We start from the raw sequence: 57,671 nt of genomic DNA on the forward strand, positions 1-57,671 counted from the left end.
CTCGGCTACGGCGATCCGGTCCTGCGCGGGCACTCCTTCGAGTTCCGTATCAACGGCGAGGACCCGGGCCGGGGCTTCCTGCCCGCTCCCGGCACGGTCACCACGTTCGCGGCGCCGTCCGGTCCGGGTGTGCGTCTGGACGCCGGGGTGGAGTCCGGCAGCGTGATCGGCCCGGCGTGGGACTCCCTGCTGGCGAAGCTGATCGTGACCGGTGCCAGCCGTGAGCAGGCCCTGCAGCGGGCCGCGCGTGCTCTGGAGGAGTTCACGGTCGAGGGGATGGCCACGGCCATCCCGTTCCACCGGGCCGTGGTCAAGGACCCCGCGTTCGCTCCCGAGCTGACCGGGTCGGGCGAGCCGTTCACGGTCCACACCCGGTGGATCGAGACCGAGTTCGTCAACGACATCAAGCCCTTCACCTCCCCCACCGACACCGACACCGACGAGGCGGGACGCGACACCGTGGTGGTCGAGGTCGGGGGACGGCGCCTGGAGGTGTCGCTGCCCGCGTCCCTCGGGATGGCCCTCGCCCGCACCGGCCTCGCCGCCGGGGCCCGGCCGAAGCGCCGCGCGGCGCGGACCTCGGGCCCCGCCGTCTCCGGCGACACCCTGGCGTCCCCGATGCAGGGCACCGTCGTCAAGGTCGCGGTCGAGGAGGGCCAGGAGGTCGAGGAGGGCGACCTGATCGTCGTCCTGGAGGCCATGAAGATGGAGCAGCCCCTCACCGCGCACCGGTCCGGCACCGTCAAGGACCTGACCGCCCAGGTGGGCGCCTCCCTCACCTCCGGCGCGCCGATCTGCGAGATCAAGGACTGAGGACGTCCGAGGAGGTGCGAACCGTGACACACGACGACGGGCGCGAGCCGCCCGCCCCCCAGCCGCCCGCGTGGCTCCTGGCCGGCGAGGACGACGAGAACGACAGCGAACAGCCGCACATCTGCCGGGGCATCGACTGACGAAAGCGTGCTCCGTCCTTTCCCGGACGCGGGGCGATGTCGCCCGCCCGCACGCCTCCTTATCCCACGCACCCTTTTCCAAGGAGAGAACTCATGCACAGCACTTTGATCGTGGCCCGGATGGAACCGGGCTCCGCGGTCGATGTCGCCAAGCTGTTCGGCGCGTTCGACGAGACCGAGATGCCGCATCTGATGGGCACCCGGCGCCGTCAGCTCTTCCAGTACCGGGGGCTGTATTTCCACCTCCAGGACTTCGACGCCGACAACGGCGGCGAGCTGATCGAGAAGGCCAAGTCCGACGAGCGTTTCGTGCGGATCAGCGAGGACCTGAAGCCCTTCATCGAGGCGTACGACCCGGCCACCTGGCGGTCGCCGGCCGACGCCATGGCCCAGCGCTTCTACTCCTGGGAGGCGTCCCGATGAGCGGTCGTCGTGTCGTCATCACCGGGATCGAGGTGCTCGCTCCCGGCGGCGTCGGCAAGGACGGCTTCTGGGGGATGCTGAGCGAGGGCCGGACCGCCACCCGCGGGATCACCTTCTTCGACCCGAGCCCCTTCCGGTCCCAGGTCGCGGCGGAGATGGACTTCGACCCGGAGCGGCACGGACTCACCCCGCAGGAGGTCCGCCGGATGGACCGGGCCGCCCAGTTCGCGGTGGTCGCGGCCCGCGGCGCGGTCGCGGACAGCGGCATCGACCTCGCGGCCCACGAGCCGCACCGGGTGGGCGTCACCATCGGCAGCGCGGTCGGCGCCACGACCGGCCTCGACGAGGAGTACCGGATCGTCAGCGACGGCGGCCGGCTGCACCTGGTGGACCACGCCTACGCCGTACCGCACCTGTACAACTACCTCGTCCCGAGCTCCTTCTCGGCCGAGGTCGCCTGGACGGTCGGGGCGGAGGGCCCCAACACCGTGGTGTCGACGGGCTGCACCTCCGGCATCGACTCCGTCGGCTACGCGGTCGAGCTGATCCGGGAGGGTTCGGCGGACGTGATGATCGCCGGCTCGTCGGACGCGCCGATCTCCCCGATCACCATGGCCTGCTTCGACGCCATCAAGGCGACGACCCCGCGCAAGGAGGACCCCGAGCAGGCGTCCCGGCCGTTCGACGGCACCCGCAACGGGTTCGTGCTCGGCGAGGGCTGCGCCGTCTTCGTACTGGAGGAGCTGGACAGCGCCCGGCGCCGCGGGGCCCACGTCTACGCCGAGATCGCGGGCTACGCCACCCGCAGCAACGCGTACCACATGACCGGTCTGCGGCCGGACGGCGCCGAGATGGCGGAGGCCATCACGGTGGCGCTCGACGAGGCCCGGATGAACGTGGACCAGATCGACTACATCAACGCGCACGGCTCCGGCACCAAGCAGAACGACCGGCACGAGACGGCCGCGTTCAAGAAGAGCCTCGGCGAGCACGCCTACCGGACCCCGGTCAGCTCCATCAAGTCGATGGTGGGCCACTCGCTCGGCGCGATCGGCTCCATCGAGATCGCCGCGTCGGCGCTGGCCATGGAGCACCACGTGGTCCCGCCGACCGCGAACCTGCACACCCCGGACCCCGAGTGCGACCTCGACTACGTGCCGGTCACCGCCCGCGAGCAGCTGACCGACGCGGTGCTGACGGTCGGCAGCGGGTTCGGCGGCTTCCAGAGCGCGATGGTGCTCGCCCGTCCCGAGAGGAGCATGGCATGAGCGCGGTGGTGGTGACGGGTCTCGGCGTCACGGCACCCAACGGCCTGGGTGTCCAGGACTACTGGGCGGCGACCCTCGCCGGGAAGAGCGGCATCGGGCGGATCACCCGCTTCGACCCCTCCCAGTACCCGGCCCGCCTGGCCGGGGAGATACCCGGCTTCGCGGCCGAGGAGCATCTGCCGAGCCGGCTGCTGCCGCAGACCGACCGGATGACCCGGCTGGCGCTGGTCGCCGCCGACTGGGCGCTGGAGGACGCCGGGATACGGCCGCAGGACCTGCCCGACTCCAGCATGGGCGTGGTCACCGCCAGCTCATCGGGTGGCTTCGAGTTCGGCCAGGGCGAGCTCCAGGCACTGTGGAGCCGGGGCAGCCAGTACGTCAGCGCGTACCAGTCGTTCGCCTGGTTCTACGCCGTCAACAGCGGCCAGATCTCCATCCGGCACGGCATGAAGGGCCCCAGCAGCGTGGTCGTCAGCGACCAGGCCGGCGGTCTGGACGCGGTCGCGCAGGCCCGCCGGCAGATCCGCAAGGGCACGGCCGTCGTCGTCTCCGGGGCCGTGGACGCCTCCATCTGCCCGTGGGGCTGGGTCGCCCAGCTCGCCGCGCAGCGGCTGACCACCCGGGACGAGCCGGCCCAGGCGTACCTGCCCTTCGACGCGGCCGCCGACGGCTACGTCCCCGGCGAGGGCGGCGCGCTGCTCGTCATGGAGTCCGAGGAGTCGGCGCGCTCCCGCGACGCGCGGATCTACGGCGAGGTCGCCGGGTACGCCGCCACCTTCGACCCGGCGCCGGGCAGCGGGCGCCCGCCGGGGCTGCGCCGGGCGATCGAACTCGCCCTGGCCGACGCCCGGACATCCGCCGGCGACATCGACGTCGTGTTCTGCGACGCCGCCGCCGACCCCGAGCTGGACCGGGCCGAGTCGGAGGCCATCACGGCCGTGTTCGGCCCGCACGGCGTCCCGGTCACCGCGCCGAAGACGATGACCGGCCGCCTGTACTCGGGCGCGGCCCCCCTGGACCTGGCCACCGCGCTGCTGTCCCTGCGCGACGGGGTGATCCCGCCGACGGTGCACGTCACGCCGTCGCCCGAGCACACCCTCGACCTGGTGGTCGACCGCCCGCGCGAGGCCGGACTGCGCTCGGCGCTGGTCCTGGCCCGCGGCCACGGCGGCTTCAACTCGGCGGCGATCGTCCGGGCGTCCGCCTGACCGACCCGCCACGACCCACGCGAACGAACGAGAGGAACCCCACGTGTCCACACAGCAGTTCACCCTCGACGACCTCAAGCGCATCCTCATCGAGGGCGCCGGCGCCGAGGAGACCGTCGACCTCGACGGCGACATCCTCGACGCGGACTTCGAGCACCTCGGCTACGAGTCGCTGGCCCTGCTCGAGACCGGCGGCCGGATCGAGCGCGAGTACGGCATCACCCTCGACGACGACGTCCTGTCCGAAGCCAACACGCCGCGCGCCCTGATCGACGCGGTCAACGGGCAGCTGGACGGCGGGTCGCAGGCCGCCGCCTGACCCTCCGCGACACCCGGCACTCCCTGACCCGCCGCCGTCGGCGCCCCCTGCGGCCGACGGCGGCGCACCCCTCGTAGCCATGACCGCAAAGGAGTTGGAAGAGACATGCCGCAGCAGCAGACGCAGCGGGTCGCACTGATCACCGGGGCCACCAGTGGCATCGGACTGGCGGCCGCCCGGCAGCTGGGCTCCGCCGGACACCGGGTGTTCATCGGGGCCCGCAACGCCGACAACGTGGCCGCGACGGTCAAGCAGCTCCAGGAGGAGGGCATCGAGGCCGACGGCGCCGCGGTGGACGTCCGCTCGCGGGACGCGGTCCGCGCCTTCGTGCAGGCCGCCGTCGACCGCTTCGGCGGCGTCGACGTCCTCGTCAACAACGCGGGCCGCAGCGGCGGCGGTGTCACCGCCGACCTCGCGGACGAGCTGTGGGACGACGTCATCGACACCAACCTCAACAGCGTCTTCCGGATGACTCGCGAGGTCCTCACCACCGGCGGCATGCGCGACCGCGGCTGGGGCCGGATCATCAACATCGCCTCCACCGCCGGCAAGCAGGGCGTCGTCCTCGGCGCCCCCTACTCCGCCTCCAAGCACGGCGTCGTCGGCTTCACGAAGGCCCTCGGCAACGAGCTCGCGCCCACCGGGGTCACCGTCAACGCCGTCTGCCCCGGCTACGTCGAGACCCCCATGGCCCAGCGGGTCCGCCAGGGCTACGCCGACGCCTACGGCACCAGCGAGGACGCCATCCTCGAGAAGTTCCAGGCGAAGATCCCGCTCGGCCGCTACTCCACCCCGCAGGAGGTCGCCGGGATGGTCGGCTACCTCGCCTCCGACACCGCCGCCTCCGTCACCTCCCAGGCGATCAACGTCTGCGGTGGCCTGGGCAACTTCTGACCCCCGACCACCGAGAAGAAGAGGACGAGGACGTGACCACGACGGACGCAACGACCCGCGAGGTGGCGCACGAGATCACCGTCTCGGCCCCCGCCGACGCCGTCTACCGGCTGATCGCGGAGGTGGAGAACTGGCCGCGGATCTTCCCGCCCACCATCCACGTGGACCATCTGGAGAAGGGCGAGCGCGAGGAGCGCATCCGCATCTGGGCCACCGCCAACGGCGCCCCCAAGAGCTGGACCTCGCGCCGCACACTCGACCCGGAGAACCGCCGGATCACCTTCCGACAGGAGGTCTCCGCGCCCCCCGTCGCCGCGATGGGCGGCGCCTGGGTCATCGAGGAACGCCCCGGCGGCGAGTCGCTGGTGAGGTTGCTGCACGACTACCGGGCCGTCGACGACGACCCCGAGGGCCTGGCCTGGATCGACGAGGCCGTCGACCGCAACTCCCGCTCCGAGCTCGCCGCCCTGAAGGAGAACGTCGAACGGGCCCACGCCACCCGCGAGCTGACGTTCTCCTTCGAGGACACCGTGCTCATCGAGGGCGCCGCCAAGGACGTCTACGACTTCATCGACCAGGCCGACCGCTGGGTCGACCGGCTGCCGCACGTGGCCCGCGTCCGCTTCGAGGAGCCCGCGCCCGGCCTGCAGGTGCTGGAGATGGACACCCGGGCCAAGGACGGCTCGACGCACACCACCAAGTCGTACCGGGTGACGTTCCCGCACCGCGCGATCGCCTACAAGCAGGTGACGCTGCCGGCGCTGATGACCCTGCACACCGGCCTGTGGACGTTCGAGGAGTACCCGCGCGGGGTCGCCGCGACCTCCCAGCACACGGTCGTGCTCAACCCCGACAACATCCGGCGGATCCTCGGCCCCGACGCGACCGTGGAGGACGCCCGCGAGTACGTCCAGGGTGCGCTCAGCACCAACAGCCGGGCCACGCTGGGCCACGCCCGGGACCACGCGGAGAAGAGCCGCTGACCATGGCCACCGACACCTCCGGAGCCGGCCGGGTCGTCGTGGTGGGGGCGGGCCCCGTCGGCCTGTTCCTCGCCGGGGAGCTGCGCCTGGGCGGCGCCGACGTCGTCGTCCTCGAACGGCTGCGCACCCCCACCACGGAGTCCCGCGCCTCCACGCTGCACGCCCGCACGGTCGAGCTGTTCGACTGCCGGGGCCTGCTGGAGGCGCTCGGCGACCCGCCCAGGGAGCCGCGCGGCCACTTCGGCGGCGTCCCCATGGACCTGACCGTGCCCGGGCCGTACTCGGGCCAGTGGAAGGTGCCGCAGACCCGGACCGAGGAACTGCTCCAGGACCGGGCCCGCGCCCTCGGCGCCGACGTCCGGCGCGGCTGGGAGGTCCGCGGACTCGTCCAGAGCGGCACACACGTGGAGCTGGCGGTGGCGGCCCCGGACGGCGAGCGGCGGCTGCGGGCGGCCTACGTCGTCGCCTGCGACGGCGAGGACAGCACCGTTCGCGCCCTGACCGGAGCGGCCTTCCCGGGCTCCCCGGCGGCCCGCGAACTGCTGCGGGCCGACATCGCCGGGATCGACATCCCGAACCGGCGGTTCGAACGCCGGGAGCACGGCCTGGCCATCGCCGCCAGGATGCCCGGCGGCACCACCCGCGTGATGGTGCACGCCTTCGGCCGGCCCGCCCGGCCGCGCACCGGACCGCCCGCGTTCGCCGAGGTCGTCGACGTGTGGCGGCGTGTGACCGGGGAGGACCTGAGCGGCGGGCACCCGGTGTGGCTCAACGCGTTCGGGGACGCCAACCAGCAGCTGGAGCGCTACCGGCACGGCCGGGTGCTGTTCGCCGGGGACGCCGCCCACCGGCAGATGCCCAGCGGCGGCCAGGCGCTCAACCTCGGTCTGCAGGACGCGGCCAACCTGGGCTGGAAGCTCGCCGCGGTGGCCCGCGGCCGGGCCTTCGACGGGCTGCTCGACACCTACCACGACGAGCGGCACGCCGTCGGGCGCCGGGTGCTCGCCAACATCCGCGCCCAGGCGCAGTTGCTGCTGGGCGGGCCCGAGGTGGAGCCGGCGCGCGCCCTGCTCGGCGAACTCATCGCCGCGGGCCCCACCCGGGACCACCTCGCGGCCATGATCACCGGGCTCGACATCCGCTACCCGGTGGGCGACGGCACCCACCCCCTGCTCGGCGCCCGGCTGCCGCTCGGCACGCTGCCCACGCCGGACGGCCCGGTCGGCGTCGCCGGGGCGCTGCGGGACGGGCGCGGGCTGCTGCTGGTCGCCGACACGGCCCGGGCGGAGCTGCGCTGGCTCGGCAAGATCTGGGCCGACCGCGTCACCCCGGTGGCGGTACGGGCCGGCGCCGGCGCGCCGCTGCATGGCGCCGAGGGGCTGCTGGTGCGCCCGGACGGCCATGTCGCCTGGGCGGGAGCGGACCCGTGGGCGGCCACGGCGGCGATCCGGCACTGGTTCGGACGGCCGGATCCCGGGCTGTGATCCCGCGCGAGGCCGAACACCGCAAGTCAGGGCAAGTCGTACATGTTCCTATCGATTCGGGCGACGTGCAGAGAGGGAAGCACTGTGGACACGGATGTGATCGTGGTCGGTGCGGGGCCGACCGGCCTCATGCTGGCCGGAGAACTGCGGCTGGGCGGAGCCCGGGTCGTGGTCGTGGAGAAGCTGGCCGAGCCGACCGGGCAGTCCCGCGGACTCGGCTTCACCGCCCGCGCCATGGAGGTGTTCGACCAGCGGGGCCTGCTGCCGCGCTTCGGGGCGCTGGAGAAGAGCCCGATGGGCCACTTCGGCGGCATCCAGTTCGACTACACGGTCCTGGAGGACGCCCACTTCGGCGCGCGGGGTGTCCCGCAGTCGCAGACCGAGGCCGTCCTGGAGGAGTGGGCCGGTGAGCTGGGCGCCGACATCCGCCGGGGCTGGGAGCTGACCAAGCTGTCCGAGGACGGCCACGGCGTCGAGATCGTCGCGGCGACCCCCGACGGTGAACAGCGGCTGCGCGGCGCCTACCTGGTCGGCTGCGACGGCGGCCAGAGCGTCGTGCGCCGGGCCGCCGGCTTCGACTTCCCCGGGCTGCCCGCCACCCGCCGGATGTACCTGGCGGACGTCACCGGCTGCGCCATCCGCCCCCGCTTCCTGGGCGAGCGGCTGGAGCACGGCATGGTGATGGCCGCTCCGCTCGCGCCCGGCGTCGACCGCATCATCGTCTGCGAGCACGGCACCCCCGCCGGGGACCGCCCGCAGAACGTCGAGTTCGAGGAGGTCGCCGCCGCCTGGGAACGCATCACCGGCGAGTCCCTGGCGGGCGGCGGCGCCGACTGGGTCAGCTCCTTCACGGACGCCACCCGGCAGGTCTCCGCCTACCGCAAGGGCCGCGTCCTGCTCGCCGGCGACGCCGCGCACGTCCACCTCCCCGCCGGCGGACAGGGGCTCAGCACGGGCGTGCAGGACGCCGTCAACCTGGGCTGGAAGCTGGCCGCGGTGGCCCGCGGCGCCCTGCCCGACACCCTGCTCGACACCTACCACGACGAACGGCACCCGGTCGGCGCACGCCTGCTGATGAACACCCGGGCCCAGGGCATGATCTTCCTCGGCGGCCCCGAGGCCGACCCCGTCCGCGCCGTGTTCGGGGAGCTGATGGAGCTGGAGGAGGTCCGCCGCCGGCTCGCCGGCATCGTCAGCCACCTCGACGTCGGCTACGACCTCGGCCCCGGCACCCACCCCCTGCTCGGCCGCCGCCTCCCCCCGCGCCCGCTGGAGCTGCCCGACGGCACCCGCACCGGCACGGCCGACCTGCTCCACCCGGCCCGCGGCGTCCTGCTCGACCTGGCCGGCGACCCCGCCCCGCGCGAGACGGCGGCCCGCTGGGCGGACACCGTCACCGTGGTCACCGCCCGCCCCGAGGACCCCGACGCCTTCGCCGGGGCCACCGCCCTCCTCGTCCGCCCCGACGGCCATGTGGCCTGGGCGGCCGGCGGCGGCACCGCGCAGGACGACGTGGCCGCCGGCATCGACCGCCTCGTGAGCGCCCTGCACCACTGGTTCGGCAGCCCGGAGGTGGCGTAGCACGATGACCACCGCGCCCCTGTCCGTCGGCCCCCGTGTACGGCGGATCACCCTGAACGCCGCCGGGCACACCCTGTCCGCCCTGCTGAGCGCGCCCCCGGACACGCCGCCGCGTGCCACCGTGGTCGCGCTGCACGGGGCCGGGATGAGCGCGGGGTACTTCGACGGCGGGGCCCAGCCCGACGCCTCCCTGTGCGCGCTGGGAGCGCATCTCGGCTTCCAGGTCCTCGCCGTCGACCGGCCCGGCTACGGCGACTCCGCCGCCGGGTTCCCCGAGGGCCTGGACCTCGCCGGGCAGGCCCGCGTCCTGGGGGCCGCGCTCGACGACTTCCGCGCCGGGTACGACACCGGCGTCGGAACGTTCCTGCTCGCGCACTCCTTCGGCGGCAAACTCGCCCTGACCCTGGCCGCCGAGGCCCCGCCGCCCGGACTGCTGGGCCTGGACATCTCCGGCTGCGGGCACCGCTACGCCCCCCGCTCCGAGGAACTGCTCACCGGCACCGACCGGGCCCGCTGGAAGCACAACTGGGGCCGGCTCGCCCTCTACCCGCCGGCCACCTTCCGCCGCAGCGCCGACTTCGTCCGGCCGGTGCCCGAGCGGGAACTGCGGGCCGCGTCCGTCTGGCCCGACGTCTTCGACGCCCTCGCCCCGCGCGTGCGCGTCCCCGTACGGCTGACGTTCGCCGAGCACGAACTGTGGTGGCGGCACGACGCCGACGCCCTCGACGACCTGCGCACACGGCTCAGCTCCGCCCCGCGCGTCGTCGTCGACCGGCAACCCGACGCCGGGCACAACATCAGCCTGGGCCGCACGGCCCGCGCCTACCACCTGCGCGCGCTCGCCTTCTTCGAGGAGTGCCTGCCCGAACGGGACGGTCCATGACCGGGTCCGCCACCGGGAAACGGGGACCCGGGCGGCTGCTGGCCACCGGGACGCGCTCGCTGGGCGTGCGCAACTTCCGGCTCTTCGCCGCCGGGCAGGTCGCCTCCGTGACCGGCACCTGGATGATGGTCGTCGCCCAGGACTGGCTCGTCCTCGACCTCACGGGCGACTCCGGCACCGCCCTCGCGACGGTCACCGCCCTCCAGTTCACCCCGATGCTGCTGCTCACCCTGTACGGCGGCCGCATCGCCGACCGGTACGACAAACGGGCGCTGCTGACCGGGGCCAACATCGCCTCCGGGCTGCTCGCGCTGCTGCTCGGCCTGCTCGTCACCGGCGGCGCCGCCCGGCTGTGGCACGTGTACGCCTTCGCCCTGGCCCTCGGCGTCGCCAACGCCGTCGAGGTGCCCACCCGGCTGTCCTTCATCGCCGAGCTCGTCGGACCGGAGCTGGTGCCGAACGCCTCCGCGCTCAGCGGCGCCTACTTCAACATCGCGCGCGTCATCGGCCCCTCGCTCGCCGGACTGCTGATCGAGGCGGCCGGCACCGGCACCGTGATGCTCCTCAACGCGGCCAGCTACGCGGCGACCGTCGCCGGGCTGCGCGCCATGCGGCCCGGCGAACTGCACCGGTCCGCGCGGCCCGCCGCCCGCGACGCCCGGGTCGTGGAGGGACTGGCCCATCTGCGGTCCCGGCCCGACCTGGTGGCGACGCTGTCCCTGCTCGCCGCCGTCTCCCTGTTCGGCCTCAACCTGCAACTGACCCTGCCGCTCATGGCCCGGACCGTCTTCCACACCGACGCCGCCGCGTTCGGCCTGCTCACCGCCGCGCTCGCCGCCGGCTCCCTGCTGGCCGCCTTCACCAGCACCCTGCGCCGGGGCCGCCCCCCGGCCCGGCTGGTCATCGCCTGGGCCTGCGCCTTCGGCGCGCTGGCCGCGGCCACCGGCTGGGCGCCGAACCTGACGGTGGCCCTGCTCCTGCTCGTCCCGACCGGCTTCGCGTCCCTGTACTTCGCGCAGGCCGCCAACCACCGCGTCCAGCTGGGCAGCGACCCCGCCTACCGGGGCCGTGTGATGGCCCTCTACACCCTGATCCTGCAAGGCACCGCCCCGCTCGGCGCCCTGTTCGTCGGCGCGGTCACCCAGTACCTGGGCACCCGCTCCGCGCTGTGGGCGGGGGGACTGATCTCCCTGGCGGCCGCGCTCGTGGCGGCGGCCGCCGACCGCGGCGGCGCGCGCGCCGGCACCGCCGGAACCGAGCCGGCGCCCCACCCCACCACCCGCACCGGGAGCCGCCCGTGAACCTCCCCCTCGGCCCGCACCCCGCCCGCGGCGCCCGGCAGCTCGGCCCGTCCGACCTGCACCTGTGGCTGCTGCCGGCGCCGGAACCATCGCGCGACGCGCCCGTCGGCGAACTCGACGAGGACGAGCGCCGGCGCGCCGCCGCCTACCGCCGGCACGCCGACCGGCAGATGTACGTCGCCGCCCATGTGGGCCTGCGCCGGGTGCTGTCCGTCTACACGGGCGTCGCGCCCCGGCGGCTGGTCATCGGCCGGGAGTGGTGCGAGGAGTGCGGGGAACGGCACGGCCGGCCCGTCCTGGTCGACCTGCCGGGCGCCCCCGAGTTCTCCCTCTCCCACAGCCACGGGCTCGCCCTGGTCGCCGTCGCCCGCACCCGGGTCGGCGTCGACGTGCAGGCGCTGCCGTCGCCCGCGACCGTCGACGCCTGCCTGCCCCTGCTGCACCCGGGCGAGCGCCAGGAGATCGCCCGCGTCCCGCCCGAGCGGCGGCCGACGGCCTTCGCCCGGCTGTGGTCCCGCAAGGAGGCGTACCTGAAGGGTCTCGGCACCGGGCTCGCCCGCGCCGCCGACCTCGACTACCTGGGCGAGGGCGCCGAGTCCTGGCGCCCGGCCGGCTGGACGGTGCGCAACATCCCGCTGTGCGAGGGCCACGTCGGCGCCGCCGCGCTGGCCGGCGCCGGCGACCGGCGGGCCGCCCTGCACCCGGTGCCCGCCGACTGGCTGCACGCCCGGGACGCCGTGGACCGCGTCCACGCCGTCGAACCGGGACTGCGCACGGTGCTGCGCGCCCACGACCCGTCGTCCGTCCGCCCGCACGACCTCATCGACACCAGGAACAGGAAGGAAAGGGCCCAGGCATCATGACCGTCGTCGATCCCGAGACGCTCCTGCCCGACACCGACGCCCCCGAGGCGGACCGGTTCTCCGAACTGGCGGCCATCAAGGAGCTCGCCCGCACCGGCCCCGACCCGAGGGCCACCGAACGCCAGCACGCCAAGGGCAAGCTGACCGCCCGCGAACGCATCGAACTGCTCCTGGACCCCGGCTCGTTCACCGAGGTGGAGACCCTGCGCCGGCACCGCGCGCAGGGCTTCGGACTCGAGGCCAAACGGCCGTACACCGACGGGGTGATCACCGGCTGGGGCACGGTCGAGGGCCGCACGGTCTTCGTGTACGCCCACGACTTCCGCATCTTCGGCGGCGCCCTCGGCGAGGCCCACGCGCAGAAGATCCACAAACTGATGGACCTGGCCATCGCGGCGGGCGCCCCGCTCGTGTCGCTCAACGACGGCGCGGGCGCCCGGATCCAGGAGGGCGTGTCGGCCCTCGCCGGCTACGGCGGCATCTTCCGGCGCAACACCAAGGCGTCCGGGGTGATCCCGCAGATCAGCGTGATGCTCGGCCCGTGCGCGGGCGGCGCCGCGTACAGCCCGGCGCTCACCGACTTCGTCTTCGCGGTCCGGGACATCTCCCAGATGTTCATCACGGGGCCGGACGTGGTGAAGGCGGTGACGGGGGAGGAGATCACCCAGAACGGCCTCGGCGGCGCCGACGTCCACGGCGGCACCTCCGGCGTCGCCCACTTCGTCTACGACGACGAGCGCACCTGCCTGGAGGAGGTCCGCTACCTGCTGACCCTGCTGCCCTCCAACAACCGCGAACTCCCGCCCGCCCACCCCACCGGCGACCCGGCGGACCGCCCCGGCGACGCCCTGCTCGACCTGGTCCCCGCCGACGGCAACCGCTCCTACGACATCCGCAAGGTCATCGAGGAGATCGTCGACGACGGCGACCACCTGGAGGTGCACGCCGCGTTCGCCACCAACCTCGTGTGCACGCTCGCCCGGATCGACGGGCACGTCGTCGGCGTCGTCGCCAACCAGCCCGCGTCCATGGCCGGCGTCCTCGACATCAAAGCCAGCGAGAAGGGCGCCCGGTTCGTACAGTTCTGCGACGCCTTCAACATCCCGCTGGTCACCCTGGTCGACGTGCCCGGCTTCCTGCCCGGCGTCGACCAGGAGCACGAGGGCATCATCCGGCGCGGCGCGAAACTGCTGTACGCGTACTGCAACGCCACCGTGCCCCGCGTCTCCGTCGTCCTGCGCAAGGCGTACGGCGGCGCCTACATCGTCATGGACTCCCGGTCCATCGGCGCGGACATCGCCCTGGCCTGGCCCACCAACGAGATCGCCGTGATGGGCGCCGAGGGCGCCGCCAACGTCGTCTTCCGCCGCGAGATCGCCGCCGCCGACGACCCCGAGGCGATGCGCCGCCGCAAGATCGAGGAGTACCGCAGCGAACTCGTCCACCCCTACTACGCGGCCGAGCGCGGCCTCGTCGACGACGTGATCGACCCCCGCGAGACCCGACTCGCCCTCAGCCGCGCCCTGATGATGCTCGCGACCAAGTCCGAGTCCCTGCCCACCCGCAAGCACGGCAACCCGCCCCAGTGAGGAGCACCCCATGACGCCGACCCCGGCCGACCTGCTCGCCGCCACCTCGGTGCGCGTCCTGCGCGGCACCCCGAGCCCCGAGGAACTGGCCGCCTTCACCGCGGTCCTCACCCTCCGGCTCGCCCCGCCCCCCGACCCGGCCCCGCCCCGCCGGTCCACGGCCCCCTGGACCCGCCCCGACCGCACCCGCCCCTACACGAGCCCCCGAGCCTGGCACACCTGACCCCGACCGGCACCAGGCTGCTCCGGCCCCGCCCCCGGTCACACCGGCGCGCCCCCGGCTCCCTCGGGGCGCCCGGCACCCGGCCCGGGGCGCGACCGGGGGGCCGGGGCCGCCGTCGGCCCCCGGAGGCCGGCGCTCGCCCGTCGGAGCGGTCAGCCCTCCGGCTTCCAGAGCGCCCGGCCGTACCACCCGCCCCGGCGCCCGAGCCCCGCCGCGACCGGAGGGCGGGCCGGCCGGCACACGTGCCGGGCCGCGTCACGCACCCCGCCCGCGCCCCAGCACCCGTGCGCCCACCGACACGAGCAGGGCCGTCGCCGCCGCCACCACCGGGACCGCGTAGCCGGTGGACGGGGACGTGTGTTCCACCGTCCAGCCGCCGGCCGCGCTGCCGCAGGCGATGCCGCCGAGCAGGGCCGTCACCGCCAGGGTCATGCCCTCGTTGAGACGGCCCGGCGGGGTGCGCCGCTGCACCAGGGCCATGTTGGTGATCATCGTGGGGGCGGTGGCCATCCCGGCAGCCAGGAGGGCCCCGGCCAGTACCACGAGCGAGCCGGTGCCGGAGGCGGCCAGGGCCGGCAGGAGCAGCAGCGCGGTCATCGCCGCCACGCACCACGGGTAGCGGCGCTCGGGGGAGCCGGTCAGCCGCAGCCGGCCGTACACCAGGCCCGCGACGCAGGACCCGGCCGCCTGGAGCCCCAGCACCGCGCCCGCCGCGGCCCGGTGCCCCTGCTCGTCGGCGTACGCGAGCGTGACGACCTCCGTCGCTCCGAACACCGCGCCCAGGGCGAGGCAGACGGCCAGCAGCGCGGGCATGCCGGGCGCGCGCAGCGGCGCCGGGCCGGGCGCCGAGGCCGAACCGTGCGCCGGCGGCTCGGTCGACCGCTGGGCCGCGAAGGCCAGCACCCCGGTCACGAGCAGCGTCACCGCGACGAGCGTGCCCGCCTGGGGGAAGAACGTCCCGCACAGGAAGGCCGCGAGCACCGGGCCCAGCATGAAGCACAGTTCGTCGACGGCCTGTTCGAGGGAGTTCGCGGTGTGCAGGGCCCCCGCGTCGTCCTTCAGCAGGTGGGCCCACCGGGCGCGGGACATGCCGCCGGTGTTGGGCGTGCTCGCGGTGGCGGCGTACGCGGCGAACAGCGTCCAGGAGGGGGCGCCGTACCGCACGCACAGCACCAGGGCGAGGCTGCCCAGCGCCGCGAGCAGCGTGGCCGGTACGGCGACCCGGGCCTGCCCGTACCGGTCGACGAGGCGCGCGATCCCGGGGGCGACCACGGCGGTCGCCGCGAGCCCGGTCGCGGTGACGGCCCCGGCGAGGGCGTACGACCCGCGCGTGCCCGCGATCATCACGACCGCGCTCACGCTGAACATGCCCATGGGCAGACGGGCCGCCAGATTGGCGGCGGTGAACGCGAGCGCGCCCGGCCGGGCGAAGAGCCGCCGGTAGGGCCCCGGCGGGCGGGTCCGCCCACGGGGGCGGAGGCCGACGGCGGCGAGCGCGTCGGCGGTGACGGTGGACAACGGGATGTCCCGGACTTTCCCGGCGTCAGGGGTACTTGGGGAGGTCGGTCGCGGCATGGGCCCAGCCTCGGCGGTCGCCGATCACCGGGTCCAACACCTGCTCGGCACGGATTCACGCACTCCTGTTGTAAGTTCGGCGCATGCCGGCCCCCGCCCACCTCGACCCCCGCCTCCTGCGCGCCTTCCTGGCCGTCGCGGAGGAACTGCACTTCACCCGCGCCGCCGCCCGCCTGTACGTCGCCCAGCAGGCGCTCAGCCGGGACGTGCGCCGCCTGGAGCGAGAGCTCGGCGCCGAGCTGTTCGTGCGGACCACCCGCCAGGTCACCCTCACCCCCGACGGCGAGCGGCTCGTGCCGTACGCCCGCCGCGCCCTCCAGGCCCAGGACGACCTGCTCGCCGCCTTCGGGCAGGCCCGCGCCCTGCTCGTGGACCTGAACTCGCCCGGCCTGCGCACCACCCGCCGGATCCTGCACCGGGCCCGTGAACTCGCCCCCGAACTGGAACTGATGGCCCGCTACGAGAGCGGTCTGACGGGTGCCGCCGGCGACCTGCTCGCCGGCCGCCTCGACGCCTCGTTCGGCCGGTTCGCCGGCCTGGACCCGGCGCTGCGGGCCGGCCTCGACCACCAGCCGGTCCGCTACGAGCCGATGGCCGTCCTCCTTCCCGAGGACCACCCCCTGGCCATCCGGGACGAGGTGCCGCTGGCCGCCCTGGCCGGCGAGACGGTGTACGCCGGCGCCGGCAACCCCCGCACCCCGGAGTGGACCGACCTCGCGCGCCGCCTCTTCGAGGGGCGGGGCGTCGCGATCGCCGCCCCCGCGCCCCTGGCCGTCGGTGACGAGGAGTTCCAGCGGCTCATGGCGAAGACGCGGAACCCGGTGCTCGCGGTCGTCGACTTCCCCCCGATGCCCGGCTCGGTGCTCCGTCCGCTGACGGACCCGGTCCCGCTGTCGCCGGTATCACTTGTATGGAGAAAGGGTCTCGAACATCCCGGACTTAAGGCCCTTTGTCGGGCAGCCGCCCAGGTCGCAAGGGAGGAAGGGTGGCTGAATCGCCCACCTGAGGGATGGATTCCGGCCAGTGACGCATGCGTCATGGGCGTCCATTAGTTGGCGCACGGCAACCACGAAACCTCCGCGTGCGCTACATTCTTCGCCTGAGCACAGTGTGATAAAGGGGGGCGCTCGGCCGGGTGGGGGCTCGGTACGGCGACGAGTGCTCGGAGTCGTGTGCGCACCCGGAACGGTCCCGTGGGGGGATGTGCGTGCGCGTGAAGAAGTGGCGAGAAGACGCCCAACCGGAGTGGCCCCAGGCCGCGTACCGGTCCGTGGGCAGTTCTTCCGCAGGGGGTGCCGGGGTCGACACCCAGGCATTCCCGGCGACCGGGGAGACCGGGCTCCCGGGTCGGGGTCCGCGCTCCCGGACCGAGGCGAGGGAGACGGACATACTCCAGGGTGGCAGGCGTGCCTCGACGGACGCCGACAAGACGGAGATCCTGCGCGGCGTTCCCGCCGCGTCCGGCGACGAGACCGCGGTCCTGCCCGGCGTCGGAAGACCGGCGGGACCGCCCCGGCACGCGGTCGGCCACACGGACCCGTTCGCGGCCGGCGGCCCCCGCACCGCACCCGTGCGCGACCCGTGGGCCGAGCACGAGCAGGCGGCGGGCCCCGAGGGCACCGGCGCCACCCACGACCCGCACGAGGTCACCGTTCAGCTCGACGGCATAGGGCTCCAGCTCGACGGCATGCTGCGCGCCGCCAAGGACGCCCCCGGCACCCCCGAGGGCTCCGACGGACCGGTGTTCGTCGACGAGACGGGCCGCCGCAGCCGCCGCTTCCGCCGGCTCGGCATGGCCGTCGCCCTGGCCTGCGCGGTCTACGCCGTGGTCATCGTCGCCACCCTGCTGTCCGGGAACTCCGACGCGCCCTGGGTGCCCGTCGAGGGCCCCCGGGAGAAGCCCGCCGGCCAGGTCGACACCTCGCCGCTGCCGGCCGAGTCGGTGACGGCGCCCTCCGAGACCTCGGACGTCTCCCCGGGCGCCTCCCCGTCCGCGTCCGCCGGCGAGAGCCTGCTGCCCGGCACCGGCGGCACCGCGTCCGGCGCGTCCGCCGACGCCCAGGACCCGGCCGGCTCCGGCCAGCCGAAGCCGGGCAACACCAAGGCGACCTCCAACCCCGGCTCCAACCCGACACCCGACCGGCAGACGCCCACGAACCCGGTCACCGACAACCCCGCACCGAGCCCGACGGACGGCGGCGGCACCACCACGGAGCCGACCGACCCCACGACCACCGAAGACCCCGGCACGGGGACGGTCGCCCACGGCCCGAGCAACCCCGAACCCGTCGCGCAGGAGACCGGAGGCACCGCCTCCGCTCCCGCCGCCCCGTTCCCGGAGAACACCTTCTGATGGCATCCCGCACCCGCCGCCGTGGGGCCGAGCACGGAGCCCGCGGCGGCTCCTCGCGTCGCCACGCACCCGAACACCGCGCCCGCGGCGCCGCCCCGCGCCGCCGCCGCGTGCCCATGCGCCTGCTGCTGCCCTGCCTCGTCCTCGTCGCCCTGATGGCGATGCTGATGCTGCGGGGCTACGTCCACAGCGAGATCCTGGCCGACCACCGGATCCGGCCCGAGGCCGCCTCCGACAAGGTCCCGGAGAAGATCATCGAGGGCGGGCCCGTCATCGACACCCGCGGCGGCCGCGCCGAGACCCTGAGCCTGCGCGACCACCGCCTGGTCCTCACCTTCGACGACGGCCCCGACCCGGAGTGGACCCCCAAGGTCCTGGACGTGCTCAAGAAGCACCACGCCCATGCCGTCTTCTTCGTCACCGGCACCATGACCTCGCGCTACCCGGACCTGGTCCGGCGCATGGTCGAGGAGGGCCACGAGATCGGCCTGCACACCTTCAATCACCCCGACCTGTCCTACCAGTCGAAGAAGCGCATCGACTGGGAGCTGTCCCAGAACCAGCTCGCGATCACCGGCGCCGCGGGCATCCGCACGTCCCTGTTCCGGCCGCCGTACTCGTCGTTCGCCGACGCCATGGACAACGAGTCCTGGCCGATCACCGAGTACATCGGCCGGCGCGGCTACCTCACCGTCGTCAACAACACCGACAGCGAGGACTGGCAGAAGCCCGGCGTCGACGAGATCATCCGCCGCGCCACCCCCAAGGGCGGCAAGGGCGCCATCGTCCTGATGCACGACTCCGGCGGCGACCGGCACCAGACGGTGCAGGCGCTCGACCGGTTCCTGCCGGACCTGCAGGCCCAGGGCTACAAGTTCGGCAACCTCACCGAGGCGCTCGGCGCCCCCAGCGCCCACAGCCAGGTCACCGGGCTCGACCTGTGGAAGGGCAAGGCCTGGATCTTCCTCGTCCGGGCGTCGGACAACATCACGTCCGTACTGGTCGTCGGCCTCGCGGTGATCGGCTTCCTGGTCATCAGCCGCTTCCTGCTGATGCTGCTGCTGTCGGGCATCCACGCGCGCAGGGTGCGCCGCAAGAGCTTCCGCTGGGGCCCGCCCGTCACCGAACCGGTCTCGGTGCTCGTCCCCGCCTACAACGAGGCCAAGTGCATCGAGAACACGGTGCGTTCCCTCATGGCGAGCGAGCACCCCATCGAGGTGATCGTCGTCGACGACGGCTCCAGCGACGGCACGGCCCGCATCGTCGAGGCCATGCGGCTGCCGAACGTCAGGGTCGTCCGCCAGCTCAACGCGGGCAAGCCCGCCGCGCTCAACCGCGGTCTGGCGAACGCCGGCTACGACATCATCGTGATGATGGACGGCGACACCGTCTTCGAGCCGGCCACGGTCCGCGAACTCGTCCAGCCCTTCGGCGACCCGCGTGTCGGCGCCGTCGCCGGAAACGCGAAGGTGGGCAACCGCGACTCCCTCATCGGCGCCTGGCAGCACATCGAATACGTGATGGGCTTCAACCTCGACCGCCGTATGTACGACATCCTGCGCTGCATGCCGACCATCCCGGGCGCCGTCGGCGCCTTCCGGCGCTCGGCGCTGGAGCGGGTCGGCGGCATGAGCGACGACACGCTCGCCGAGGACACCGACATCACCATGGCGATGCACCGGGACGGCTGGCGCGTCGTCTACGCCGAGAACGCGCGCGCCTGGACCGAGGCGCCGGAGTCCGTCCAGCAGCTGTGGTCCCAGCGCTACCGCTGGTCGTACGGCACCATGCAGGCGATCTGGAAGCACCGCCGCGCCCTCGTGGAGAAGGGGCCCTCGGGCCGCTTCGGCCGGGTCGGCCTGCCCCTGGTGTCGCTCTTCATGGTCCTGGCGCCCCTGCTCGCCCCGCTCATCGACGTCTTCCTGATCTACGGCCTGGTCTTCGGCCCGACGCAGAAGACCGTCGTCGCCTGGCTGGGCGTCCTCGCGATCCAACTGGTCTGCGCCGCCTACGCCTTCCGGCTCGACAAGGAGCGCATGACGCACCTGATCTCGCTCCCGCTCCAGCAGATCCTCTACCGCCAGCTGATGTACGTCGTCCTGCTCCAGTCCTGGATCACGGCCCTCACCGGCGGCCGCCTGCGCTGGCAGAAGCTGCGCCGCACGGGCGTGGTGGAGGCACCCGGCGGCCCCGTGCCGTCGCAGCGTTCGGCGGGCACACGTGACGGCGATCGGAGGCCGGTGGGATGACGCACGGATACCAGCCCACGGGGCCCGGAGCGGCCGGGCCCGGGGCACCGGGGCCCGCCTGGCAGAACGACCCCGCCTGGCAGAACGACCCGGCCTGGCGGACGGAGCCGTACCCCGGCCCGTACGGGCACGCGGACGGCGTCGAGCCGGCGGCCACCGCCGTCGTAGCCGAGCCCGCCGCCCCCGCACCGGCACCCGAGTCCGCGCCGGCCAGCGCGCCGAAGAAGCCGGGCCGCGACCGCTATCTGGACCTGCTGCGCTCCATCGCGCTCGTCCGCGTCGTCGCGTACCACCTCTTCGGCTGGGCCTGGCTGACGGTGCTGTTCCCGTCCATGGGCGTGATGTTCGCGCTGGCCGGCTCGCTCATGGCGCGCTCCCTGAACCGCCCGGCGTGGGGCGTGATCAAGAGCCGCGTCCGGCGTCTGCTGCCGCCGCTGTGGGTGTTCAGCGCGGTCGTGCTGACGATGATGTTCGCCGGCGGCTGGAACCCGACGAAGGACCCGGACCTGGGCGGCGGCCTGTGGGCCGTCGTGGACCTGTTCAACTACCTCGTCCCGGTCGGCGCCCCGCCGTACCCGTGGCAGCTCGGCTCCGAGTCCGGGCTGCTGGAGAACACCTGGGCGGTGCAGGCGGCCGGCGTGCTCTGGTACCTGCGGGCCTACCTGTGGTTCGTCGTGGCGTCCCCACTGCTGCTGTGGGCGTTCCGCCGGGCCCCGTGGCCGACTCTGCTGGCCCCGCTCGCCCTGACGGCCGTCGTGGGCACGGGCGTCGTGACGATCCCCGGCGAGACCGGCAACGCGATCTCCGACTTCGCCGTCTACGGCGGCTGCTGGGTGCTGGGCTTCGCCCACCACGAGGGCCTGCTCGCCAGGATCCCGCGCTACGTGGCCGTCTCCTGCGCCTCGCTCGTCATGGCCTTCGGGCTGTGGTGGGCCTCGGGCCACCTCGGCCCGGACGGCTGGGACCTCAACGACATCCCGCTCTCCCAGGCGACCTGGTCCTTCGGGTTCGTCGTGATCCTGCTCCAGTACTCCCCGTCCTGGCAGGAACTGCCGGGCAGGCTCGCCCGCTGGGACAAGCTGGTCACGCTGTCCAACAACCGCGCGGTCACGATCTACCTGTGGCACAACCTCCTGATCATGGCCACGGTCCCGATCCTGGACCAGCTGTACGACCTGCCGTTCATGGAGAGCGAGCGGGCCTCGGCCGCCCTCGACTCCACGTACATGATCTGGATGTTCTTCCTGGTCTGGCCGCTGATAGGGCTGGCCGTCGTGGCCGTCGGCTGGGTCGAGGACATCGCCGCCAAGCGCAGCCCGCGCCTGTGGCCGAACGGCGCGAAGAGGAAGGCCGCGTCCGGCGACGGCGGCCACGGCGGTCGGCGCCGCAGATGACACGGCCCTCGTCCGCCCCCGCGAACCCCCGTCCCCGCAGGTCCGCCGTCCTCGACGTCGGACCGCCGTGGAAGACTGGCCGGGTCGCGGTGGTGGACGGGGTCGCCGGGTGGGCCGGTGGGGGAGTGGGTGACGGGTGAGCAAGCGGCAGGTCCAGAAGATGCTGCGGTTGATCGCGAGCGGTCAGCCGGTGGAGCTCACGAACCCCATGGCCTCGGTGAAGAAGCTCGCCTATCTCGCCTTCGTCGCCCAGCAGTTCGGCTACGAGTACCTGGACGTCCGGCAGGGCGGACGCAACAACGCCCTCGTGATGCTGATCGCGCCGGACCCCAGCCCGCAGGCCCGCGCCCGGGCCGCGCAGAACTGGGCGCGGTATCCGGACGCCGGTGACGGCGTCTCCGTGCCGCCGCTCGTGCCCGACGCACACGAACTGCTCAAGGCCCGCATCAACTTCGACCTCACCGGCCGTCATGTCGAGAAGCGCATGTACTGGGTGGCCGGCGGTATCACGATCGGCTTCCTTGCCGCCGCCCTGAAGGCGGACGTGGAGGGCGGCTCCGCCCTCTTCGCCGTCCTCAGCTGGGTGGGGCTCATGGCGCTGCTCGGCGTCGGCGTCGTCGTCACCCGCAAGCGGAACGCCAAGTTCGCCGCGCGGCTCCAGGCCGCCGGCTTCACGCCGGTGCGGGACGAGACGGGCCGCCTGCGGTACCTGCCGGCGAGCGGCCACCTCCCCGGACACGGCAACCCGTTCGGCGCGAGCGGGCCGTACGGCCACCAGGCGCCGCCCGCCGCACCGGGCGCCCCCGGCGGATACGGGCAGCAGGCCCCGGCCCCGGCTGCGTACGCGCAGCCCGCCGCACCCGGCCCCTACCCCGCCCAGCCGACCGCTCCGGGCCCGTACGGGCAGCAGCCCGCCGCGGGCCCGTACGGCGCGCCCTCACAAGCGCCCTACGCTCAGCCGCAGCCGCCGTACGGGCAGCCGGAGCAGCCGTACGGCCAGCCGCAACCGCCATACGGTCAACCGCAGCAGCCATACGGTCAGCAACCCCAGCAGCCGCAGCCGTACGGTCAGCAACCCCAGCAGCCCCAGCCGTACGGCCAGCAGCCGCCCTACCCGCAGCAGAACCCCCACTGGCAGCCCCCGCAGCACCCCTGACCGGGCCGTCCGGGCCCGGCCGGCGGGACCTCTCATCCGCCCCGGCCGGCGGGTGAGAGCAACGTTCCTTGCCGGTCACCGGGTGCCACAGCCCGGAAACGCGCCCTCCCTACCTTCGGGACCAGCCACTCGCAGGCGACCGAGCCCGAAGACCGTGGAGGCGCCATGACAGCCCCGAGCACTGCCCCCGTCGCGAGCAGGGGAGGCCGCTGGATCGACCGCTGGGACCCCGAGGACGAGACCTTCTGGAACACCACCGGGGAGCGGATCGCCCGCCGCAACCTCCTCTTCTCCGTGCTCTCCGAGCACATCGGGTTCTCGATCTGGACCCTGTGGTCCGTGATGGTGCTGTTCATGGGGCCGGAGTACGGCCTCACCCCGGCCGACAAGTTCACCATCGTCTCGATGGCCACCCTGGTCGGCGCGGTCGTCCGGGTCCCCTACACCTTCGCCGTCGCCGTCTTCGGCGGGCGGATGTGGACGGTGGTCTCGGCAAGCCTGCTGCTGGTGCCCACGGTCGCCGCGTTCGTGGTGATGGAGCCGGGGACCTCCTTCACCACCTTCCTGATCTGCGCGATGCTGGCCGGCGTCGGCGGCGGCAACTTCGCCTCCAGCATGACCAACATCAACGCGTTCTTCCCGCTGCGGAGGAAGGGCTGGGCGCTCGGGCTGAACGCCGGCGGCGGCAACGTCGGCGTCCCCGTCGTCCAGCTCGTCGGTCTCGCCGTGATCGGCGCCGGCGGCGGCCCGCGTCTGCTGCTCGGCGTCTACATCCCGTTCATCGTGGTTGCCGCCGTCCTCGCCTGGCTGAAGATGGACAGCATCTCCTCCGTCCGCAACGACACCGGGGCCGCCAAGGACGCCGCGAAGGACCCCCACACCTGGATCATGTCCTTCCTGTACATCGGCACCTTCGGCTCGTTCATCGGCTACAGCTTCGCGTTCGGACTCGTCCTGCAGACGCAGTTCGGCCGCACGCCCCTCCAGGCCGCCTACGTCACCTTCGTCGGCCCGCTGCTGGGCTCCCTGATCCGCCCCGTCGGCGGCACGCTCGCCGACCGCTTCGGCGGCGCGCGGATCACGCTGTGGAACTACGTCGGCATGGCCGCCGCGACCGGCGTCGTCATCCTGGCGTCGGTGCGCGAGTCCCTGCCGCTGTTCACCGCCGCGTTCATCGCCCTGTTCGTCCTGTCCGGGCTCGGCAACGGCTCGACGTTCAAGATGATCCCCGGCATCTTCCACGCCAAGGCCCTCGCCCGGGGCCTGGAGGGCGAGGCGGCCGCCGCCTACGGCCGCCGGCTCTCCGGCGCCTCCATGGGGCTCATCGGCGCGGTGGGCGCCCTGGGCGGCCTCGGCATCAACCTGGCCTTCCGGCAGTCCTTCCTCTCGGTGGGTTCCGGCACCGGCGCCTTCGTCGCCTTCCTCGCCTTCTACGGCCTGTGCTTCGCCGTCACCTGGGCCGTATACCTTCATCGCCCGGCGCCCGCGGCGGCCCCCACGGCTTCGGCGACGGAGACGAAGCCGCAGCTCAGCTACGCCGAAGTGTGACGTAACACCACTGACACGTGGCCGAACCGAGCCTGTCACGCACCGTTGACAGGCTCGCCCGGCATGCGGGCGCGCCCGTGCGGGCGTCCGGCGCAGGCACCACGACTCGAGTGCGGAACGAGAGTTATGTACGACGAACAGCAGCAACCCGAACAGGGACCCCTCGCCGGGTTCACCGTGGGCGTCACCGCCGCGCGCCGTGCCGACGAGCTCGGGGCGCTGCTCCAGCGGCGCGGCGCCGCCGTCGTGCACGCCCCCGCGCTGCGCATCGTGCCGCTCTCCGACGACAGCGAACTGCTCGCCGCCACCAAGGAGATCATCCAGCGGCACCCGGACGTCGTGGTCGCCACGACCGCGATCGGCTTCCGGGGCTGGATCGAGGCCGCCGACGGCTGGGGCCTCGGCGAGGACCTGCTGAACCGGCTGCGCGGGGTGGAACTGCTCGCGCGCGGGCCCAAGGTGAAGGGCGCGGTGCGGGCGGCCGGACTGACCGAGGAGTGGTCGCCGTCCAGCGAGTCCATGGCCGAGGTGCTGGACCGGCTGCTGGAGGAGGGCGTCGACGGCCGCCGGATCGCCGTCCAGCTGCACGGCGAGCCGCTGCCCGGCTTCGTGGAGGCGCTCAGGGCGGGCGGGGCGGAGGTGCTCGGGGTGCCCGTGTACCGGTGGCTGCCGCCCGTGGACATCGGGCCCGTCGACCGGCTGCTGGACGCGGCCGTCTCCCGTTCCCTGGACACGGTGACCTTCACCAGCGCCCCGGCCGCCGCGTCGCTGCTGACGCGGGCCGAGGAGCGCGGGCTGCTCCCGGAGCTGGTGGCGGCGCTCGGGCACGACGTCCTGCCGGCCTGCGTGGGCCCGGTCACCGCGCTGCCGTTGCAGGCGCGGGGTATCGACACCGTGCAGCCCGAACGCTTCCGCCTCGGCCCGCTGGTGCAGTTGCTGTGCCGGGAACTGCCTCGCCGAGCGCGGACGTTGCCGATCGCCGGGCACCGGGTGGAGATCCGCGGTCACGCGGTGCTGGTGGACGGGGAGCTGCGGCCGGTGCCGCCGGCCGGGATGTCCCTGCTGCGGGCGCTGGCCCGGCGGCCGGGCTGGGTGGTGGCCCGCGCCGACCTGCTGCGGGCCCTGCCCGGCGCCGGACGGGACGAGCACGCCGTGGAGACGGCGATGGCCCGGCTGCGTACGGCGCTGGGGGCGCCGAAGCTGATCCAGACGGTGGTGAAACGGGGGTACCGGCTGGCGCTGGATCCGGCGGCCGACGCGAAGTACGGGGGCGAGTGAGGGGCGTTGCGGTTCCCGGGTCCGGGCCGTACCCGGCGTACAGGTTGCCGTCTCGGCGGCTGCCGCCCCCGGACCCCCGCTGTCGGCCCTGAGCGGGCCTCGTCCTCGAGCGCCGGACGGGCCGGGTGTGCCCGGCCCGGCACGAGGGGTTCCGGACCCGGGCGTCGGCGGGCACTGTGGGAGGGAACGGTTCCCCAGCCCCTTCACGCATCCACCGCCCCCCACCGACCGGGGACGGTGACCCCTAGGCGGTGACAGGCACATGGCACCGGGTACGGCCACGGCCGCGTACGACCCGCGTTTCGGCGCGGGGCGGATCAGCCTCGACCTTCTCGCGACCGCGCATCCCTGTGAACGGTTCGTCTCCGTCGAGGTGTTGTGCGCGTGGATCATCGAGTCCGGTCTCGTGCCGCCGCACACCCCGCTGGGCCACGCCGACGCCTCCTGGGTGGCCGGATTCCGCGAAGTCCGCGCGTGCGTCGACCGGTTGGTGCGCGGGGCGCTGGCCGCGCCGGCGCCCCGGCCGCCGTACGACAGGGCGCTCGAGCGGGTGAACGACCTGGCCCGCGCCGCGCCGCCCGCCCCGCGGGCCGTGCGGTGCGGGGACGGCACGCTGGTGCGGCGGCTGGAGCGGCCGCCCGAGTGCGCGGAGTTGCTCGGCGCCCTCGCGCGGGACGTGCTGGAACTGCTCACCGATCCCGTCGCGCGGGCCGGCCTGCGGGAGTGCGAAGGGGACAACTGTCCCCTCGTATACCTCGACACCTCGCGGGGCCGCCGGAGGCGCTGGTGCTCCAGCGAGGTCTGCGGGAACCGCGAAAGAGTGGCCCGGCACCGCCGCCGCGCTGCCCTCGCGCGGACCTGAGCGTCCGTTATGCCCCTTGTACGGCACAGCCGTCGACGTGATTTCGATTACACGTTGTTTACCTACGCCACCGTAGGGAAGCGTGAAGATGATCGTGCCGATGTGACGGATATGTAAAGAACGCACGGTGGGAATGTGGCGCCATGTCCCGCTCGTCACGTCACTCCGAAGAAAACTGTCGCCTCACTTTGAACACGCAACCCGCCGTCTGCGTACGGGTGGTCGAGCGACCGACTGGGGGAACCCCCGGACATCGGAGGTGGGCGTGCGCAAGGATTCCGTCGTGGCCAATGAACGTGGATCGAGGGCCCGACATCGCATGTCCCAGCCCTCGGAACCTGATGAGGAGCTGATGCGTGCGCTGTACAGAGAGCACGCCGGACCCCTCCTTGCGTATGTCCTCCGTCTGGTCGCCGGTGATCGGCAGCGAGCAGAGGACGTCGTGCAGGAGACGCTCATCCGTGCCTGGAAGAACGCCGGACAGCTCAATCGAGCGACCGGATCGGTACGCCCCTGGCTGGTGACGGTCGCCCGGCGCATCGTCATCGACGGCCACCGCAGCCGGCAGGCCCGGCCGCAGGAGGTCGATCCGTCGCCGCTGGAGGTCATCCCCGCGGAGGACGAGATCGACAAGGCGCTGTGGTTGATGACGCTGTCGGACGCGCTCGACGACCTGACCCCCGCCCACCGGGAGGTGCTCGTCGAGACGTACTTCAAGGGGCGTACGGTCAATGAGGCGGCCGAGACCCTGGGCATACCCAGCGGCACCGTCCGCTCAAGGGTTTTCTACGCCCTGCGGTCGATGAAGCTGGCTCTGGAGGAGCGGGGGGTGACGGCGTGATGAGCGGGTACGGGGGGAACCAGGGATTCGGCATGGGTGGTTCGGGTATGTCTGGGTCCATGAGCCCCACGCAGGGACGACCGGGCCCGAGCGAGCACGAGACCGTCGGCGCCTACGCCCTCGGGATTCTCGACGACGCCGAGGCAACCGCTTTCGAGGCTCATCTGGCCACCTGCGAATGGTGCGCCCAGCAGCTGGACGAACTCGCCGGGATGGAACCGATGCTGGCCGCCCTCGCGGACCTGCCCGGTGCCGGCACACAGGCCATCGGCGACTCGCTGTCGGCCAAGCCCAGCCCGCGCCTGGTGAACAAGCTGGTCGACGAGGTGGCCGAGCGCCGCGCCCAGAAGCGCCGGCGCGGCTTCTACCTGGTGGCCGCGGCCGCCGCGCTGATCATCGGCGGACCCGTCGTGGCCGTCGCGACGAACGGCGACAGCGGAGGCGGCGGCACCGAGGGGAACCGGACCGTGCAGGCGGCCAACCCCGCCAAGGAGCTCTTCACCGGCATCGAGGACAAGGTCACGGGCACCGACTCGTCGACCGGCGTCACCGCGACGGTCGCCCTGTCCGAGAAGCTGTGGGGCACCGAGACCGGCCTGGAGCTCAAGGGCGTCAAGGGCCCGCTGAAGTGCTCCATGGTCTTCGTGAGCAAGGACGGCGCGCGCGAGACGGCGGCCTCCTGGTCCGTGCCGAAGTGGGGCTACGGCCTCCCGGACGCGAAGACCGAACAGGCCAGGAACCCGCTCTACGTCAGCGGCGGCGTCGCCATGTCCCCGGACAAGATCGACCACGTCGAGATCATCGACTTCGACGGGAACAAGCTCGTCCAGGTCGACGTGTAGGGCCTGTCGTAGCGCCACCGGCCCCCCTTCGCGTACGGTTGACGGCTGCCCAGCACGTCAGAAGGGGGCCCGGTGGCCGCTCAGGCGCAGGACAGTGCGCTCGACTCCCTGCGAGACCGAGAGATCGGCGTCGAACAGGAACATCTGGACCGGGTGTACCGACGCCTCGAGGAGAAGATCCACGAGGCGGAGTTCCTCATGAACGACGCGGCCCAGCGCGGCCAGGTCGGCACACCCGGAGCGCTCGCCGAACGCGACGCGCAGGTCTTCCGGGCCGGCGTCCACCTCAACCGGCTCAACAACGAGTTCGAGGACTTCCTCTTCGGCCGGATCGACCTGCTCCTCGGCAAGGACGGCAAGAAGGGGCCCGACGGCGCCTACACCGCGGTCGAGCCCGCCGAGGGCGCGGTCCGCGACGACAACACCGCCGACATCGCCGAGACCCTGCACATCGGCCGCATCGGCGTGCTCGACCAGGACTACGCGCCGCTGGTCATCGACTGGCGGGCCCCGGCCGCCGCGCCCTTCTACCGCTCCACGCCGGTCGACCCCGGCCGGGTCGTACGGCGCCGGGTCATCCGCTCCAAGGGCCGCAAGGTCCTCGGCGTCGAGGACGACCTGATGCGCCCCGAGCTCACGGCGTACCTCGACGGACGCGAGCTGCCCGTCATCGGCGACGGCGCCCTCATGGCCGCTCTCGGGCAGGCCCGCGGCCACACCATGCGGGACATCGTGGCGTCCATCCAGGCCGAGCAGGACCTGGTCATCCGCGCCCCCGCCGCCTCCGTCACCTACGTCGAGGGCGGCCCCGGCACCGGCAAGACCGCCGTCGCCCTGCACCGCGCCGCCTACCTGCTCTACCAGGACCGGCGCCGGTACGCGGGCGGCATCCTCATCGTCTCGCCGACCCCGCTGCTGGTCGCCTACACCGAGGGCGTGCTCCCGTCGCTCGGCGAGGAGGGCCAGGTCGCCATCCGCGCGATCGGCTCCCTCGTCGACGGTGCCGAGGCCACGCTGTACGACTCCCCGGCCACGGCCCGCGCGAAGGGCTCGTACCGCATGCTCACGGTCCTGCGGAAGGCGGCGCGCGGCGCGCTGGAGCTGGGACCGGGTGCCCGCGCGGGGGGCGGGAACCGCGGCGGGCAGCTCGCGTTCGGCGACGATCCCGCCCAGGTGCCCGCCGGGCCCCCGACCCGGCTGCGCGTGGTCGCCTTCGGGCGCCGGCTGGAGCTGGAGGCCGACGCCCTCGACCGCGTCCGGCGCACCGCCCTCGGCGGGACGGCCCCGGTGAACCTGCTGCGCCCGCGCGCCCGCAGGCTGCTGCTCGACGCCCTGTGGGAGCAGTCCGGCGGTGCCAAGCGGCACAGCGACCCCGAGCTCGCCGCCGAGCTGCGCTCCTCCTTCGACGAGGACGTGACCTCGGAGGACAGCTTCATCTCGTTCCTGGACGCCTGGTGGCCGGAGCTCACCCCGGCCGCCGTCCTCGCGGCGATGGCCGACGAGCGCCGGCTCGGCCGCTGGGCCCGCCGGGTCCTCAACTCCGGCGAGGTCCGCAAGGTCGCCCGCTCGCTGCGCCGCGACGGCCTGTCCGTGCACGACATCGCCCTGATGGACGAGCTCCAGGCGATCCTCGGCACCCCGGCCCGCCCGCGCCGCAAGCGCGAGCTGGACCCGCTCGACCAGCTCACCGGGCTGGAGGAGCTGATGCCGGTGCGCGAGGAGTCGCAGCGCGAGCGCGCCGAGCGGCTGGCCGCCGAACGCACCGAGTACGCGCACGTCATCGTCGACGAGGCCCAGGACCTCACGCCGATGCAGTGGCGCATGGTCGGCCGCCGCGGCCGGCACGCCACATGGACGGTCGTCGGCGACCCGGCCCAGTCCTCCTGGTCCGACCCGGACGAAGCCGCCGAGGCGCGGGACGAGGCCCTGGGCAGCCGGCCCCGCCGCCGCTTCCAGCTCACCGTGAACTACCGCAACCCCGCCGAGATCGCCGAGCTCGCCGCGAAGGTGCTCGCCCTCGCCATGCCGGGCTCCACCTCCCCGTCGGCGGTGCGTTCGACCGGCGTACGGCCCCGCTTCTCGGTCGTGCAGGACACGCTCGCCGGGACGGTCCGCGAGGAGGCGGCCCGGCTGCTGGACCAGGTCGACGGCACGGTCGGCGTGGTCGTCGCCATGCAGCGGCGCGAGGAGGCGGCCCGCTGGCTGGCCGGGCTGGGCGACCGGGTCGTCGCGCTCGGCAGCCTGGAGGCCAAGGGGCTGGAGTACGACGCCACGGTGGTGGTCTCCCCGGCGGAGATCGCCGACGAGTCCCCGGCCGGGCTGCGCGTGCTGTACGTGGCGCTGACCCGCGCGACCCAGCAGCTCACGGTCGTGTCGGGGGAGCGCGACGAGCCGGACGCCGCCGGGGTTCCGGACCTGCTGAGGGACTGATGCGAAGGAACACCGCCGGAGGGAATGGCCTCGCGGCATCCGTTTGTTAGCCTGGACGTGACACCGGCTCGATCCAAGCCCCCGGGCCCAACCTTCGTCGCTACGAGCGACCACTTGCCGCGAGGCGAGCATGGCGGGTCGGTGTCACCTACGTAGGGCGGAGGCCCGCGTCACGAATGTGACGCGGGCCTCTTCTCATGGGAAGAGGTGGCGAACAATACGTTCGCAATGTCGGCCCGGCTAACTCCTACTCGACGGTAGGTGCGACGATCGGACGGCAGATCGCAGCTGAATGGTGAAAGCAGAGGAAGTCGGCCATGGCAACGGCGCCCAGCGTCTCCTACTCGATGACGGTCCGGCTGGAGGTGCCCGCGAGCGGAACCGCGGTCTCCCAGCTCACTACGGCCGTGGAGTCCCACGGAGGCTCGGTGACCGGCCTCGACGTGACCGCCTCCGGGCACGAGAAGCTCCGGATCGACGTCACCATCGCCGCGACCTCCACCGCGCACGCCGACGAGATCGTCGAGCAGCTCCGCCAGATCGAGGGCGTCACGCTCGGCAAGGTCTCCGACCGTACGTTCCTGATGCACCTCGGCGGCAAGATCGAGATGGCGTCCAAGCACCCCATCCGCAACCGTGACGACCTGTCCATGATCTACACGCCCGGAGTGGCCCGGGTCTGCATGGCGATCGCCGAGAACCCCGAGGACGCCCGCCGCCTGACCATCAAGCGCAACTCCGTCGCGGTCGTCACCGACGGCTCCGCCGTCCTGGGTCTGGGCAACATCGGCCCCAAGGCCGCGCTGCCGGTCATGGAGGGCAAGGCGGCCCTGTTCAAGCGGTTCGCGGGCATCGACGCCTGGCCGATCTGCCTGGACACCCAGGACACCGACGCGATCGTGGAGATCGTCAAGGCGATCGCCCCCGGCTTCGCGGGCATCAACCTGGAGGACATCTCCGCGCCGCGCTGCTTCGAGATCGAGGCGCGGCTGCGTGAGGCCCTGGACATCCCGGTCTTCCACGACGACCAGCACGGCACGGCGATCGTCGTCCTGGCGGCGCTGACCAACGCGCTTCGGGTGACGGGCAGGGCGATCGAGAACATCCGCGTCGTGATGTCCGGCGCCGGCGCCGCGGGCACGGCGATCCTGAAGCTGCTGCTGGCGGCCGGGGTGAAGAACGCTGTCGTGGCCGACATCCACGGTGTCGTGCACACGGGCCGAGAGGACCTGCGGCAGGCTCCCGCGGACTCGCCGCTGCGCTGGATCGCCGACAACACCAACCCGGAGAACCTGACCGGCACCCTGAAGGAGGCCGTGCGCGGCGCCGACGTCTTCATCGGCGTCTCGGCCCCGAACGTGCTCGACGGGGACGACGTGGCCGCCATGGCCGAGGACGCGATCGTGTTCGCGCTCGCGAACCCGGACCCCGAGGTCGACCCGGCAATCGCCCGTCAGACGGCCGCAGTTGTGGCCACGGGCCGCTCGGACTTCCCGAACCAGATCAACAACGTTCTGGTCTTCCCGGGTGTGTTCCGCGGTCTGCTGGACGCGCAGTCCCGCACCGTCAACACGGAGATGATGCTCGCGGCCGCGAAGGCCCTGGCGGACGTGGTGACCGAGGACGAGCTCAACCCGAACTACATCGTCCCCAGCGTCTTCAACGACAAGGTGGCGGGTGCCGTCGCCGGCGCGGTCCGCGAGGCCGCGAAGGCGGCGACGGCCTCCCAGGGGGCGTAACGGCCCTGCGGCGGGGTAACCGGCACGTGTGACCGGGCTGTGAGGATCGCCACGGCAAGCCCTTGTGACGGCGCGTCGCGGAACCTGAGGCCTGTTTTCGCCGTTTATCGTGACGGCCAGGCTCAGGCCCTCTCTTCGTGTGACTCCCAAGGGTGTTCTCATGACTCCTCCGGGTGCCGGATTGGCTTTCCCGCCGCAGGTAGGGGCAGGATGCGTCCCTGGGCGCGAGGGTCTGGCCACGGACCCGGTCCGGGGACCGACCGAGGACCCTGGCAGCATCGACACCGCTGTGCCCGACATGCGGCTCCGCCGCGTGGCACGCCTCAAGGCAATTGAACACGGGAGTAACAACATGAACCGCAGTGAGCTGGTGGCCGCGCTGGCCGACCGCGCCGAGGTGACCCGCAAGGACGCCGACGCCGTGCTGGCCGCGTTCGCCGAGATCGTCGGCGAGGTCGTCGCCAAGGGCGACGAGAAGGTCACCATCCCTGGCTTCCTGACCTTCGAGCGCACCCACCGTGCCGCTCGCACCGCCCGCAACCCGCAGACCGGCGACCCGATCCAGATCCCCGCCGGGTACAGCGTGAAGGTCTCCGCGGGCTCCAAGCTCAAGGAAGCCGCCAAGGGCAAGTAAGCGCTCCGCTTCGAGCGAGAGACGCCGAAGGGGCGGTCACCCGGAACCGGGTGACCGCCCCTTCGCCCTGCGGAACGTCAGCCGAGGGCCTTGCCCGGGAGTTCGACCTTCGCGCCCAGCTCGCCCAGCTTCTCCATGAAGTTCTCGTAGCCGCGGTTGATCAGTTCGATGCCGTGGACCCGGGACGTGCCCTGGGCCGCCAGCGCGGCGATGAGGTAGGAGAAGCCGCCGCGCAGGTCGGGGATGACCAGGTCGGCGCCCTGGAGCTTCGTGGGGCCCGAGACGACGGCGGAGTGCAGGAAGTTGCGCTGGCCGAAGCGGCAGTCGGAGCCGCCCAGGCACTCGCGGTACAGCTGGATGTGCGCGCCCATCTGGTTCAGGGCGGACGTGAAGCCGAGCCGGGACTCGTAGACCGTCTCGTGGATGATGGACAGGCCCGTCGCCTGCGTCAGCGCGACCACCAGGGGCTGCTGCCAGTCGGTCTGGAAGCCCGGGTGCACGTCGGTCTCCAGCGCGGTGGACTTCAACTGGCCGCCCGGGTGCCAGAAACGGATGCCCTCGTCGTCGATCTCGAAGGCCCCGCCCACCTTCCGGTAGGTGTTGAGGAACGTCATCATCGAACGCTGCTGCGCGCCGCGGACGTAGATGTTGCCCTCGGTCGCGAGCGCCGCCGACGCCCAGGACGCGGCCTCCAGGCGGTCCGGCAGGGCGCGGTGGGCGTAGCCGTCGAGCTTGTCCACACCGGTGATGCGGATGGTGCGGTCGGTGTCCATCGCGATGATGGCGCCCATCTTCTGCAGGACGCAGATGAGGTCCTCGATCTCCGGCTCGACGGCCGCGTTCGAGAGTTCGGTGACGCCCTCCGCCAGGACGGCCGTCAGCAGCACCTGCTCGGTGGCGCCGACGGACGGGTACGGCAGCCGGATCTTGGTGCCGCGCAGCCGCTGCGGGGCCTCCAGGTACTGCCCGTCGGCCCGCTTCTCGATCCGCGCGCCGAACTGCCGCAGCACGTCGAAGTGGAAGTCGATGGGCCGGCCGCCGATGTCGCAGCCGCCGAGGCCGGGGATGAAGGCGTGGCCGAGGCGGTGCAGCAGGGGGCCGCAGAACAGGATGGGGATGCGGCTCGAGCCCGCGTGGGCATCGATGTCAGCGACGTTCGCGCTCTCCACGTACGTCGGGTCCATCACCAACTCCCCGGGCTCCTCGCCCGGACGGACCGTGACGCCGTGCAGTTGGAGCAGGCCGCGTACGACCCGGACGTCCCGGATGTCCGGGACATTGCGCAGTCGGCTGGGGCCACTGCCCAGGAGGGCGGCGACCATGGCCTTCGGTACGAGGTTCTTCGCACCGCGGACACGGATCTCGCCCTCGAGCGGGGTTCCGCCGTGGACAAGCAGTACATCGTCATTGCCGTTGACGGTCATGTATCTCGCGTTCCGATGAGTCGGGCAGGGGCCAGAAGGGAAAGGGTAATCGTCGCGCACCCCCCTCGAGTAAGCCCGAGCGGGGCTCATCAACGTCATAGTCGTGTCACAACACGAACGGTTCCGCGCCGGGCACGGGCGGTCACCGTCCTGCCCCGGCGCCGGGGCAGGCCCCCCGTGTCCCACGGGCCCCGGCGGCCCCGGCCCCACCAGGAGGCGCTCCTCCCGCACCTGCCGCGCTCCCCCGCGAAGCGGCGTTGCCTCCCCACGCGGGGCGAAGATGCGGGATCATGTCTGGCATGACCGAGGTGTCCTCGCTCACAGGGCGGCTGCTCGTGGCCACGCCCGCCCTGGCGGACCCGAACTTCGACCGCGCGGTGGTGCTCCTTCTCGACCACGACGAGGAGGGCTCCCTCGGCGTCGTCCTCAACCGGCCGACCCCCGTCGACGTCGGCGACATCCTGGAGGACTGGGCGGAGCTGACCGGTGAGCCCGGTGTCGTCTTCCAGGGCGGCCCGGTGTCGCTGGACTCGGCGCTCGGCGTCGCCGTGATCCCGGGCGACGCGGCCGGGGAGAGCGCGCCGCTGGGCTGGCGCCGGGTGCACGGCGCGATCGGCCTGGTGGACCTGGAGGCGCCGCCGGAGCTGCTGGCCTCGGCCCTCGGCTCGCTGCGGATCTTCGCCGGGTACGCCGGCTGGGGCCCCGGCCAGCTGGAGGACGAACTGGTCGACGGCGCCTGGTACGTCGTCGAGTCCGAGCCCGGCGACGTGTCGTCCCCGGCGCCGGAGCGGCTGTGGCGGGAGGTGCTGCGCCGCCAGCGCAACGAGCTCGCGATGGTGGCCACGTATCCGGACGACCCTTCGCTCAACTGATGGCTGTGAGCTTCAGTACCCTTGGCGGTATGAGCACTCTCGAGCCCGAGCGCGGGACTGGTACGGGGACCCTCGTCGAGCCCACGCCGCAGACTTCCCACGGCGACGGTGACCACGAGCGCTTCGCCCACTACGTCCAGAAGGACAAGATCATGGCGAGCGCCCTCGACGGTACGCCCGTCGTGGCGCTCTGCGGCAAGGTCTGGGTGCCCGGCCGTGATCCCAAGAAGTATCCCGTGTGTCCCATGTGCAAGGAGATCTACGAGTCCATGGGCGCCGGTGGCGACGACAAGGGCAAGGGCAAGGGCGACAAGTAGAACCGCCCCCCGGGCCGGCGTGACCCAGGCCCCCAGGTGTGTTTCGCGCACCTTGGGGGCCTTTGCGCTGCCCGGGCGTTGCACGGAGTGCGTCCCCCGGTCACAGAGTGGTTGAGACCTCTTGTGGTCGTGTTCATGAACTCCCTAGCCTCCCGGTGTTGTGCACAGCGAAACCGCCATTGCGCATGATGCAACGCCTCATCGGAGGAGTGCCATGAACACCCGGAAGCCCGCTGCCCGTGTCCTCGGGGCCACGGCCCTCGCGGCCGCCACCCTGATCGTCTCCGCCTGCGCCCCCCAGACCACCGGCGACTCCTCCTCCGACAAGGACGAGAAGACCGGCACCCTGCGGGTCTGGCTCTTCCAGGAGGTCGGCAACAAGCCCAAGGAGAAGGTCGTCGACGCGGTCGTCGCCGGCTTCGAGAAGGAGCACGAGGGCACGAAGGTCGACGTCGAGTACATCCCCGTCGAGACCCGCGCCCAGCGCGTCAAGGCCGCGTTCAACGACCCCGAGTCCGCCCCGGACCTCATGGAGTACGGCAACACCGACACCGCCGGCTATGTGAAGGACGGCGGACTCCTCGACGTCACGAAGGAGTTCGCCGCCTGGGACGAGGCGAAGGACACCGACCCCACCGCCCGCCAGTCCGTCACCGTCGACGGCAAGGTCTACGGCGCCCCCTTCTACGTCGGCGTCCGTGCCCTGTACTACCGCACCGACGTCTTCGACGAGCTCGGTCTGGAAGTGCCGGAGACCATGGCCGAGTTGGCCACCACCGCCCGCAAGATCCGCGCCGAGAGGCCCGAGTTGTACGGCCTGGTGGTCGGCGGCGCCTACACCTACGGCGCCATGCCGTTCGTGTGGGCCAACGGCGGGGAGCTCGCCGAGGGCAAGGGCGGCTCGTACGCCTCCGCGATCGACAGCGCCCAGGCCCAGAAGGGCATCAAGGCCTACACCTCCCTCTTCTCCGACGACAACTGTCCCGCCGCCAAGTGCGCCGGCATGGGCGGCAACGACACCGTCACCGCGTTCGCCGCGGGCAAGGCGGGCATGGCCATCGGCGGCGACTTCAGCCACGCCGCGGTCGAGGCCGGCAAGGTCAAGGGCAAGTACGCCGTCGTGCCCCTGCCCGGCGTGACAGCCGGCTCGGTCGCACCCGCGTTCGCGGGCGGCAACAACATCGGCGTCCTGAAGAGCACGTCCCACCGCACGCTGGCCGTCGAGCTGATGGAGCGGCTGGCCGCGAAGGACACCCAGGAGTCGATGTTCGAGGCGATGGGCTTCCTGCCCACCTTCGCCGACGTGCGCCGGCAGGCCGCGGCGAAGAAGCCGTACGTGAAGCCGTTCGTCGAGACGCTGGCCGCCGGGACCAAGTTCGTGCCCGCCTCGCCCGCCTGGGCCCAGATCGACTCGTCGCTGGTCCTGCCGACCATGTTCCAGGAGATCGTCAGCGGCAAGAAGGACGTCGCCGGGGCCTCGCGCGACGCGGCGAAGAAGATGGACGCGGCGTTCGGCTCCGCCGGATGACAGCGCCCGCCCGGCCGCGGGCCCGCCGCCCGCGGAGCACGACACCCTGGCTCTACCTGGCACCCGCCCTCGCCGTCATCGGCGGACTGCTCGTCTACCCCGTCTACCAGCTCGGCCTGATCTCCTTCTTCGAGTACACCCAGGCCCAGGTCAGCGGCGGCGAGCCGACCACCTTCCAGGGGCTCGGGAACTACGCGGAGCTGTTCTCCGACGAGCAGTTCTGGCAGGTGCTGCTCGCCACCGTCGCCTTCGCGGCGGCCTGCGTCCTGTCGACGCTCGCCGCCGGCTGCGCGCTCGCCGTGCTGCTGACGCGGGTGCGGGCCGTGCCGCGGCTGGCGCTGATGCTGGCCGCGCTCGGGGCCTGGGCCACCCCCGCCATCACCGGCTCCACGGTCTGGCTGTTCCTGTTCGACCCGGACTTCGGGCCGGTGAACCGGCTGCTCGGGCTCGGCGACCACTCGTGGACGTACGGGCGCCTCAGCGCCTTCTCCCTGGTGCTGCTCGAAGTGGTCTGGTGTTCCTTCCCGTTCGTGATGGTGACGGTCTACGCCGGGATCCGGGCCGTCCCCGCCGAGGTGCTGGAGGCGGCCGCCCTGGACGGCGCCTCGCAGTGGCGGATCTGGCGCTCGGTCCTCGCGCCGATGCTGCGGCCGATCCTGGTGGTCGTCACCATCCAGTCGGTGATCTGGGACTTCAAGGTCTTCACCCAGATCTACGTCATGACCAACGGCGGCGGCATCGCCGGCCAGAACCTCGTGCTGAACGTGTACGCCTACCAGAAGGCGTTCGCGTCCTCGCAGTACAGCCTGGGCTCGGCGATCGGTGTCGTGATGCTGCTGATCCTGCTGGCGGTCACGCTCGGGTACCTGCGGCTGCTGCGCCGGCAGGGGGAGGAACTGTGAGGCCGATGAACGCGACGCGCCTCGTACGGCGTCCCCGGCGGCTGCTCGCGGAGGCCACCGCGCTGCTGATCGCCGTGGTGGTCGCCTTCCCGCTGTACTGGATGGTGCTCGGCGCCTTCAAACCGGCCGGGGAGATCGAGTCCACCGAACCGCGGCCGTGGACCCTGTCGCCCTCCCTGGATTCCTTCCGGAGGGTCTTCGAGCAGAACGAATTCGGCCGTTACTTCGTCAACAGTCTCGTCGTCGCGTGCACGGTCGTGGTCGTCTCGGCGCTCATCGCGTTTCTCGCCGCGACCGCGGTGACGCGATTCCGGTTCCGCTTCCGGACCACCCTGCTCATCATGTTTCTGGTGGCCCAGATGGTGCCGGTGGAGGCCCTGACGATCCCGCTGTTCTTCCTCATGCGGGACTTCGGCCAGCTGAACACGCTCGGGTCGCTGATCCTGCCCCATATCGCCTTCTCGCTGCCCTTCGCGATCTGGATGCTGCGAGGGTTTGTGAAGGCCGTTCCGGAGGCCCTGGAGGAGGCCGCGTACATGGACGGCGCGAGCCGTTCGCGATTCCTGTGGCAGATCCTTTTCCCCCTGGTCTTCCCGGGCCTCGTGGCCACGAGTGTGTTTTCCTTCATCTCCGCCTGGAACGACTTCCTGTTCGCCAAGTCGTTCATCATCAGCGACACCTCCCAGTCGACCCTCCCGATGGCCCTGCTCGTCTTCTACAAGCCGGACGAGCCGGACTGGGGCGGCGTGATGGCGGCGTCCACGGTGATGACGATTCCGGTGCTGATCTTCTTCGTCCTCGTACAGCGGCGACTGGTGTCGGGGCTGGGCGGGGCGGTCAAGGACTGACGTGACTGACCTGACTGACGTGACTTCCGCGAGAGAACTGATTCCCGCACCGCGCGCGACCGAGGGCCCGGGGGAGGGCACCCTCACGCTCGACGCGGACACCACCCTGTGGGCGGCCGACGGCACGGGCACCGCGGAACGCTGGCTGCGCGCCACCCTCGGCGCGGCGTTCGGCCTGCCCCTGCGACCTGGGCCGCGGGACGCGCGCGGCGCCATCAGGCTGCTCCTGGACGGCACCCTGGACGCGGAGGCGTACCGGCTCACCGCCGGCCCGGACGGCGGCGTCGAGATCCGGGGAGGCGACGCCGCCGGTGTCTTCTGGGGCGCCCAGACCCTGCGTCAGCTCCTCGGCCCGGAGGCGTTCCGCCGCGCCCCGGTCCGGTCCGGCGCCCTTCCCGCCCTCGCGCACGGGACCGTCGAGGACGCCCCCCGATTCCGCTGGCGCGGCCTCATGCTCGACGTGGCGCGGCACTTCATGCCCAAGGACAACGTCCTGCGCTACCTGGACCTGATGGCCGCCCACAAACTCAACGTCTTCCACTTCCATCTGACGGACGACCAGGGCTGGCGCGTCGAGATCAGGAAGTACCCCCGGCTCACCGGGACCGGGGCCTGGCGGGCGCGCACCAAATTCGGCCACCGTGCCTCCCCGCTCTGGGAGGAGAAGCCGCACGGTGGCTTCTACACCCAGGACGACATCCGCGAGATCGTGGCGTACGCCGCCGAGCGGCATATCACCGTCGTCCCGGAAATCGACGTGCCCGGGCACTCGCAGGCCGCGATCGTCGCGTACCCGGAACTCGGCAACACCGACGTCGTCGACACCACCGCCCTCTGCGTCTGGGACTCCTGGGGGATCTCCCCGAACGTACTCGCCCCCACCGACACCACCCTGCGCTTCTACGAGGGGGTGTTCGAGGAAGTCCTGGAACTGTTCCCGGGCGAGTTCGTGCATGTCGGCGGGGACGAATGCCTCAAGGACCAGTGGCGCGACTCGCCCGCCGCGCAGGAACGCATCCGGGAACTCGGCCTGAAGGACGAGGACGGTCTCCAGGCCTGGTTCATCGGCCATTTCGACCGGTGGCTGTCCGCGCGCGGGCGCCGGCTCATCGGCTGGGACGAGATCCTGGAGGGCGGACTCGCGCCGGGCGCCGCCGTGTCGTCCTGGCGCGGCTACGCGGGCGGCGTCGCGGCGGCCCGCGCGGGGCACGACGTCGTCATGTGCCCCGAGCAGCAGGTGTACCTGGACCACCGGCAGGACGCGGGCGCCGACGAACCGGTGCCGATCGGGTACGTGCGCACCCTGGAGGACGTCTACCGGTTCGAGCCCGTGCCCGGGGAGTTGACGCCGGAGGAGTCCCGGCACGTGCTCGGCACGCAGGCCAACGTGTGGACCGAGGTGATGGAGGACGCCGCGCGCGTCGACTACCAGACCTTCCCGCGGCTGGCCGCCTTCGCCGAGGTCGCCTGGAGCGCCCTGCCCGCCCCGGTGGAGCGGGACTTCGCCGGCTTCGAGCGGCGGATGGCCGCCCACTACGCGCGGCTCGACGCCCTGGGCGTCTCCTACCGGCCGCCTGCCGGGCCGCGCCCGTGGCAGCGGCGCCCCGGGGTGCTCGGCCGTCCGATCGACGGACCGCCTCCGAACAGATGATGGAAAAACCGGCGGCGGGTCACCGAAGAGTGTCAATCGGCACTCAACGGTGATGCCGCCCCAAAACGGACCATCTCCCCGATGAGGTGGGCGAATGCCTCCTAGCGGACCCGTGTCCGCGTGCCCTGGGAAGATGTGCCAGAGTTGCCACGTCCGCCCTGTCAGCACGTACCGTACGGCAACACAGGTGGGACCAGGTGGGGCAGCGGGAAGGGGCAGCCGGTTTGACCACGCACGCACCGCAGGCGGCGCAGGCCGTCACGCTGCCCACGACGCTGGACGAGGCCGTGGCGGCGCTCACCGCCATGCCCGCCGCCGTGCCCGTCGCGGGCGGCACCGACCTCATGGCCGCCGTCAACTCCGGGCAGCTGCGGCCCGCCGCCCTCGTCGGACTCGGCAAGATCAGCGAGATCCGCGGCTGGCAGTACCAGGACGGCCACGCCCTGCTCGGCGCCGGACTCACCCACGCGCGGATGGGCCGCCCCGACTTCGCCGCCCTGATCCCGGCGCTCGCGGCCGCCGCGCGCGCCGCCGGCCCGCCGCAGATCCGCAACGCCGGCACCCTCGGCGGCAACGTGGCCTCCGCGTCCCACACCGGTGACGCGCTGCCGGTCCTCGCCGCCCTGGAGGCGACCCTGATCATCGCGGGCCCCGGCGGGGCCCGCCGCGAGATCCCGGTGTCGCACCTGCTGGCGGGCGTGGACACGCTGCGCGCCGGTGAACTCATCGGCTACGTGCGCGTACCGCTGCTGCACGCCCCGCAGGTCTTCCTCAAGGCCACCGGCCGCACCGGCCCCGGGCGGGCCCTCGCGTCCGTCGCGGTCGTCCTCGACCCGGCCCGGCGCGGCATCCGCTGCGCGGTGGGCGCCATAGCGCCGATGCCGCTGCGGCCCCTGGAGGCCGAGCAGTGGGTCGCCCAGCTGATCGACTGGGACAACAACCGCGCCATCGTCCCCGAGGCGCTGCAGGCCTTCGGCGAGTACGTCGCCGCGGCCTGCATCCCCGACCCGGCCCCGGCCGAGGACGGGACCGTGGCCCAGCACCCGCCCGCCGTTCTGCACCTGCGGCGCACCGTCGCCGCGCTGGCCCGACGAGCACTGGGGAGGGCGCTGTCGTGACCGACGACCGGCACGGAGAGGGCACGCCCCGCGGCAACGGCCGCTGGGACCCGCTGCCCCAGGGCGAGTACGACGACGGCGCCACCGCCTTCGTCGAGCTGCCCGAAGGCGGCATCGACGCCCTCCTGGCCTCCTCCGACAGCCCGCTCGCCGCACCCGGTCAGGGATACGTGCCGCCGCGCATCACCGCCGCGCCCGGCACCACCGACCCGGCCGCCGCGGCCGGCTGGCCCGCCCCGGGCACGCCCGGCGAGGGCACCGGGTGGCCCGACCCGAACGGCGCGCCCCAGGAGGGCGGCGACCGGTTCACGTACAACCCCGCGGCCACCCAGCAGTGGAACATCCCGGACGCCCAGGGCCGGCCGCCCGGGCAGGACGTCACCGGGCAGTGGTCGATCCCGCTCGCCGGAGGCGACCTTCCGGACGAGTCGGGCGAGTTCACCACCTCCTCGCTCGTCGAGCAGTGGGGCGGCGGAGCCCCCGCCACGCTGCCGGGCGGCGCCTCCGCCCCCTGGGCGCCCCAGCCGCCCGAGCAGCCCTGGGAGCAGCCCGGCGAGCCCGTGACCGACGGACCGCGCGACGCCGGTGCCGAGCGGCCCGGCGCCCAGGGTCCCGGTCACGAGCAGCCCCCGGCGACGCACACCCCCGAGCGAGCCGCCGAGAACGCCGCGAAGGCCGCCCAGGCCGTCCGTGAGGCGGGCGAGGCCGTGGCGGCCGCCGAGGACGCCCGCGACGCCGCAGAGACCGCCCAGAGCCCCGCGGAGCCCTCCACCGAGGGCGACGCGGACGGCGCCCGCGCCGAGGAGCCCGGCGAGACGCCCCCGGCCCCCGGCGAGGAACACCCCCTCGCCTCCTACGTCCTGCGTGTCAACGGCGTCGACCGGCCCGTCTCCGACGCCTGGATCGGCGAGTCGCTGCTGTACGTGCTGCGCGAGCGGCTCGGCCTCGCGGGCGCCAAGGACGGCTGCTCGCAGGGCGAGTGCGGCGCCTGCAACGTCCAGGTCGACGGCCGGCTCGTGGCGTCCTGCCTGGTGCCGGCCGTGACCGCCGCCGGCAGCGAGGTGCGCACCGTCGAAGGGCTCGCCGAGGACGGGTACCCCTCCGACGTGCAGCGCGCGCTCGCCCGCTGCGGCGCCGTGCAGTGCGGCTTCTGCGTGCCGGGCATGGCGATGACCGTGCACGACCTGCTGGAGGGAAACCCGGCCCCGAGCGAGCTGGAGACCCGCCAGGCCCTGTGCGGCAACCTCTGCCGCTGCTCCGGCTACCGGGGCGTCGTCCGGGCCGTCCAGGAGGTCGTCGCCGAACGCGCCGCCCACGAGGCCCCCGAGGGGGACGAGGACGAGCCGCGCATCCCGCACCAGGCGGGCCCGGGAGCCGGCGGCGTCAACGCCTCGGCGTTCGAGGCGCCCGGCGCCATGGAACCGCATGACCCGTACGGCCAGGACGGAGGCCAGGCGTGAGCAACGAAGCCGCCACCGCGACCACCGCCGCGGAGGCCGCACCCGCCCCCGAGCAGGTCCCGCACGGCCTCGGCGCCTCCCTGCCGGCCGCCGACGCCCGCGCCAAGACCGAGGGCACCTTCCCCTACGCGGCCGACCTGTGGGCGGAGGGCCTGCTGTGGGCGGCCGTCCTGCGCTCCCCGCACCCGCACGCGCGCATCACGTCCATCGACACCTCCCACGCGCGGGAGATGCCCGGCGTCCGCGCCGTCGTCACCCACGAGGACGTTCCCGGCAGCCCGCTGCTCGGCCGCGGCCGGGCCGACCGGCCCGTCTTCGCCTCCGACGTCGTACGCCACCACGGCGAGCCCATCGCCGCCGTCGCCGCCGACCACCCCGACACCGCGCGGCTGGCCGCCGCCGCCGTCATCGTCGAGTACGAGGTGCTCGACCCGGTGACCGATCCCGAGCATGCCTTCGAGGCCGAGTCGCTGCACCCCGACGGCAACCTGATCCGGCACATCCCGCTGCGCCACGGCGACCCCGACGCCGTCGGCGACATCGTCGTCGAGGGCCTGTACCGCATCGGCCGCCAGGACCCGGCCCCCATCGGCGCCGAGGCCGGGCTCGCCGTGCCGCGCCCCGACGGAGGCGTGGAGCTCTACCTCGCCTCGACCGACCCGCACAGCGACCGCGACCGCGCCGCCGCCTGCTTCGGCCTGGAGCCCGAGCGCGTCAAGGTCGTCGTCACCGGCGTCCCCGGCGCCACCGCCGACCGCGAGGACCAGGGCTTCCAACTGCCCCTCGGGCTGCTCGCGCTGAAGACCGGCTGCCCGGTGAAGCTCACCGCCACCCGCGAGGAGTCCTTCCTCGGCCACACCCACCGGCACCCCACCCTGCTGCGCTACCGCCACCACGCGGACGCCGAGGGCAGGCTGGTCAAGGTCGAGGCGCAGATCCTGCTGGACGCCGGCGCCTACGCCGACACCTCCTCCGAGGCGCTGGCCGCCGCGGTCGCCTTCGCCTGCGGCCCGTACGTGGTCCCCAACGCCTTCATCGAGGGCTGGGCCGTGCGCACCAACAACCCGCCCTCCGGCCATGTGCGCGGCGAGGGCGCCATGCAGGTGTGCGCCGCGTACGAGGCGCAGATGGACAAGCTGGCCAAGAAGCTCGGCGTGGACCCGGCCGAGCTGCGCCTGCGCAACGCGCTCGCCACCGGCGACGTCCTGCCGACCGGCCAGACCGTGACCTGCCCGGCCCCGGTCGCCGAACTGCTCCAGGCCGTACGGGACCACCCGCTGCCGCCGCTGCCCAAGGACACCCCCGAGGAGGAGTGGCTGCTGCCCGGCGGCCCCGAGGGCGCGGGCGAACCGGGCGCCGTGCGGCGCGGCGTGGGCTACGGCCTCGGCATGGTGCACATGCTCGGCGCCGAGGGCGCCGACGAGGTGTCCACGGCCACCGTGAAGGTCCACGACGGCGTCGCGACGGTGCTGTGCGCCGCCGTGGAGACCGGCCAGGGCTTCACCACCCTCGCCCGGCAGATCGTCCAGGAGACCCTGGGCATCGACGAGGTGCACGTGGCGCCGGTCGACACCGACCAGCCCCCGGCCGGCGCGGGCTGCCGCGGCCGGCACACCTGGGTCTCCGGCGGCGCCGTCGAGCGGGCCGCCAAGATGGTCCGCACCCAGCTCCTGCAGCCCCTGGCGCACAAGTTCGGCATGTCCACCGAGCTGCTCCAGATCACCGACGGAAAGATCACCTCCTACGACGGCGTCCTGTCCACCACCGTCACCGAGGCGCTGGAGGGCAAGGAGCTGTGGGCCACGGCCCAGTGCCGCCCGCACCCGACCGAGCCGCTGGACGGCGCGGGGCAGGGCGACGCGTTCGTCGGCATGTCCTTCTGCGCGATCCGCGCGGTCGTCGACGTCGACATCGAGCTGGGCTCGGTGCGCGTGGTCGAGCTGGCGCTCGCCCAGGACGTCGGCCGGGTCCTCAACCCCGCCCAGCTGGAGGCGCGGATCGAGGCGGGCGTCACCCAGGGCGTGGGCATAGCGCTCACGGAGAACCTGCGCTCCGCGCGCGGGCTGATCCGCCACCCCGACCTGACCGGCTACGCGCTGCCCACGGCGCTGGACGCCCCCGACATCCAGATCGTGAAACTGGTCGAGGAGCGGGACGTCGTCGCGCCGTTCGGCGCGAAGGCGGTGAGCGCCGTACCGGTGGTGACGTCGCCCGCGGCCGTCGCCTCGGCCGTGCGCGCCGCGACCGGCCGCCCGGTCAACCGGCTGCCGATCCGCCCCCAGGCCGCGGTCGTCCACACCCAGTGACCGGGCCCGGCGGACCGCCGCCGGGCCAGGATCCGGCGCGAATTCGGCGCGTTGTGGGAACGTACCCGGGGTGCTTGGGCGTCTACTGAGGTGAAGCGCTTCCCACGGCCGTGCCGGGCCCGGTGCGATGTCAGTGGTGGCGCGTAGTGTTCTGGGCAGTGGGGACGACGGCCGGATGCGGTGGCCGGCCGGTCAGGCCGTGTCGTGCCCAGGGGCGGTGAGCAAGCGCATGCGGGGGAGCCATGAGCACGACGATCACGACCCAGGCGGGTGACCGGACGATCATCCTGTCCGAGCCCGAACTCGACCCGTACGTCACGCACGCGTCCACGCGGCGCTGGCTGACCGGCCCCGGACTCCCCGGCGGCAACTCGGTGCTGAGCTTCGCCGAGCTGTCCCGCGCCGGCCTGCGCACGGTCGCCGACTCCACCGGCGACGCGGGCCGGCTCGCGGCCGAGCTGCGCGACCAGCTGGTGATAGGCGGACTGCTCGGCCCCGGCGGCCAGGAGACCGAGTCCGTCCTCCTGGACGGCGCGACCGGCGAGGTCTCCACGACCCATCTGCTGCACGACCGGCCCGACCTGATGGACCGCCGCGCCCTGGCGCCCTCCCTGCGCACCCTGGTCCGCTTCGCCGAGGCCACGGACGAACTGGCGGGTCTGCGCGGCCAGTTCGCCTCCTACGCCGGGCGGTACGGCACCAAGGCGGTCGCGGAGGCGTCCCGGCATCTGCTGTCGGTGTTCGAGGAGGGCGCGGACGGCGAGCCCGCGCCGTTCTGGAAGATGGCCGCGCTGATCCGGCCGCTGGCGCTCGTCGCGGGCCGTGCCGGTCAGTCCGGGCTCGCCCTGGACCTGCCGCCGCGGCTGCTGGACGAGGAGTTCGGCCGGCGCGCGGTGGTCCGCTTCGAGGAGGTCGACTTCCCGGCCGCCCTCGGACACGAGCCGACCCGCCGCTTCCTGCGCGAAGTGGGCCTGCCGGAGGGCGGGTTCCTGTTCACGCTGGACACGGACGCGCCGCTGGCCGCCCTGGACGAGTACGAAGCCGACTGCGACGCCTCGGCCGAACTGCCGCCGGGCGCCGCCTCCTTGATCCGCCTCGGCGACCTCGCGGAGGACGGCAGCCTCGTCCTCGACGGCCTGACCGGCGCGGTCCTGCACTGGAGCGGGCGCGAGGCGCGCCTGTACCCGCTGAACACGGACGTCTCGACGCTCGCCTTCACCCTCTGGCTGCTGCACCGCGAGCGGGCGATCGACGCGGCGTCGGGCCACGAGCTGACGACCGCCACCTACGACCAGCTGGCGATGACGATGCTCCAGGTCCTGTCCGCCGTCGATCCGACGGGCACCGCGACGGGCGGCGCGGCCCGGCACTACTGGACCGAAGCGTTCCAGGACGAGGCCGTCGGCGTACTGGAGTCCTGCGCCCGCTGACCCGGCGCGGAGCGCTCCTGACACCGACGGCCCGGGGAGCGTGGGCGCCCGTCAGCCGGCCTCGGTCCCCCGCGGCGCGCCGCCGGGCGCACGGGCCAGGACGCCCCCGAGTCGACGAGGCCATCGGCGTGCCGGACCCCCGCGCCCGCCGATCCGGCGCCGGGTGCCCCCAGGGACGAGCTGCCCCCGGGACGAGCCGCCCCAGGGACGAGCCGCCCCGGGAGCGGATGCCCGTCGTCCGTCAGCCGGCCTCGGTCCCCCGGCGGTGCGACGCCGGGCGCACGGGGCAGCAAGATGCCCCCGAGTCGACGAGGCCGTCTGCGTGCCGGAGCCTCGCGCCCGCCGACTCGGCGCCGGTGCTCCCAGGGACGAGCTGCCCCGGGGACGAGCTGCCCCGGGGACGAGCTGCCCCGGGACGAGCCGCTCCGGGAGCGGATGCCCGTCGTCCGTCAGCCGGTCTCGGTTCCCGTGGCGCGACGCCGGCGCACGGCCAGGAGGAGTCCGGCGCCCAGGGCCGCCGCGGCGGCAGCGGCGCCCGCGATCAGCGGGGTGCCGTCCGAGCCGGTGCTCGCCAGGTTCCCGTCCACCGTGCCGGTGCCGGTGCCGGAGCCGCCCGTCGAGGAACCGCCGGTGCCTCCGGAGCCACCGGTGGTCTGACCGGACGGGTCGTTGCCGCCGGAGGAGCCGTTGCCCCCCGTGCCGCCACCGCCGGAGGACCCCGCGGAGGGCGTCGGTTCGGGCTCGTAGTCGGTCGGGATGGCGACGCGGATGACGTCCTTGTCGTTGGCGGGGTTCTTGTCGAAGGCGGGGTGGATGTCGTACACCGACGTCGCCTTCACCTCACCCGTCGTCGTCCTGGTGTCCTCGCCGATCTCCAGCATGAACGTGAACAGCGCCTCCTCGCCGACGTCGAGCGTGTTGTCGGCCGGCGTGCAGACGTACGTCGACTTGCCCGGTGTGCCGCCCGGCCCGGTCGGGCCGTCGACGCCGAACGGCGCGCACGTCTTCGGCACCATGGAGGCGGTGGTGCCCTTGGGGATGCGGACCATCAGCGCCGTCTGGTCGTCGCTCTCCTGGTTCTGGATCCAGCCGGGCCCGTCGTTGCGCAGCCGCACGGTGATCGACTGCCGGTCGCCCGCCAGGGCCTCGGTGTCCTCCCCTACGGCCGCCAGGTCGGCCGAGCTGTCCGCGGTCAGCGTGAGCCGCCGGTGACTGTCGTCGTACCCGTCGCCCGGGGCCTCACCGGTGGCGGAGGTGCCGTACTGGACCGCCTCCATCAGGGCCTCGGGCAGCGCCTTGAACCGCACGGGCGTCTCGATGGAGGCGCCCGGCTCGATGACCTCGTCGATCTCGCACAGCGCCTGGCGGACCCGGTCCTCGACGGTCGTGTAGGTGCAGCCGGGCACCTGCGCCGGGAAGTCCAGCCCACGGGTCAGCCGGACCCGGAAGGTGAGCCCGTCCGCCGCGGCGGTGCCCTTGTTGGTGATGACGACGTTCTCGTCGTACACGTCGCCGGGCTCGGGAGACGTCTCGGGCAGTTCCGAGATCACCAGGTTCGCCTCGCCCTCCTCCGCGTACGCCGAGGGAGCGGCGAGCGCGGGAACGGCGGCGGCGATCACGGCGGCGGCCACCAGGGCGGCCGAGGTGCGAAGGTGCGAGGTGCGGATGCGCTGGCGCACGGATGGGTCTCCTCGGTGGACAGAGAGCACGGCGGCCGAGGCCACGACCCCGACACCAACAGGACCCTCCGTGGCCATGGAGGGTTGTGCTCCTGTTCGGGGAGAGACGGGGGAGGGCTGTGGGGCGAGGAGGAGGAATGGGCGGAAAAGGGGGCGGCACCTCAGTGGTGCCGCCCCTGCGTCGCCCGGTCGGGCTGTGGAGGCCGTGGCGGGAATCGAACCCGCGTAACTCGCTTTGCAGGCGAGTCCCTGAACCACTCGGGCACACGGCCGTTCGCAGGCCCGGTGGGACGGGCCTGGTCGGTGGTTCGACCGTACGGGCGGGGTGGGGCGGGGCTCAAGGGAAGCGTGCGGTCCGCAACGCGACTGCCACACCGCGTTCATGAAGCGGGCGGTCGTAGGACCGTCGTACGACCAAGGTCCGAGGCGGGGAGAGGCCCCCGACAGGGGTCAATGTCAGTCACGGCCCTTACTCTGGCGACCATGACTGCCCTCGAGCCGCGCGACGCCGATGTCGCCAAGACGTCCGCCGTCCCCTCCGCCGTCGCGGCGGAGGAGTCCGTGCTGGGGCGGTCGTACCGGGCCCTGAGCATCGGGATCGTCTCCGTCGTGCTGCTCATCGCCTTCGAGGCGACCGCCGTCGGGACGGCGATGCCGGTCGCGGCCCGCGAGCTGGACGGGGTGTCGCTGTACGCCTTCGCGTTCTCCGGATACTTCACCACCAGCCTGTTCGGCATGGTGCTGTCGGGCCAGTGGTCCGACCGGCGCGGCCCGCTCGCGCCGCTGACCTGCGGCATCGCCGCCTTCGGGGCCGGGCTGCTGCTGTCCGGCACCGCGGGGGCCATGTGGCTGTTCATCCTCGGCCGGGCCGTCCAGGGGCTCGGTGGCGGACTGGTCATCGTCGCCCTGTACGTCGTCGTCGGCCGCGCCTACCCCGAGCGGCTGCGCCCGGCGATCATGGCGGCTTTCGCCGCGAGCTGGGTCGTGCCGTCGATCGTGGGCCCGCTGGCCTCCGGCGCGGTCACCGAGCACCTGGGCTGGCGGTGGGTGTTCGTCGGCATCCCCGTGCTGGTGCTCCTCCCGCTGGGCCTCGCCCTGCCCCAGATACGCCGCCGCGCCGCCGGCCCCGTGCCGGGCGCCGGGGGCAGCGCCTCCTTCGACCGGCGCCGTATCCGGCTCGCCCTCGCGATCTCCTTCGGCGCCGGGCTGCTGCAGTACGCCGCCCAGGACCTGAGGTGGATCTCCCTCGTCCCCGGCGCCCTCGGTGCCGCGCTCCTCGTGCCGGCCGCGCTCGGCCTGCTCCCGCGCGGCACCTACCGCGCGGCGCGGGGTCTGCCGTCCGTGGTGCTGCTGCGCGGCGTGGCCGCCGGGTCCTTCATCGCGGCCGAGTCCTTCGTGCCGCTGATGCTGGTCACCCAGCGGGGCCTGTCGCCGACGCTCGCCGGGTTCTCGCTCGCGGCCGGCGGTGTCACCTGGGCGCTGGGCTCCTGGGTGCAGTCCCGGCCGCGCGTGGAGCCGTACCGGGAACGGCTGACGACCGGCGGGATGGTCCTGGTCGCCGCGGCCGTCGCGGCGGCGCCGAGCGTGCTGATCCACTCCGTGCCCGCCTGGACGCTCGCCGTGGCCTGGGCGTTCGGCTGCTTCGGGATGGGCCTGGTGATCTCCTCCACCAGCGTCCTGCTGCTCAAGCTCTCCGCCCCGGAGGAGGCCGGCACCAACTCCGCCGCCCTCCAGATCTCCGACGCCCTGTCGAACGTCGTCCTGCTGGCGGCGGGCGGCGCCGCCTTCGCCGCGCTGGGCGGGGGCGCGCTGAGCCACGCCCCGGTCGACCCGTCCGGTGCCGGTTCGCACCCGGCGGCTTTCGCGGTGGTGTTCCTGCCGATGGCGGCGGTCGCCCTGGTGGGCGCCTGGGTGACCACCCGGCTCCGGGAGCACTGAGCCCGCCCCGGCGAAGCCCTCCCGCTGTGACGTCAGTCCCACCCGCGGGTGACCCGGCCCGGTCCGCGCCGGGCGGGTGCCGGGCCGCCGGTAGGGTGGCCCGGTTGTCATACGCAGGCCGACCGCCCGCCCCGCGGACCGTGTGCGGCCCTTGAACCGACCCCCGTACGGAGACCGTGACTACCACCGCCGCCTCCTCGCACCACCTTTCCCCCGCCTTCCCCGGACGGGCCCCCTGGGGCACCGCGAGCAAGCTGCGCGCCTGGCAGCAGGGTGCGATGGAGAAGTACGTCCAGGAGCAGCCGCGCGACTTCCTCGCGGTCGCCACGCCCGGCGCCGGAAAGACGACCTTCGCCCTCACCCTCGCCTCCTGGCTGCTGCACCACCACGTCGTGCAGCAGGTCACCGTGGTCGCGCCGACCGAGCACCTGAAGAAGCAGTGGGCGGAGGCGGCGGCGCGCATAGGCATCAAGCTGGACCCCGAGTACAGCGCGGGCCCGCTCGGCAAGGACTACCACGGGGTCGCGGTGACGTACGCGGGCGTCGGCGTGCGCCCCATGCTGCACCGCAACCGCGTCGAGCAGCGCAAGACCCTGGTGATCCTCGACGAGATCCACCACGCCGGTGACTCGAAGTCCTGGGGCGAGGCGTGCCTGGAGGCCTTCGAGCCGGCCACCCGCCGGCTCTGCCTGACCGGTACGCCCTTCCGGTCCGACACCAACCCCATCCCGTTCGTGACGTACGAGGAGGGGGACGACGGCATCCGCCGCTCCGCCGCCGACTACACCTACGGCTACGGCTCCGCGCTCTCCGACGGCGTCGTGCGGCCCGTCCTCTTCCTCTCCTACAGCGGCAACATGCGCTGGCGCACCAAGGCGGGCGACGAGATCGCCGCCCGCCTCGGCGAGCCGATGACCAAGGACGCCGTCTCCCAGGCGTGGCGCACCGCGCTCGATCCGCGCGGCGACTGGATGCCGTCCGTGCTGCGCGCCGCCGACCAGCGGCTGACCGAGGTGCGCAAGGCGATCCCCGACGCGGGGGCCCTCGTCATCGCCTCGGACCAGGACTCCGCCCGCGCCTACGCCAAGCTGATCCGCGAGATCACCGGGCACAAGGCGACCCTCGTGCTGTCCGACGACGCCGGCGCCTCGAAGCGGATCGACGACTTCAGCGGCAGCGACGACCGCTGGATGGTGGCGGTCCGCATGGTGTCCGAGGGCGTCGACGTACCCCGGCTCGCGGTCGGCGTGTACGCCACCACGATCTCCACGCCGCTCTTCTTCGCGCAGGCCGTCGGCCGTTTCGTACGGTCCAGGCGGCGCGGCGAGACGGCCTCCGTCTTCCTGCCGACCGTGCCCGACCTGCTCACCTTCGCCAACGAGATGGAGGTCGAGCGCGACCACGCCCTCGACAAGCCGAAGAAGGAGGGCGAGGAGGACCCGTACGCCGAGTCCGAGAAGGAGATGGAGGAGGCGAACAAGGAGCAGGACGAGGACACCGGCGAGCAGGACACGCTGCCCTTCGAGGCGCTGGAGTCCGACGCCGTCTTCGACCGGGTCCTCTACGACGGCGCCGAGTTCGGCATGCAGGCCCACCCGGGCAGCGAGGAGGAGCAGGACTACCTCGGCATCCCCGGCCTGCTGGAGCCGGACCAGGTGCAGCTGCTGCTGCAGAAGCGGCAGGCCCGGCAGATCGCGCACAGCCGCAAGAAGCCGGACGCCGAGGCCGACCTGCTCGAGCTGCCCGCCGAGCGGCGCCCGGTCGTCTCGCACAAGGAGATGATGGAGCTGCGCAAGAAGCTCAACACCATGGTCTCCGCCTACGTCCACCAGAGCGGCAAGCCGCACGGCGTCATCCACACGGAGCTGCGGCGCGTGTGCGGGGGGCCGCCGAGCGCCGAGGCGACGGCCGGGCAGCTGCGCCAGCGGATCGCCAAGGTGCAGGAGTGGGCCACCCGGATGCGGTGATCCGGCGCGCGCCAGCCGCGTGCCGCGAACTCGCGCGCCTCACAGGGCACCTCACGCCCGTCCCGCATCTCGGTGCGCCGTCCATATACGGGCGAACCCGTGCGGTCCGTACCAGCGCATGCCCGGATTCTGGACGGAGCCTTCCGCTCAGCGAACCGGCTTCGCTAATGTCCGCCTACGCACACGCCCCGTGGCAGCGCAGCCGCGGAGCGCAGCCGTGAAGCGACGCGGTCCGGAAGGCCGGACCGCCGGCCGATCGGCGGCCTCTGAAGCGCGTGACCGACGGGACTCGGTGACGCATCCGCCGCGACGAGGCCGTCGACCTCACCACTAAGGAGTGGGCGTCGTGACCGCGGAGACCTCTCAGACGCTCGACAGGGGACTGCGCGTCCTCAAGCTGCTGGCCGATACGGACCACGGACTGACCGTCACCGAGCTTTCCAACAAACTGGGCGTGAACCGGACCGTCGTGTACCGGCTGCTCGCCACGCTCGAACAGCACGCCCTCGTACGCCGCGACCTCGGTGGCCGCGCCCGCGTCGGGCTCGGCGTGCTGCGGCTCGGCCGCCAGGTGCATCCGCTGGTGCGCGAGGCCGCGCTGCCCGCGCTGCGCTCCCTGGCCGAGGACATAGGCGCGACGGCCCATCTGACGCTCGTGGACGGCTCCGAGGCGCTGGCCGTCGCCGTGGTGGAGCCGACCTGGACCGACTACCACGTGGCCTACCGGGCGGGTTTCCGGCACCCCCTGGACCGCGGGGCCGCGGGCCGCGCCATCCTCGCCGCCCGGAAGCAGCCCTCCGAGGGCCCCGGGTACACCCTGACCCACGGCGAACTGGAGGCCGGGGCGAGCGGGGCCGCCGCCCCGCTGATCGGCGTCACCGGTGTCGAGGGCAGCGTGGGCGTCGTGATGCTCGCCGACGCCGTACCGGAGCGGGTCGGGCAGCGGGTCGTGGACGCGGCCCGGGAGGTCGCCGAAGCGCTCCGCTGACGCGCCCGCGGACCTGGCGCGCGGCCCCCTAGGCAGCCCCCGCGCCACCTCCGACACTCGTGTCATGACCTCACTGAGCATCCGCACCGTCCACGACCCCGCAGGGTTCGCCGCCGTCGCCGACTACTTCAGTGACGTGTGGAAGACCCCGCGCAGCGCGCCGCCGCTGCTGCCCGAGACGCTGAACAGCCTCGCCCACGCGGGCGGTGCGGTGCACGCCGCGCACGACGGGGAGCGGGTCGTCGGCGGCTGTGTCGCCGTGTTCGGGCCGCCGGCGGCCAGAGAGACGTACTCGCTGCTCGCGGCCGCCGAGCGGGGGCTCGGGCCGCGGCTCAAGGAGGCTCAGCGGGTGTGGGCGGTGGGGCTCGGGGCGCGCACCATGCGCTGGACCTTCGACCCGCTGGTGGGCCGCAACGCCCGCTTCAACTTCGTCAAGCTGGGCGCCGAGGGCACCGGCTACCTCGTCGACTTCTACGGGCCCATGGCCGACGGCGTGAACGACGGCGACGAGAGCGACCGGCTGGAGGTCACCTGGGACCTGACCGGTACGCGGCGGCCGTCCGCCGACGCGACGGCCGTGCGCGAGGCCGCGCCCGTCACCCACCCGGCGCCGGACGGCGGGCCGCTCGCCCGCCGCGACCCCGGGGACCGGTACGTGTGGTGCCGGGTGCCGGACGACGTCGTGGCGTTGCGGGCCACGGACCCCGAACTCGCCCTCGGCTGGCGGCGGGCCGTGCGCGAGGTGTTCACGAAGGCGTTCGCCGAGGGGTTCACGGCGACCGCCATGTCCCGTGACGGCTGGTACACGCTCACCCGACGGGAGGGCCCCCCGTGAAACTGGAGCGCGTCGAACTGGTCCGGGTCGCGATCCCGCTCGTCACCCCGTTCCGCACCTCCTTCGGCACGATGACGACGAAGGACACCTTCCTGCTGCGGGTCGTCACCGACACCGCCGAGGGCTGGTCGGAGTTCGCCGGCGACCCGGAGCCGCTGTACTGCGCGGAGTTCGTGGCCGGGGCCGAGATCGTGCTGCGGGACGTCCTGCTGCCCCGGGCCGCCGCCCTGCCCGCGCTCACCGCCCACGCCCTCGGCCCGGCCCTGAGCGGCGTCAAGGGGCACGAGCTGGCGAAGGCGGCCCTGGAGACGGCGGTCCTCGACGCCGAGCTGCGGTCGTACGGCATGTCCCTGGCCGCGTATCTCGGGGCGGTGCGCGAGCGGGTGCCCGCCGGGGTGTCGGTCGGAATCCGGCCGACCGTCGGGGAGCTGCTGGACGAGGTCGAGGGGTACCTCGCCGAGGGGTACGTGCGGATCAAGCTGAAGATCGAGCCCGGCTGGGACCTGGAGCCGGTCCGCGCGGTGCGGGAGCGCTTCGGGGATGCGATGCCGCTCCAGGTCGACGCCAACGCCGCCTACACGCTCGCGGACGCCGAGCACCTGCGGCGGCTCGACGCGTTCGGGCTGCTGCTGGTCGAGGAGCCCCTCACGGGAGGCGACCTGTACGCCCACGCCCGCCTCCAGCAGCGGCTCGCCACCCCCGTCTGCCTGGACGAGTCGCTGCACAGCGCCCGCGACACCGCGTCCGCGATCGCGCTGGACGCCTGCCGGGCGGTGAACGTGAAACCGGCCCGGGTCGGCGGCTACCTGGAGGCGCGGCGCGTCCACGACGTGGCCCACGCGCACGGGGTGCCGGTGTGGTGCGGCGGCATGCTGGAGACGGGCATCGGCCGCGCGGCCAACCTGGCGCTGGCCGCGCTGCCCGGTTGCACCCTGCCCGGCGACACCTCGGCGTCCGCCCGCTACTTCGCCGAGGACGTCACGGAGCCCTTCGTCCTCGCCGACGGCCACCTGCCGGTGCCACGCGGCCCGGGCATCGGCGTCCGGCCGCTTCCCGAGACCCTGCGGCGCTTCACCACGGCGCGGCGGGACCTGTACCGCGCGTGAGGCCGCCGGGCGGCGGGGCTCCTCGGCGCGGTGCGCGCGGCCCGGACCGGCCGGGGTCCCGAGGACCTGCGGACACCGGCCGGCGAGGAGAGGACGGGCGGACCCCGAGGGGTCGCCGGGCCTTGGCCACCCACGCGCGGCGGCGTCGGGCGCGGGCCTGTACCGCGTGTGAGCCGCCCGGCACTCCGCGATCCGTGCCGCCCCGGCCGCCGCCCGAGAGACGGCCCCGGCCCCGGTCCGGGCCGACACGCCGCCACGTTAGATTTGACCCGTGCTCTCACGCCTCACGCGCCCCCGGGCCCTCGCCGTCTGCGCCCTGCCGGTGGCGGCCCTGCTCGCCACCGCGGCCTTCGCGCCCCTGCCGTTCTCGCTGACGCAGCCCGGTCTGACGGCGAACGTGCTCGGCGACAACCGGGGCGAGCCGGTCATCACGATCTCCGGTGCGCCGACCCGGGACACCAGCGGCCAGCTGCGCATGACGACGATCGAGGCCACGTCGCCCGACACCACGGTGCGGCTCGGCGACGTGATCGACGCCTGGTTCAGCACCGACCAGGCGGTCATGCCGCGCGACTCGGTCTATCCCAGCGGCCGGAGCACGCGGGAGATCGAGCGGTTCAACACCCGGCAGATGAAGGAGTCCCAGAACGACGCCACCGAGGCCGCCCTGAACTACCTCGACCTCGACGGCAAGGACGTCAAGGTCACCCTGAAGCTCGCGGACGTCGGCGGCCCGAGTGCCGGTCTGCTCTTCTCGCTCGGCATCGTCGACAAGATCGAGGGCGACGGCGGCGGCGGCGACCTCACGGGCGGCCGCACCATCGCCGGCACCGGCACCATCGACCCCGCCGGCAAGGTCGGCGCGGTCGGCGGGGTCGCCCTGAAGACGCAGGCCGCCCGGCGGGACGGCGCGACGGTGTTCCTGGTGCCGAAGGACGAGTGCGGCGACGCGAAGGCGGAACTCCCCGAAGGGCTGCGCCTGGTCCCGGTGACCACCCTGAAGGGCGCGATCGGCGCCCTCGACGCGCTCACGTCAGGCAAGGGCACGGTCCCGGCCTGCTGAGGCCGGGCGGTCACTTCACGAAGCCCTCCTGCTTCAACCAGTCCAGCGCGACCTGGTGGGGGTCCTCCCCGTCCACGTCCACCTTCGCGTTCAGTTCCTGCGCCACCGCGTTGTCCAGCTTCTTCGTGATCGGGTCCAGGACGTCGGGGATGGCCGGCCACTTCCGCAGGGTCTTGGTGTTGACCATCGGGGCGGCGTTGTAGTTCGGGAAGAAGTGCTTGTCGTCGTCCATCACCACCAGGTTCATGGACTTGATCCGGCCGTCGGTGGTGAAGACCTCGCCGTAGGTGCAACTGCCCTTCGCCGTCTGGGTGTAGATGATCCCGGTGTCCATCTGCGTGATGTTCCGCGGCGGCACGTCCATGCCGTACGTCTTCTCCATGCCCCGCAGCCCGTCGGCCCGGTTGGCGAACTCGACCTCGACGCACAGCGTCACCGCGGACGGGTCGGACTTCGACAGGGCGGCCACCTCGGAGAGGTCGTCCGTGCGGTACCTGCGGTGGTTGGCCTGGTTCGTGGCCAGCGCGTAGGTGTTGTCCAGCCGGGACGGCGGCAGCCAGGTCACCCCGTTGCCCGCGTCCTCCTTCTTCACCGCCTCCCACTGCTCCCGCGGGTCGCTGATCGGATCGCTGTGCCCGAGATACGTGATCCAGGCGGTGCCCGTGTACTCGTACCCGGCGTCCGCCTCTCCCTTGACCACGGCCTCCCGGCTGCCGATGGAGCCCTGGATGCCGGTGCGGTCCACCACCTCGGCACCGGCCGCCTCGAAGGCGATGCCCATCATCGCGCCGAGGATCAGCTGCTCGGTGAACGACTTCGACGTGACCGTCAGCTTGGCGCCTTCGAGGGGGTCGCCCCGCCCGATCGTGCCGGGCTCCACGTCGTCGACCATGGGGCTGCCGCTGGTCAGCCCGCAGGCCGCCGCCGTCATCAGCAGTCCCGCCGCCAGCAGGACGGCCGGCCGCCTCACAGGTCCAGCCCCCTCGGCCGCAGCAGCACCTCGGCCAGCGACGCCAGCCAGTCCACCAGCAGCGCCAGCGACACGGTGAGGATCGAGCCCAGCACCAGCACCGGCATCCGCTGGTTGGTGATGCCGGCCGTGATCAGCACGCCCAGCCCGCCGCCCCCGCCGAACACCGCGAGGGTCGCCGTACCCACGTTGAGGACGAGGGCCGTGCGCACACCCGCCAGGATCAGCGGCACCGCCAGCGGCAGCTCGACCCGCGTCAGCACGCCCGCCGGGGACATCCCGATGCCGCGGGCCGCCTCCAGCAGCGTCGGGTCGTTCGCCTCGAGACCGGCGATCGTGTTGGACAGCACGGGCAGGACGGCGTAGACGATGATGCCGATCAGCGCCGCCCGGCGG

At 73.2% G+C, this 57,671-nt stretch carries 48 protein-coding genes and 1 tRNA gene (1 of these 49 running past the window's edge); 43 read left to right on the plus strand and 6 right to left on the minus strand.

Annotated elements, in window-relative coordinates:
* From ABZ899_RS00005 to ABZ899_RS00070, 14 genes are all read left to right on the plus strand, one after another.
* Positions 1-813, plus strand: an 813-nt coding sequence (locus tag ABZ899_RS00005; RefSeq protein WP_361338415.1) for a biotin/lipoyl-containing protein, incomplete at its 5' end; no start/stop codon positions are given.
* Between the two features lie 233 nt (positions 814-1,046).
* Positions 1,047-1,376 carry a TcmI family type II polyketide cyclase gene (locus ABZ899_RS00010; RefSeq protein WP_086866093.1) on the plus strand — a complete coding sequence of 110 codons (330 nt, stop codon included), beginning with the start codon at positions 1,047-1,049 and terminating at the stop codon, positions 1,374-1,376.
* Positions 1,373-2,644, plus strand: coding sequence for a beta-ketoacyl-[acyl-carrier-protein] synthase family protein (locus ABZ899_RS00015; protein ID WP_361338418.1), 1,272 nt, complete (start codon positions 1,373-1,375; stop codon positions 2,642-2,644). Before ABZ899_RS00010 ends, ABZ899_RS00015 begins: the two co-directional genes overlap by 4 nt.
* On the plus strand, positions 2,641-3,852 hold the full coding sequence (locus ABZ899_RS00020) for a ketosynthase chain-length factor (RefSeq protein WP_361338421.1): 1,212 nt from the start codon (positions 2,641-2,643) through the stop codon (positions 3,850-3,852). Before ABZ899_RS00015 ends, ABZ899_RS00020 begins: the two co-directional genes overlap by 4 nt.
* 43 nt (positions 3,853-3,895) lie before the next feature.
* Positions 3,896-4,171, plus strand: a complete 276-nt coding sequence (locus ABZ899_RS00025) for an acyl carrier protein (protein WP_361338424.1) — start codon at positions 3,896-3,898, stop codon at positions 4,169-4,171.
* Between the two features lie 105 nt (positions 4,172-4,276).
* Positions 4,277-5,065, plus strand: coding sequence for a 3-oxoacyl-ACP reductase FabG (gene fabG, locus ABZ899_RS00030; RefSeq protein WP_361338426.1), 789 nt, complete (start codon positions 4,277-4,279; stop codon positions 5,063-5,065).
* A gap of 32 nt (positions 5,066-5,097) precedes the next feature.
* Positions 5,098-6,048 (plus strand): aromatase/cyclase, encoded by a 951-nt coding sequence (locus tag ABZ899_RS00035; protein WP_361338429.1) that lies wholly within the window; start codon positions 5,098-5,100, stop codon positions 6,046-6,048.
* Between the two features lie 2 nt (positions 6,049-6,050).
* Positions 6,051-7,532 (plus strand): FAD-dependent monooxygenase, encoded by a 1,482-nt coding sequence (locus ABZ899_RS00040; protein ID WP_361338431.1) that lies wholly within the window; start codon positions 6,051-6,053, stop codon positions 7,530-7,532.
* A gap of 42 nt (positions 7,533-7,574) precedes the next feature.
* On the plus strand, positions 7,575-9,113 hold the full coding sequence (locus ABZ899_RS00045; RefSeq protein ID WP_361338434.1) for an FAD-dependent monooxygenase: 1,539 nt from the start codon (positions 7,575-7,577) through the stop codon (positions 9,111-9,113).
* A gap of 4 nt (positions 9,114-9,117) precedes the next feature.
* Positions 9,118-9,996: an alpha/beta fold hydrolase gene (locus ABZ899_RS00050; RefSeq protein ID WP_361338436.1), complete on the plus strand. Its 879-nt coding sequence runs from the start codon at positions 9,118-9,120 to the stop codon at positions 9,994-9,996.
* Positions 9,993-11,297 carry an MFS transporter gene (locus ABZ899_RS00055; RefSeq protein WP_361338439.1) on the plus strand — a complete coding sequence of 435 codons (1,305 nt, stop codon included), beginning with the start codon at positions 9,993-9,995 and terminating at the stop codon, positions 11,295-11,297. The genes ABZ899_RS00050 and ABZ899_RS00055 overlap by 4 nt, the downstream gene beginning before the upstream one ends.
* Positions 11,294-12,160: a 4'-phosphopantetheinyl transferase superfamily protein gene (locus ABZ899_RS00060; protein WP_361338442.1), complete on the plus strand. Its 867-nt coding sequence runs from the start codon at positions 11,294-11,296 to the stop codon at positions 12,158-12,160. Before ABZ899_RS00055 ends, ABZ899_RS00060 begins: the two co-directional genes overlap by 4 nt.
* Complete coding sequence (locus ABZ899_RS00065; protein ID WP_361338444.1) at positions 12,157-13,749, plus strand: acyl-CoA carboxylase subunit beta; 1,593 nt, start codon at positions 12,157-12,159, stop codon at positions 13,747-13,749. Before ABZ899_RS00060 ends, ABZ899_RS00065 begins: the two co-directional genes overlap by 4 nt.
* 10 nt (positions 13,750-13,759) lie before the next feature.
* On the plus strand, positions 13,760-13,972 hold the full coding sequence (locus ABZ899_RS00070) for an acyl-CoA carboxylase subunit epsilon (protein WP_361338447.1): 213 nt from the start codon (positions 13,760-13,762) through the stop codon (positions 13,970-13,972).
* Positions 13,973-14,227: 255 nt separating this feature from the next.
* Here ABZ899_RS00070 and ABZ899_RS00075 read toward each other — a convergent pair whose 3' ends face one another.
* The gene (locus tag ABZ899_RS00075; RefSeq protein WP_361338449.1) at positions 14,228-15,547 is read right to left on the minus strand and encodes an MFS transporter; all 1,320 of its coding nucleotides are present in this window, start codon (positions 15,545-15,547) and stop codon (positions 14,228-14,230) included.
* An 83-nt stretch (positions 15,548-15,630) separates the two neighbouring features.
* Between ABZ899_RS00075 and ABZ899_RS00080 the strand changes: the two genes are divergently transcribed.
* The 13 genes from ABZ899_RS00080 (at position 15,631) to ABZ899_RS00140 (ending at position 32,873) form a co-directional block, all read left to right on the plus strand.
* On the plus strand, positions 15,631-16,599 hold the full coding sequence (locus tag ABZ899_RS00080) for a LysR family transcriptional regulator (RefSeq protein WP_361338451.1): 969 nt from the start codon (positions 15,631-15,633) through the stop codon (positions 16,597-16,599).
* A gap of 161 nt (positions 16,600-16,760) precedes the next feature.
* The gene (locus tag ABZ899_RS00085) at positions 16,761-17,900 is read left to right on the plus strand and encodes a hypothetical protein (RefSeq protein WP_361338453.1); all 1,140 of its coding nucleotides are present in this window, start codon (positions 16,761-16,763) and stop codon (positions 17,898-17,900) included.
* Positions 17,900-20,149, plus strand: coding sequence for a glycosyltransferase (locus tag ABZ899_RS00090; RefSeq protein WP_361338456.1), 2,250 nt, complete (start codon positions 17,900-17,902; stop codon positions 20,147-20,149). The genes ABZ899_RS00085 and ABZ899_RS00090 overlap by 1 nt, the downstream gene beginning before the upstream one ends.
* Positions 20,146-21,543 carry an acyltransferase gene (locus ABZ899_RS00095; RefSeq protein ID WP_361338459.1) on the plus strand — a complete coding sequence of 466 codons (1,398 nt, stop codon included), beginning with the start codon at positions 20,146-20,148 and terminating at the stop codon, positions 21,541-21,543. Before ABZ899_RS00090 ends, ABZ899_RS00095 begins: the two co-directional genes overlap by 4 nt.
* Positions 21,544-21,679: 136 nt before the next feature.
* Complete coding sequence (locus ABZ899_RS00100) at positions 21,680-22,699, plus strand: hypothetical protein (RefSeq protein ID WP_361338461.1); 1,020 nt, start codon at positions 21,680-21,682, stop codon at positions 22,697-22,699.
* A 165-nt stretch (positions 22,700-22,864) separates the two neighbouring features.
* Positions 22,865-24,247, plus strand: coding sequence for a nitrate/nitrite transporter (locus tag ABZ899_RS00105; RefSeq protein ID WP_361338464.1), 1,383 nt, complete (start codon positions 22,865-22,867; stop codon positions 24,245-24,247).
* 126 nt (positions 24,248-24,373) lie between these two features.
* Positions 24,374-25,525 (plus strand): uroporphyrinogen-III synthase, encoded by a 1,152-nt coding sequence (locus ABZ899_RS00110; RefSeq protein ID WP_361338467.1) that lies wholly within the window; start codon positions 24,374-24,376, stop codon positions 25,523-25,525.
* Positions 25,526-25,787: 262 nt separating this feature from the next.
* Complete coding sequence (locus tag ABZ899_RS00115) at positions 25,788-26,387, plus strand: ABATE domain-containing protein (protein WP_361338469.1); 600 nt, start codon at positions 25,788-25,790, stop codon at positions 26,385-26,387.
* Positions 26,388-26,706: 319 nt separating this feature from the next.
* On the plus strand, positions 26,707-27,228 hold the full coding sequence (locus ABZ899_RS00120; RefSeq protein ID WP_010039908.1) for a sigma-70 family RNA polymerase sigma factor: 522 nt from the start codon (positions 26,707-26,709) through the stop codon (positions 27,226-27,228).
* Positions 27,229-27,287: 59 nt separating this feature from the next.
* A complete protein-coding gene (locus tag ABZ899_RS00125; RefSeq protein ID WP_361338472.1) occupies positions 27,288-28,070 on the plus strand; it encodes a zf-HC2 domain-containing protein in 783 nt (260 codons plus the stop codon).
* 72 nt (positions 28,071-28,142) lie between these two features.
* Positions 28,143-30,500 carry a UvrD-helicase domain-containing protein gene (locus tag ABZ899_RS00130; protein WP_361338475.1) on the plus strand — a complete coding sequence of 786 codons (2,358 nt, stop codon included), beginning with the start codon at positions 28,143-28,145 and terminating at the stop codon, positions 30,498-30,500.
* Positions 30,501-30,817: 317 nt separating this feature from the next.
* Positions 30,818-32,239 carry an NAD-dependent malic enzyme gene (locus tag ABZ899_RS00135; RefSeq protein WP_361338478.1) on the plus strand — a complete coding sequence of 474 codons (1,422 nt, stop codon included), beginning with the start codon at positions 30,818-30,820 and terminating at the stop codon, positions 32,237-32,239.
* Positions 32,240-32,591: 352 nt separating this feature from the next.
* The gene (locus tag ABZ899_RS00140) at positions 32,592-32,873 is read left to right on the plus strand and encodes an HU family DNA-binding protein (RefSeq protein ID WP_361338481.1); all 282 of its coding nucleotides are present in this window, start codon (positions 32,592-32,594) and stop codon (positions 32,871-32,873) included.
* Between the two features lie 77 nt (positions 32,874-32,950).
* On the opposite strand, the gene murA is transcribed toward ABZ899_RS00140, so the two are convergent.
* Entirely contained in the window at positions 32,951-34,297 is a 1,347-nt protein-coding gene (murA, locus tag ABZ899_RS00145) for a UDP-N-acetylglucosamine 1-carboxyvinyltransferase (RefSeq protein ID WP_361338484.1), read from the minus strand.
* A 299-nt stretch (positions 34,298-34,596) separates the two neighbouring features.
* Here murA and ABZ899_RS00150 point away from each other — a divergent pair, with 299 nt between their 5' ends.
* From ABZ899_RS00150 to ABZ899_RS00195, 10 genes are all read left to right on the plus strand, one after another.
* Positions 34,597-35,169 carry a YqgE/AlgH family protein gene (locus ABZ899_RS00150; RefSeq protein WP_361338487.1) on the plus strand — a complete coding sequence of 191 codons (573 nt, stop codon included), beginning with the start codon at positions 34,597-34,599 and terminating at the stop codon, positions 35,167-35,169.
* A gap of 29 nt (positions 35,170-35,198) precedes the next feature.
* A complete protein-coding gene (locus tag ABZ899_RS00155) occupies positions 35,199-35,486 on the plus strand; it encodes a DUF3039 domain-containing protein (RefSeq protein WP_019754409.1) in 288 nt (95 codons plus the stop codon).
* A gap of 214 nt (positions 35,487-35,700) precedes the next feature.
* Positions 35,701-37,014, plus strand: a complete 1,314-nt coding sequence (locus ABZ899_RS00160; protein WP_361338490.1) for an extracellular solute-binding protein — start codon at positions 35,701-35,703, stop codon at positions 37,012-37,014.
* Entirely contained in the window at positions 37,011-37,916 is a 906-nt protein-coding gene (locus ABZ899_RS00165; protein WP_361338493.1) for a sugar ABC transporter permease, read from the plus strand. Before ABZ899_RS00160 ends, ABZ899_RS00165 begins: the two co-directional genes overlap by 4 nt.
* Positions 37,917-37,921: 5 nt before the next feature.
* Positions 37,922-38,764 (plus strand): carbohydrate ABC transporter permease, encoded by an 843-nt coding sequence (locus ABZ899_RS00170; protein ID WP_361338496.1) that lies wholly within the window; start codon positions 37,922-37,924, stop codon positions 38,762-38,764.
* A gap of 1 nt (position 38,765) precedes the next feature.
* Positions 38,766-40,415, plus strand: a complete 1,650-nt coding sequence (locus ABZ899_RS00175; RefSeq protein ID WP_361338499.1) for a beta-N-acetylhexosaminidase — start codon at positions 38,766-38,768, stop codon at positions 40,413-40,415.
* Positions 40,416-40,639: 224 nt separating this feature from the next.
* Positions 40,640-41,533, plus strand: a complete 894-nt coding sequence (locus tag ABZ899_RS00180) for an FAD binding domain-containing protein (RefSeq protein ID WP_361338502.1) — start codon at positions 40,640-40,642, stop codon at positions 41,531-41,533.
* On the plus strand, positions 41,530-42,993 hold the full coding sequence (locus tag ABZ899_RS00185; protein ID WP_361338505.1) for a 2Fe-2S iron-sulfur cluster-binding protein: 1,464 nt from the start codon (positions 41,530-41,532) through the stop codon (positions 42,991-42,993). Before ABZ899_RS00180 ends, ABZ899_RS00185 begins: the two co-directional genes overlap by 4 nt.
* Positions 42,990-45,299, plus strand: a complete 2,310-nt coding sequence (locus tag ABZ899_RS00190) for a molybdopterin cofactor-binding domain-containing protein (RefSeq protein ID WP_361338507.1) — start codon at positions 42,990-42,992, stop codon at positions 45,297-45,299. The genes ABZ899_RS00185 and ABZ899_RS00190 overlap by 4 nt, the downstream gene beginning before the upstream one ends.
* Before the next feature lie 242 nt (positions 45,300-45,541).
* Positions 45,542-46,729 (plus strand): SUKH-4 family immunity protein, encoded by a 1,188-nt coding sequence (locus ABZ899_RS00195; protein WP_361338510.1) that lies wholly within the window; start codon positions 45,542-45,544, stop codon positions 46,727-46,729.
* Between the two features lie 449 nt (positions 46,730-47,178).
* Here the strand turns inward: ABZ899_RS00195 and ABZ899_RS00200 are convergent, their stop codons facing one another.
* Entirely contained in the window at positions 47,179-48,408 is a 1,230-nt protein-coding gene (locus tag ABZ899_RS00200; protein ID WP_361338513.1) for an LPXTG cell wall anchor domain-containing protein, read from the minus strand.
* A 197-nt stretch (positions 48,409-48,605) separates the two neighbouring features.
* Positions 48,606-48,680: transfer RNA gene (locus ABZ899_RS00205), tRNA-Cys, on the minus strand.
* A 211-nt stretch (positions 48,681-48,891) separates the two neighbouring features.
* Here ABZ899_RS00205 and ABZ899_RS00210 point away from each other — a divergent pair.
* The 6 genes from ABZ899_RS00210 to ABZ899_RS00235 all read left to right on the plus strand — a co-directional run bounded on the left by ABZ899_RS00210 (position 48,892) and on the right by ABZ899_RS00235 (position 56,305).
* Positions 48,892-50,346 (plus strand): MFS transporter, encoded by a 1,455-nt coding sequence (locus ABZ899_RS00210; protein ID WP_361338516.1) that lies wholly within the window; start codon positions 48,892-48,894, stop codon positions 50,344-50,346.
* Positions 50,347-50,522: 176 nt separating this feature from the next.
* Entirely contained in the window at positions 50,523-52,313 is a 1,791-nt protein-coding gene (locus tag ABZ899_RS00215) for a DEAD/DEAH box helicase (RefSeq protein WP_361338519.1), read from the plus strand.
* Positions 52,314-52,659: 346 nt separating this feature from the next.
* The gene (locus tag ABZ899_RS00220) at positions 52,660-53,301 is read left to right on the plus strand and encodes a helix-turn-helix domain-containing protein (protein WP_361338522.1); all 642 of its coding nucleotides are present in this window, start codon (positions 52,660-52,662) and stop codon (positions 53,299-53,301) included.
* 64 nt (positions 53,302-53,365) lie between these two features.
* Positions 53,366-54,136: a chorismate synthase gene (locus ABZ899_RS00225; RefSeq protein ID WP_361338525.1), complete on the plus strand. Its 771-nt coding sequence runs from the start codon at positions 53,366-53,368 to the stop codon at positions 54,134-54,136.
* Positions 54,133-55,242 (plus strand): o-succinylbenzoate synthase, encoded by a 1,110-nt coding sequence (gene menC / locus ABZ899_RS00230; RefSeq protein WP_361338528.1) that lies wholly within the window; start codon positions 54,133-54,135, stop codon positions 55,240-55,242. Before ABZ899_RS00225 ends, menC begins: the two co-directional genes overlap by 4 nt.
* Before the next feature lie 271 nt (positions 55,243-55,513).
* Complete coding sequence (locus ABZ899_RS00235) at positions 55,514-56,305, plus strand: S16 family serine protease (RefSeq protein WP_361338531.1); 792 nt, start codon at positions 55,514-55,516, stop codon at positions 56,303-56,305.
* 10 nt (positions 56,306-56,315) lie between these two features.
* Here ABZ899_RS00235 and ABZ899_RS00240 read toward each other — a convergent pair whose 3' ends face one another.
* Both ABZ899_RS00240 and ABZ899_RS00245 read right to left on the minus strand, forming a co-directional pair.
* Positions 56,316-57,236: a glycine betaine ABC transporter substrate-binding protein gene (locus tag ABZ899_RS00240; protein WP_361339503.1), complete on the minus strand. Its 921-nt coding sequence runs from the start codon at positions 57,234-57,236 to the stop codon at positions 56,316-56,318.
* Between the two features lie 35 nt (positions 57,237-57,271).
* Positions 57,272-57,671 carry the final stretch of an ABC transporter permease gene (locus ABZ899_RS00245; RefSeq protein WP_361338533.1) on the minus strand. Its footprint extends 431 nt past the window's final position, so the window shows 400 of its 831 coding nt (coding positions 432-831); the start codon falls outside the window, past its right edge — the gene reads right to left on this strand; it ends in the stop codon at positions 57,272-57,274.

Source organism: Streptomyces sp. NPDC046859 (assembly GCF_040645135.1).
GTDB lineage: Bacteria > Actinomycetota > Actinomycetes > Streptomycetales > Streptomycetaceae > Streptomyces.

What these genes read in the sequence shown, in the direction of transcription:
- ABZ899_RS00115 (WP_361338469.1), top strand. Translation starts at nt 25,788, where the DNA reads ATGGCACCGGGTACGGCCACGGCCGCGTACGACCCGCGTTTCGGCGCG.
- ABZ899_RS00045 (WP_361338434.1), top strand. Translation starts at nt 7,575, where the DNA reads ATGTTCCTATCGATTCGGGCGACGTGCAGAGAGGGAAGCACTGTGGAC.
- ABZ899_RS00140 (WP_361338481.1), top strand. Translation starts at nt 32,592, where the DNA reads ATGAACCGCAGTGAGCTGGTGGCCGCGCTGGCCGACCGCGCCGAGGTG.
- ABZ899_RS00055 (WP_361338439.1), top strand. Translation starts at nt 9,993, where the DNA reads ATGACCGGGTCCGCCACCGGGAAACGGGGACCCGGGCGGCTGCTGGCC.
- ABZ899_RS00105 (WP_361338464.1), top strand. Translation starts at nt 22,865, where the DNA reads ATGACAGCCCCGAGCACTGCCCCCGTCGCGAGCAGGGGAGGCCGCTGG.
- ABZ899_RS00125 (WP_361338472.1), top strand. Translation starts at nt 27,288, where the DNA reads ATGAGCCCCACGCAGGGACGACCGGGCCCGAGCGAGCACGAGACCGTC.
- ABZ899_RS00075 (WP_361338449.1), bottom strand. Translation starts at nt 15,547, where the DNA reads ATGCCGCGACCGACCTCCCCAAGTACCCCTGACGCCGGGAAAGTCCGG.
- ABZ899_RS00070 (WP_361338447.1), top strand. Translation starts at nt 13,760, where the DNA reads ATGACGCCGACCCCGGCCGACCTGCTCGCCGCCACCTCGGTGCGCGTC.
- ABZ899_RS00010 (WP_086866093.1), top strand. Translation starts at nt 1,047, where the DNA reads ATGCACAGCACTTTGATCGTGGCCCGGATGGAACCGGGCTCCGCGGTC.
- ABZ899_RS00195 (WP_361338510.1), top strand. Translation starts at nt 45,542, where the DNA reads ATGAGCACGACGATCACGACCCAGGCGGGTGACCGGACGATCATCCTG.
- ABZ899_RS00050 (WP_361338436.1), top strand. Translation starts at nt 9,118, where the DNA reads ATGACCACCGCGCCCCTGTCCGTCGGCCCCCGTGTACGGCGGATCACC.
- murA (WP_361338484.1), bottom strand. Translation starts at nt 34,297, where the DNA reads ATGACCGTCAACGGCAATGACGATGTACTGCTTGTCCACGGCGGAACC.
- fabG (WP_361338426.1), top strand. Translation starts at nt 4,277, where the DNA reads ATGCCGCAGCAGCAGACGCAGCGGGTCGCACTGATCACCGGGGCCACC.
- ABZ899_RS00110 (WP_361338467.1), top strand. Translation starts at nt 24,374, where the DNA reads ATGTACGACGAACAGCAGCAACCCGAACAGGGACCCCTCGCCGGGTTC.
- ABZ899_RS00225 (WP_361338525.1), top strand. Translation starts at nt 53,366, where the DNA reads ATGACCTCACTGAGCATCCGCACCGTCCACGACCCCGCAGGGTTCGCC.
- ABZ899_RS00170 (WP_361338496.1), top strand. Translation starts at nt 37,922, where the DNA reads ATGAACGCGACGCGCCTCGTACGGCGTCCCCGGCGGCTGCTCGCGGAG.
- ABZ899_RS00210 (WP_361338516.1), top strand. Translation starts at nt 48,892, where the DNA reads ATGACTGCCCTCGAGCCGCGCGACGCCGATGTCGCCAAGACGTCCGCC.
- ABZ899_RS00165 (WP_361338493.1), top strand. Translation starts at nt 37,011, where the DNA reads ATGACAGCGCCCGCCCGGCCGCGGGCCCGCCGCCCGCGGAGCACGACA.
- ABZ899_RS00150 (WP_361338487.1), top strand. Translation starts at nt 34,597, where the DNA reads ATGACCGAGGTGTCCTCGCTCACAGGGCGGCTGCTCGTGGCCACGCCC.
- ABZ899_RS00015 (WP_361338418.1), top strand. Translation starts at nt 1,373, where the DNA reads ATGAGCGGTCGTCGTGTCGTCATCACCGGGATCGAGGTGCTCGCTCCC.
- ABZ899_RS00160 (WP_361338490.1), top strand. Translation starts at nt 35,701, where the DNA reads ATGAACACCCGGAAGCCCGCTGCCCGTGTCCTCGGGGCCACGGCCCTC.
- ABZ899_RS00065 (WP_361338444.1), top strand. Translation starts at nt 12,157, where the DNA reads ATGACCGTCGTCGATCCCGAGACGCTCCTGCCCGACACCGACGCCCCC.
- ABZ899_RS00095 (WP_361338459.1), top strand. Translation starts at nt 20,146, where the DNA reads ATGACGCACGGATACCAGCCCACGGGGCCCGGAGCGGCCGGGCCCGGG.
- ABZ899_RS00120 (WP_010039908.1), top strand. Translation starts at nt 26,707, where the DNA reads ATGTCCCAGCCCTCGGAACCTGATGAGGAGCTGATGCGTGCGCTGTAC.
- ABZ899_RS00135 (WP_361338478.1), top strand. Translation starts at nt 30,818, where the DNA reads ATGGCAACGGCGCCCAGCGTCTCCTACTCGATGACGGTCCGGCTGGAG.
- ABZ899_RS00155 (WP_019754409.1), top strand. Translation starts at nt 35,199, where the DNA reads ATGAGCACTCTCGAGCCCGAGCGCGGGACTGGTACGGGGACCCTCGTC.
- ABZ899_RS00090 (WP_361338456.1), top strand. Translation starts at nt 17,900, where the DNA reads ATGGCATCCCGCACCCGCCGCCGTGGGGCCGAGCACGGAGCCCGCGGC.
- ABZ899_RS00040 (WP_361338431.1), top strand. Translation starts at nt 6,051, where the DNA reads ATGGCCACCGACACCTCCGGAGCCGGCCGGGTCGTCGTGGTGGGGGCG.
- ABZ899_RS00080 (WP_361338451.1), top strand. Translation starts at nt 15,631, where the DNA reads ATGCCGGCCCCCGCCCACCTCGACCCCCGCCTCCTGCGCGCCTTCCTG.
- ABZ899_RS00020 (WP_361338421.1), top strand. Translation starts at nt 2,641, where the DNA reads ATGAGCGCGGTGGTGGTGACGGGTCTCGGCGTCACGGCACCCAACGGC.
- ABZ899_RS00240 (WP_361339503.1), bottom strand. Translation starts at nt 57,236, where the DNA reads ATGACGGCGGCGGCCTGCGGGCTGACCAGCGGCAGCCCCATGGTCGAC.